Below are 57,409 nucleotides of genomic sequence, written 5' to 3'. Positions count from 1 at the left end.
CCAACGCCTCGTACCTGATCCCGCTGACCGTTCGGGCGCTGGCCGACGCCACCGGCGCCGACCTGGACGACCTCTGCGCCGCCATCTCCGCCACCGGCGAACGCGCCTTCGGGCCGTGGTCCTGACCGTGCCCGCAGACCTGCTCGGCCCGGCGGAGATCCGGGAACTCGCCGCCCGCCTCGGCGTCGCCCCCACCAAGAAGTTCGGCCAGAACTTCGTGCACGACCCGAACACCGTCCGCCGGATCGTCACCACCGCCGGGCTGACCCCGGACGACGTGGCCCTGGAGGTCGGCCCCGGGCTCGGCTCGCTCACCCTGGCCCTGCTCCGCGCCGCCGCCCACGTGCACGCCGTCGAGATCGACTCGACGCTGGCCGGCGCGCTGCCGGACACCGCCGCCCGGCACGCCGGCCCGGACGCCGTCCGACTCACCGTGCACCACGCCGACGCGCTCCGGACCACCGCCGCCGACCTGGCCGACCCGGCGCCCACCGCGCTGGTCGCGAACCTTCCCTACAACGTCGCCGTACCGGTCGTGCTGCACCTGCTCGCCGAACTGCCCAGCCTCCGGCACGGCCTGGTGATGGTGCAGAAGGAGGTCGCCGACCGGCTCGTCGCCGGACCCGGCTCCAAGGTGTACGGCGTGCCCTCGGTCAAGCTCGCCTGGTACGCCCGTTCCCGGGCCGCCGGCAAGGTGCCCCCGAACGTGTTCTGGCCGGTACCGAACGTCGACTCCGGTCTGGTCGCCTTCACCCGCCGCGAACCACCCCGCACCGACGTGCCCCGGGCCGCCGTCTTCGCCGTGGTGGACGCCGCCTTCGCCCAGCGCCGCAAGACCCTGCGCGCCGCTCTCGCCGGCTGGGCCGGCGGTGCCGACCGGGCCGCCGCGGCGCTCACCGCCGCCGGAGTCGACCCCGGCGCACGCGGCGAGTCACTCACCGTGGAGCAGTTCGCCGCCGTCGCCGCGTCGGCCCCGAACCACCCGCCGGCCGCGCAGTAGGCTGACGCGGACGCCGGTACGCCGTCGCCGACATCGCCGAGGAGCTGATCGTGGAGAAGCCGTTCGACATCCGGGTGCGTCCACGGGACACCGTCCGGTGACCGAGGCATGGCGACCGGAGGGTGAGGAACGGCGTGGTGCCGGCGGACCGGTCCGCGTACGGGTGCCCGCGAAGATCAACCTGCACCTCGGGGTCGGCCCGCTGCGACGCGACGGCTACCACGAGCTGAACACCATCTACCACGCGATCTCGATCTACGACGAGCTGACCGCGCGGCGGGGCGACACCCTCACCCTCACCATGGAGGGGGAGGGGACCGGTGAACTCGCCCTCGACGACTCCAACCTGGTCATCCGCGCCGCGCACGCCCTCGCCGGCTATGCCGGAGTGATGCCGCACGCCCGGCTGCACCTGCGCAAACAGATCCCGCTCGCCGGCGGTCTCGCCGGTGGCAGCGCCGACGCCGCCGCCGCACTGGTCGCCTGCGACGCCCTCTGGGGCACCGGACTGGCCCGCGACGAACTGGCCGGCATCGCCGCCGACCTCGGCTCGGACGTCCCCTTCCTGATCCACGGCGGCACCGCACTCGGCACCGGCCGGGGCGAGGCGGTCAGCCCCGTGCTGGCCCGGCCCACCTCCTGGCACTGGGTCGTCGCCATCGCCGACGGCGGCCTCTCCACGCCGCAGGCATACCGGGAACTCGACCGGCTCCGCGACGCCGGCACCGCCGGAGAACCGCTCGGCAGCACCGACACGCTGCTCGCCGCGCTGCGCCAACGCGACCCCCGGGTGCTCGCCCCCACCCTCGGCAACGACCTGCAGGACGCCGCGCTGGCCATGCGCCCCGCCCTGGCCGACACCCTCAAGGCCGGCGAGGCGGCCGGCGCGCTCGCTGGCATCGTCTCCGGGTCCGGCCCGACGTGCGTCTTCCTCACCGCCGGGTCGGCCGACGCCGAACGCGTCGCCGCCGAACTGGAAGCCGCCGGGGTGTGCCGCGAAGCCCGCATCGCCCACGGCCCGGTCCACGGCGCCCGCGTCACCTGACCCATTGACCCGCCCTGCACAGGGCCGGTCTCTCGCCGAGCCGGTCAGGCGCGCGGCCGTGGTCTAGTGCGGCCCGTGTCGAGCTGATGGCGAGATCGGATCGCAGTCACCGGGTCGTGACCGACTACGGCGCCTGTCGAGCTGACGGCGGGAATGAATCATGCTCGGGAGATCGTCGCCCTGCGCCACGTTCCGCCGCGCCACGTTCCGCCGCGCCACGGTCCCCGCGCCACGGTCCCCGCCGGCATGGTCGCGCTGAAGCGACTGGCGAGGCCGTGCGGTCCGGGTGCGGCACCAGCGGAAGTCGACGCCGAACCCAGCCGCGGTGAGAGCGCGGACGGATCAGCTCGACAGGCAGCCGACCAGAGACCGTGCCGGGCCGCCGTGGGCACCCGCACGTCGAGGTCCATCCGTACCGCCGGGGCCCGTTCGCGCCACCGAGGTCCGACCGCACTGTCGAGCGTCACCCGGCCGTGCGCGCTCCGCTGCCCGGTGGATGTCGGCCCGCGCCTCGGGCGTGGTCGGGCGGGCGCCGGGCGGCGGTGTCGTTCCGCGTACCCTGGAAGGCCAGGCGTCCCCAGGTGCCCGCCGGCACCGGGACGCCTTGATCATGAAAGGTGGGTTCGTGGCCAACATCGTCAACCTCGACCGGGTGTCCAAGGGCTACGGCGCCGCCGGGCCGCTGCTCACCGACGTCTCGCTCGGTCTGGACGACGCCGACCGGATCGGTGTGGTCGGGCTCAACGGCGCCGGCAAGTCGACGCTGCTGCGGCTGCTCACCCGGACCGAGGAACCCGACGACGGGCGGGTCACCCACCGCCGTGACCTGAGGGTCGCCTGGTTGCCGCAGAACCTCACCCTCAGCCCCGAGGCCACCGTCCGGGACGTCGTCCTGGGCACCGAGTGGCTCGCCGAGAGCATGGGCGCCGAACACGAGTGGGCAGGCGACGCGGGCGTACGCGCCATCCTCGACGGGCTCGGCATGCCGCACCTGGGCCTCGATGCCCCGGTCGGGCCGATGTCCGGCGGCGAGCGCCGCCGGGTGGCGCTGGCCGCACTGCTGGTCCGCGACGCCGACCTGCTGATCCTCGACGAGCCCACCAACCACCTCGACGTCGGCGGCGTCGACTGGCTGGCCCACCACCTGCTCGGCCGCAAGGGCGCCCTGGTCGTGGTCACCCACGACCGCTGGTTCCTCGACGCGGTCTGCACCCAGACCTGGGAGGTCGCCGACCAGGCCGTCCGGGCCTACGAGGGCGGCTACGGCGCCTGGATCCTCGCCCGGGCCGAACGCGAACGGATCGCCGCCGCCACCGAGGCCCGGCGGCAGAACCTGCTCCGCAAGGAGATCGCCTGGCTGCGCCGGGGTCCGCCGGCCCGGACCTCCAAGCCGAAGTTCCGCATCGACGCCGCCAACGCGCTCATCGCCGACGTGCCGCCGGCGCGCGACACCATGTCGCTGCAACGGCTGGCGACCGCCCGGCTCGGCAAGCAGGTGTACGACCTGGAGGGCGTCCGCCTGCACGCCGGTCCCAAGACGATCCTGACGGACGCCACCTGGCAGGTCGGCCCCGGCGACCGGGTCGCGATCCTCGGCGCCAACGGCGCCGGCAAGACCACCCTGCTGCGGATGCTCGCCGGCATCACCCACCCCGACGGCGGGCGGCTGGTCACCGGCTCCACGGTACGACCCGCCTTCCTCTCCCAGGAACTCGCCGAACTCCCCAGCGAACTGCGGGTCCTGGAAGCCGTCGAAGAGGTGGCCCGACGGGTACGCCTCGGCGACCGGGAGATCTCCGCCGCGCAGCTCGCCGAGGTGTTCGGCTTCGACGACCGGCGGCTCTGGACCCCGGTCGGTGACCTCTCCGGCGGGGAACGGCGGCGGCTCCAGATGCTCCGCCTGCTCGCCGCCGAACCGAACGTGCTGCTGTTCGACGAGCCCACCAACGACCTCGACACCGACACCCTCGCCGCGCTGGAGGATCTGCTCGACTCCTGGCCCGGCACCATCGTGGTGGCCAGCCACGACCGCTACCTCATCGAGCGGGTCGCCGACTCCACGTACGGCATGTTCGGCGACGGCCGGCTGGTGCACCTGCCCGGCGGCGTCGAGGAGTACCTGGCGCGTACCGCCGACCGGCCCGGCCCGGGGCGCAGCGTCACGCCCTCCGCCGCCGCGTCCACCGACGGTGGCGGGGGAATGAGCGCCGCCGAGGCCCGGCAGGCGCGTAAGGAGCTGACCCGCCTCGAACGGCAGGTCGGCAAGCTGGAACAGAAGGAGGCGACGCTGCTCGACCAGCTCGCCGCCAACGCCACCGACTACACGAAGGTCGCCGAGCTGGACGCCCAGTTGAGCCAGGTACGCACGGAGCGGGAGCAGGTCGAGGAGGCCTGGCTCGCCCTGGCCGACGAGATCCCCGCCGGCTGACCATCGGCCCGCCCGCCCGACCTGCGACCCTCGGGGGACCCCGTGTGCGGCGTCACACGGCCGGGTACGGGAGAATCGCCGACGACCCCTCACCCAACGGCGTTGGAGACACAGACATGGCGCACACTCCCGTCAACCACCCCGCGCGGCCGATCTACCGGGCGATCGGCGGGCTGACCGGTCTGTACCTGGTGGTCTTCGGTGTGATCGGACTCGTCGGCAGCACCGGTGAGCCGGCCTTCGGGCTGAGCGACACCCGGGTCCTGGGGCAGGGCACCAACCTCGGCTTCTCGATCTTCTGCCTGGTGGTCGGCGGCCTCATCCTGTTCGGCACGGTGATCGGTCGCAACCTCGACGTGCTGATCAACCAGTGGACCGCGTACGTGATCATGGTGGTCAGTCTCGGCGGGCTCGCCTTCATCCGTACCGAGGCCAACGTCTTCAACATGAGCGTTTCCAGCATCGTCGTGCTGATGGTGCTCAGCCTGGTGCTGCTGATGGCCGGCATGTACGGCAAGGTCGGCAGCGACGACGAGCACGAGGCATGGCAGAAGGCTCGGCTGGTGCTCTGATCCTTTTTGCTCCTTCGGCTGTGGGTTTTCGCCGGGGTTGCGGTGGGGGTTCTCGCCGGAGCCCGACCCGCTCCGGGCGGTCAGGCTTGATCCCTGCGCGGGTCGGGCTCCGGCGAGAACCTGTCGGGGCCCGGTCCGCCCGAGGCTGAATTCTCCGCAGGTTCCGCCTTGGTCGGCTTCTCCGTGGGGGACAATTGTCCTGATTGTTCCCTGTTGGTGGAGGACCGATGCCGCACTTTCCGATCAACCACCCGGCGCGGCCGATCTACCGGGTGCTGTCCGGCCTGATCGGGCTCTACATCCTGATCTTCGGCGTCTGGGGCACCGCGCTCACCTGGGGTGAGCCACTGTTCGCCCGAGGTGGCAACTGGGCCCTCGGGCTCCGCACCAACCTGGCCTTCTCCCTGGTCTCCGTCGTCTTCGGGATCGTGCTCATCGTCGGCGCGTCCCGGCGCGGCAACCTCGGCCACTACATGAACCTGACCGCGGGAATCGTCTTCCTGGTCACCAGCATCCTGATGATGTCGGTGCTCCAGACCGAGGCCAACTTCCTGAACTTCTCGATGTCGACCGTGGTCGTCTCGATGCTCTTCGGCCTGATCCTGCTCGGCACCGGCCTGTACGACAAGGTCGGCCCGCCCGAGCACGCCGAGGCCGAACGCAACCTTCGCTACCACCCGGTCGCCGAGATCCACCGCCGACGCTGACCGGCACCGCCACTGACCGACACCGCCTACGGGCGGATCTCAGCGGACGCGCGTCGTGATCAGCCCCGGCTTCGCCTCCAGGTGCGACAACCCGTTCCAGGACAGGTTCACCAGGTGCGCCGCCACCGTCTCCTTACGCGGCTTGCGCACCTCCAGCCACCACCGACCGGTCAACGCCACCATCCCGACCAGCGCCTGCGCGTACAGCTCGGCCAGCTTCGCGTCGTACCCCCGGCTGGAGAACTCCGCGCCCAGGATGTGCTCCACCTGGTGCGCGACGTCGTTCATCACGCTGCTGAAGTTGCCCGTCGCGGAGAGCACCGGTGACTCCCGCACCAGCACCCGGAAACCGCTGGTCTCCTCCTCGATGTACCCGAGCAGGGCCAACGCCGCCTGCTCCAGCAGCTCCCGAGGATCGCCCGCTGTCAACGCGGTGGTGATCCGGTCCAGCAGCGAGCGGACCTCCCGGTCCACCACCACCGCGTACAGCCCCTCCTTGCCGCCGAAGTGCTCGTACACCACCGGCTTGGAGACCTTGGCGCGGGACGCCACCTCCTCGATGGAGGTGGCGTCGAAACCGCGCTCGGCGAAGATCTGCCGACCGATCACGATCAACTGCTCACGGCGCTGCGCCGCCGACATGCGTACCCGGGAAGGTGCCTTCGTCGACGTGGCCGGCACCGCGCGCCGACGGCGCTTGCCGCTCTCGTCGCTGGAGACCTCGGCCACCTCGTCACCTCGCCGGCGCTCGGTGACGCCCTGTCGTGGGATCCTGCTCGCGCTCTGCCCGGTCACCCGAACATACTGCCAGGTAACTTGACTGTCGGTGGTCCGGTCACCGTCAGGCCGCCCCGGGCTCCGCCGGCTTCGCCATCTTCGCCGCGAGCCGCTCCGGCTTCGGCCAGCGGACGTCCCACGCGGCCCCCACCTTCTCGAACAGCCAGATCACCCGGGCCGAGATGTCGATCTGGCCACGCAGCACCCCGTGCCGGGCGCTCGTCGGATCGGCGTGGTGCAGGTTGTGCCAGCTCTCCCCGAACGACACCAGCGCCAGCGGCCAGAAGTTGGCGGCCCGGTCACCCTGCCGCATCATGAACGGCCGCTCGCCGTAGACGTGGCACACCGAGTTGATCGACCAGGTGACGTGGTGCAGCAGGGAGATGCGGACCAGGCCCGCCCAGAACAGCGCGGTCAGCGCGCCCTGCCAACTCCAGGTCAGCAGCCCACCCATCAGTGCCGGACCCAGCACCGAGGCGGCCGCAAACAGCGGGAAGAGTGCGCTCGTCCGGCGGATGTCCCGGTCGGCGAGGAGGTCCGGCGCGAAGCGCTCCCGGTTGGACAGCTCACGACCGAACAGCCAGCCGACGTGCGCGTGGAACAGCCCCTTGGTCAGTCCGCGCAGCGTCGTCCCGAACCGCCACGGCGAGTGCGGGTCCCCCTCCAGGTCGGAGAAGGCGTGGTGACGCCGGTGGTCGGCGACCCACTGGATGATGTCGCCCTGCACGGCGAGCGAACCGGAGACCGCCAGTGCGACGCGCAGCCACCGCTTGGCCTTGAACGACCCGTGGGTGAAGTAGCGGTGGTAGCCGACCGTGATGCCCAGGCCGGCCAGCACGTACCAGAACGCCGCGATGCCCACGTCGACCCAGCTCAGCCAGCCGCCCCAGGCAACCGGCACGGCGGCGACCAGCGCCGCGAACGGAATCACCACGAACGCCCAGAGCGCGACCAGGATGCCGCGCGACTGGGTGCCCTCGGTGAGAGGCTTCGGACCGGTCGAGTGGGAGTCGAGAACAGCGCTGGACATGGCACCTCGCAGGGGACGGTGAGACAGCAAACTACGCCTACGTCACCGTAACTTACGGCGTCGAAAGATCACATCAGGCAGCGATGCTTGCCGATGCCCGAAGTGTCACACCCCGGTCCTAACCTGCACCCCATGACCGATTTCGACGCCGCCGAGGTGCGCCGACTACGGACCGAGGAGCAGCTCTCGGTCCGCGAGATTCGGGACCGTACGGGGCTCGGCCGCAATCGCGTGTACGAGCTGCTGCGCGGCGTCCCGCCCCCGGAGCGGACGCGGCGGCCCAACGCCAAGGACGCGCTGCGCGCCGAAGCGGTGGCGCTTCGTTCGGTCGGGCACTCGGTGCCGGACATCGCCCAGCGGCTGGGCGTGAGTCGATCCACCGCGTACCTCTGGGTCCGGGATCTGCCGCTCGACCGGCAGTCGCAGAGCGGCCTGGAGCGCCGTCGCGTCCGTTCGAGAGCCGCCTCCGAGGCGCGCTGGGCGACGCATCGCCGGACGCGCGACGAGGCGCAGGCGGCGGTGCACGCGGCGGCTGCCGACGTGGTCGGTGGCCGTCTGGAAGAGCGCGATCTGCTGCTCGGTGCGGCGATCTATTGGTGCGAGGGAGCGAAGTCGAAACCGTGGCGACGCTACGACCATGTGCAGTTCGTCAACAGTGACCCCGGATTGCTCGCTCTCTTCCTGCGCTTCCTCGAGACGTGCGGGGTGGATCGCGCTGCTCCGACCTATCGGGTCAGCATCCACGAGTCGGCGGATCCCGTCGCCGCCGCAGGGTGGTGGGCGGAGGAGTTGAGGTTGCCGCTCGCCCGGTTCCAGCGAGCGAACGTGAAGAAGCACAACCCGGTGACCGTCCGCCGCAACACCGGAGAGGGCTACCGGGGTTGCCTCGTGATCAATGTGCCGCGTAGCCGCGAGCTCTATTGGCGGATTGAAGGTATGATCGCCGAGCTGTTCCGGTCTGCGGCAGACCGCACAAGCATGAATTGATGTGGTGTCGCGGCTTGACACGTCAATGGGGTGTGGGGTAACGGCAACCCGCAGGCCTTTGGAGCCTTGAGCTCCTGGTTCGAATCCAGGCACCCCAGCACTTCGGGTGACCGCCGATCCTCGTGGCCATGCTAACCAGGCCGGATTGTCTGGTTAGCATGGCCGCGAGACTGTCCGCGTTCCGACGGGAGCCACCTCGTGTCCGAGCCCCACCCCCGTACCGTCGTCGTCCTTGCCGCCGGGGAGGGCAAGCGGATGAAGTCCGCGTTGCCCAAGGTGTTGCATCCGTTGCTCGGCCGGACGCTGCTCGGGCACGTACTCAACGCGGCGCAGCCGCTGGCGGCGGAGCGGACGATGGTGGTGGTCGGGCACGGCGCGGACCAGGTCCGGGGGCATCTGGCCGAGGCCGCGCCGGGAGCAGTCCCGGTCCTGCAGGCCGAGCAGTTGGGCACCGGGCACGCGGTGCGGATCGCGCTGGAGGCCGCACCGGAGGCGTCCGGCACGGTGGTGGTGCTCAACGGCGACGTGCCGCTGCTGCGGCCGGAGACGGTGGCCGGGCTGGTCGCGGCGCACGAGGGCGAGCGTGCGGCGGCGACTGTGCTGGCCGCCGAGGTGCCGGACCCCACCGGCCTGGGGCGGATCGTGCGCGACGCCGACGGCCGGTTGGAGCAGATCGTCGAGCAGCGCGACGCCACTCCGACGCAGCTCGCCGTCCGGGAGATCAACGCCGGCATCTACGCCTTCGACGCGGTACGGCTGCGGGACGTGCTCGGCAAGCTCTCCACCGACAACGACCAGGGTGAGGAGTACCTCACCGACGTCTTCAAGCTGCTGGTGTCGGCCGGCGAGCCGGTGGGCGTGCACCTGGCCGGCGACCACGCCGAGACGCTCGGCTGCAACGACCGGGTGGAGTTGGCGGGGCTGCGGCGGCTGCTGCGGGACCGGGTCAACGAGCGCTGGATGCGTACCGGGGTGAGTCTGCTGGACCCGGAGACGACGTGGATCGACGTGACGGTGGCCCTGGACCGGGACGCGGTGGTGGACCAGAACACCCAGTTGCGCGGCGGCTCGGTGGTGGGCGCGGGGGCGGTGGTCGGGCCGGACGTGACGCTGATCGACACGGTGGTCGGGCCGGGTGCGACGGTGCTGCGCAGCCACGCGGTCGGTGCCGAGGTGGGCGCGGGCGCGAGTGTGGGGCCGTACGCGTACCTGCGGCCGGCTGCTCGGTTGGCCGAGAAGTCGAAGGTGGGCACGTTCGTCGAGGTGAAGAACTCCGAGGTGGGGGCGGGCGCCAAGGTGCCGCACCTGTCGTACGTGGGTGACGCGACGATCGGGGCGCGGGCCAACATCGGCGCGGCGACGATCTTCGTCAACTACGACGGGGTGAACAAGCACCGCACGGTGGTCGGCGAGGCGGCCTTCGTGGGCTGCGACACCAGCCTGATCGCCCCGGTCGAGGTGGGCGCCGGTGCGTACGTGGCGGCGGGCAGCGCGATCAGCAAGGACGTACCGCCGGGTGCGTTGGGTGTGACGCGGGCGCCGCAGCGCAACGTGGAGGACTGGGTGACCCGTCGGCGGCCGGGTACGGCGTCGGCGGCCGCTGCCGAGCGGGCCTTGCAGGGTGCTCCGGGTGCGACCTCGCCCGCAAGTGAAGGTGAGGCAATCCACGGCGCAGCCGAGTCGGTGGGCGGTGCGCCGGAGGCGGGAGATACTGCAACCGAATAGTCCCCGGTCGACCACCACCGTGGCCGGGTACCACCGACCAAAACGGGAGCAGACGGGCCCATGGGCAGCATCGTCGCCGAAAACCGCAAGAGCCTGATGCTCTTTTCCGGACGTGGGTTTCCGGAGCTGGCCAGGGAGATCGGTGAGGTGCTCGGCGTCGCGCCGACGCCGGCCGACGCGTACGAGTTCGCCAACGGCGAGATCTTCGTACGGTTCAAGGACTCGGTGCGTGGGTCGGACGCCTTCGTGGTGCAGTCCGTCACGCACGGGGTGAACACGTGGGTCATGGAGACCCTGATCATGGTCGACGCGTTGAAGCGCGGGTCGGCGAAGCGGATCACTGTCGTGCTGCCGTTCTATCCGTACGCGCGGCAGGACAAGAAGCACCGGGGGCGGGAGCCGATCTCGGCGCGGCTGATCGCCGACCTGTTGAAGACGGCGGGGGCGAACCGGATCCTCACCGTGGACCTGCACACGGCGCAGATCCAGGGCTTCTTCGACGGCCCGGTGGACCACCTGTTCGCGATGGACATCCTGGCCGAGTACGTGGAGCGCAAGTACGCGGGTCGGCCGATGACCGTGGTCGCGCCGGACTCGGGTCGGGTGCGGGTTGCCGAGCGGTGGACCGATCGCTTGGGCGGCTGCCCGCTGGCGTTCATCCACAAGACGCGGGACCCGATGAAGCCGAACCAGGTGGTGGCGAACCGGGTGGTCGGTGAGGTCGAGGGTCGGGTCTGCCTGATCGTCGACGACATGATCGACACGGGCGGCACGATCTGCAAGGCGGCGGACATCCTCAAGGAGTCCGGTGCGGCGGACGTGATCGTGGCGTCCACCCACGCGCTGCTCTCCGACCCGGCGACCGAGCGGTTGAAGAACAGCCCGATCAGCGAGGTCGTGGTGACCAACACGCTGCCGTTGCCGCCGGAGAAGCAGCTCGACAAGCTCACCGTGCTCTCCATCGCGCCGCTGTTGGCCCGGGCGATCCGTGAGGTGTTCGACGACGGGTCGGTGACCACCCTGTTCGGTGGTCTGAGCTGACGTCGGTGCGGGCGGGTCGGTCGTTTTCGAGCCGGCCCGTCCGAGGGTGTGGTGAGCGCTGCTCGCAGCGCTGACGGGCGGCCCGGCGGGGTGCGGCGGGGACTGCCGTAACTCCGGGAATCCGCTCGGGTAGACTGGTGCGGTTGCCACGGCGAGGGTGCCCTGCGGGCCGCTGAAAAGCGCCGCACGGAGGCACCGTGATCGACGCGGTGCTCCGGGCAGTCGTTCTGACGCATGAGCCCCTGCGAGCCCCCCGCCCAGCACCGCCAGACAACAAGCTGCCGTAGCGAAGCATCAGGAGTTTCCCCGTGTCCGAGGTAAAGATCAGCGCCGAGCCCCGTACCGAGTTCGGCAAGGGTGGTGCCCGTCGTACCCGCCGGGCCGGCAAGGTGCCCGCCGTGCTGTACGGCCATGGCGAGAAGCCCAAGCACATCGCGCTCCCGGCCCGCGAGTTCGCGGCTGCCATCCGTAACGGTGGCGCCAACCAGCTCCTGGCGCTGGACATCAGCGACGGCACGCAGGCGCTGGCGCTGCCGAAGGCGATCCAGCGGGACCCGATCAAGGACACCTTCGAGCACGTCGACCTGCTGCTGGTGCGTCGGGGCGAGAAGGTCACCGTGGACGTGCCGGTGCAGCTGACCGGTGAGGCGGCGCGGGACACGCTGATCGTGCACGACCACGACACCCTCTCGGTGACCGCCGACGCCACCAAGGTGCCGGACCACCTGGAGGCGTCGATCGAGGGCGCCGAGGCGGGTTCCCAGGTCACCGCCGCCGACGTGCAGCTTCCGGCGGGCGTCGAGCTGGCCGCCGACCCGGAGATGGCGGTCGCCACGGTCACCGCGGCGCCGACCGCGGAGCAGCTCGAGGCGACGCTGCCCGAGGTCGAGACGGCGGACGCCGAGGCCGAGGCCGAGGTCGGCGAGGAGACCGCCGAGGCGGGCGAGCCGGCCGGCGAGGAGAACGCCGAGGCCAAGACCGAGGCCTGATCGGTCCGCAGGCTGTGCGACAGGCGTCCCCGTGCTTCGGGGGCGCCTGTCGACGTATCGGGGACGGCCGCCGGGTGGCGGTCCGCCGGGACGAGGGAAGGGGCGGGCGGTGACGGAGGAGACCGGGCCCTGGCTGGTGGTCGGTCTGGGCAATCCGGGCCGGGAGTACGCGGGTAACCGGCACAACGTCGGTTTCCTGGTCGCGGATCTGTTGGCGGGTCGGCTGGGCGACCGGTTCGGTCGGCACAAGCGGGCGGTGGCGGAGGTCGCCGAGGGGCGCCTCGGGTTGGGTGGCCCGAAGTTGGTGCTGGTCAAGCCGTTGACGTACATGAACCTTTCGGGTGGGCCGGTGGCCGGTCTGGCCCAGTTCCACAAGGTGCCGCCGGGTCAGGTGATCGCGGTGCACGACGAGCTGGACATCGCGTACGGCCAGGTGCGGGTGAAGTGCGGTGGCGGCGAGGGCGGGCACAACGGTCTGCGCTCGATGTCGAAGTCGCTGGGCACCAAGGACTACGTGCGGGTGCGGTTCGGCATCGGGCGGCCGCCGGGGCGGCAGGATCCGGCGGACTACGTGCTGTCGGATTTCGGCGCGGCGGAGCGCAAGGAGTTGGACTTCCTGGTGGATCGGGCGGCGGACGTGGTGGAATCCGTGGTCATCCGAGGCGTCGAACCGACGCAGAACCTCTACCACGGTGCGTGAGGTGCGGCTGTGACGACGGGAGCCCAGAGTATGAGCAGTCCACCCATGGCCGACGGGGCGTTCGCGCGGTGGTTGGCGGGCCGCGCCGGTCAGGCGTTGCTGCGACTGCGGGCGGAGACGGGGTTCGCCGACGCCGGTGCCTTGAAGGCGGCGGGGGACAAGGTCTCGCACGACCTGATCCGGACCGAGTTGGCGAAGTGGCGTCCGGGTGACGCGGTGCTCTCCGAGGAGGACGAGGGTTCCCGGCTGGCGTGGACGGCCGAGGTGAACGAGGCGTCGCTCTCCCGGCTGACCGCCGAGCGGGTGTGGATCATCGACCCGCTGGACGGTACCCGCGAGTTCAGCGAGGAGGGGCGTGCGGACTGGGCGGTGCACGTGGCGCTCTGGGCGCGGGACGCGTCGACGTCGCACGGTCTGGTGGCGGGTGCTGTCGGATTACCGGCACAGCAGCAGGTGCTGGCCACGGACGCGCCGCCGGCGTACCCGGCGGAGGGGGCCGGGGGGGCGCACCGGCGGCTGCGTCTGGCGGCCAGCCGGAGTCGGCCGCCGGTGTTCCTGACCGACCTCGCCGAGGAGGTCGGGGCGGAGTTGGTGCCGATGGGATCGGCCGGCGCGAAGATCGCCGCGGTGGTCACCGGCGAGGTGGACGCCTATATCCACGCCGGGGGCCAGTACGAGTGGGACTCGGCGGCGCCGGTGGCTGTGGCGACGGCCACCGGACTGCATGCTTCCCGGATCGACGGTTCTGCGCTGAAATACAACGAGGCCGACCCGCGTCTGCCTGACCTGCTGGTGTGCCGGGCGGATCTCGCCAGCCGGTTACTTGCAGCGTTGCACCGGCATTGCGGGTAGCCTGGCGCTACTTTCTGACATCCCCGACCGGAAAGGTCTGGAAATCGGATGACCGAGCGAATCGAGCCGGTGTCATGACCGCCACCGCTGCCTACCAGGTGACGCATCTCGACGCGTTGGAGGCGGAGAGCATCTTCGTGATGCGCGAGGTGGTCGCCGAGATGGAGCGGCCGGTCCTGCTGTTCTCCGGTGGCAAGGATTCGATCGTGATGCTGCGCCTGGCGCAGAAGGCGTTCGCTCCGGCCCAGATCCCCTTTCCGGTGATGCACGTCGACACCGGCCACAACTTCCCCGAGGTGCTGGACTACCGGGACCGGCGGGTCGCCGAGCTGAACCTGCAACTCGTGGTGGCCAGCGTGCCGGAGGCACTGGCCAGCGGGTTGGTCCGCGAGTCGGCGGACGGGATGCGCAACCGCATCCAGACGCCGGTGCTGCTCGAAGCGGTGGAGAAGCACCGTTTCGACGCCCTCTTCGGCGGGGCTCGGCGGGACGAGGAGAAGGCCCGCGCCAAGGAGCGGGTGTTCAGCTTCCGCGACGAGTTCGGCCAGTGGGACCCGAAGAACCAGCGGCCTGAGCTGTGGTCGCTCTACAACGGCCGGCACCACCCGGGTGAGTCGATCCGGGTGTTCCCGCTCTCCAACTGGACCGAGTTGGACGTGTGGCACTACATCGCCCGGGAGCGGATCGAGCTGCCGTCGATCTACTACGCGCACGAGCGCGAGGTGATCGAGCGCGACGGGATGCTCTACGCGGTCAACGAGTTCCTGCCCGCGCGGGCGGGGGAGGAACGGTTCAAGGCCCAGGTGCGCTACCGCACCGTCGGCGACGCCTCCTGCACCGCGGCGGTGAGTTCGGACGCGGACACCGTCGAGAAGGTCATCGAGGAGGTCGCCGCGACCCGGATCACCGAGCGCGGGGCCACCCGGGGTGACGACCGGGTCAGCGAGGCCGCGATGGAGGACCGCAAGCGGGAGGGCTACTTCTGATGACCACCGAGACGCTCGCGCCGGGCGACGCCGAGGGCCGGGCCGTCGGGTCGGAAGGCCGACCGATGGACCTGCTGCGCTTCGCCACCGCCGGCAGTGTCGACGACGGCAAGTCGACCCTGATCGGCCGGCTGCTGTACGACACGAAGTCTCTGTTCACCGACCAGTTGGCCGCGGTGGAGGCGGTCAGCGCGGCCCGGGGCGACGAGTACACGAACCTGGCGCTGCTCACCGACGGCCTGCGCGCCGAGCGGGAGCAGGGCATCACCATCGACGTGGCGTACCGGTACTTCGCCACGCCCCGGCGCAAGTTCATCATCGCCGACACCCCGGGGCACATCCAGTACACCCGGAACATGGTCACCGGGGCGTCGACCGCCGACCTGGCGCTGATCCTGGTGGACGCCCGCAAGGGCCTGGTCGAGCAGTCCCGCCGGCACGCCTTCCTCTGCTCGCTGCTGCGGGTGCCGCACCTGGTGCTCTGCGTCAACAAGATGGACCTGGTGGACTACTCGCAGGACGTCTTCGAGCGGATCGCCGACGAGTTCACCGCGTTCGCGGCGAAGCTGGACGTGCCGGACCTGACCGTGGTGCCGATCTCCGCGCTGAAGGGCGACAACATCGTCACCCGCTCGGAGAGCATGCCCTGGTACGAAGGCCCGGCGCTGCTGCACCACCTGGAGCGGGTGCACATCGCCAGCGACCGGAACCTGGTCGACGTCCGGTTCCCGGTGCAGTACGTGATCCGGCCGCAGTCGAGGGTGGTCACCGACTATCGCGGCTACGCCGGTCAGGTCGCCTCGGGCGTGCTCAAGCCGGGCGACGAGGTGATGGTGCTGCCGTCCGGCTTCACCAGCCGGATCGCGTCGGTGGAGACCGCCGACGGGCCGGTCGCGGAGGCGTTCCCCCCGATGTCGGTGACGGTACGGCTGACCGACGAGATCGACATCTCGCGGGGCGACATGATCTGCCGCCCGAACAACGCCCCGGCGGTGGCGCAGGACATCGAGGCGATGGTCTGCTGGATGGACGAGAGCCGTCCGTTGCAGGTCGGCGGCAAGTACGCCATCAAGCACACCACCCGGTCGGCGCGGGCGATCGTGCGCGGCCTGCATTACCGCCTGGACATCAACTCGCTGCACCGCGACGAGGCGGCGACCGAGTTGCGGCTCAACGAGATCGGCCGGGTGCGGCTGCGGACCACCGTCCCGCTGCTTGCCGACGAGTACCGCCGCAACCGGACCACCGGTGGTTTCGTCATCATCGACGAGACCACCAACCGCACCGTCGGCGCCGCCATGATCGTGGAGACCGCCTGAGCACACGGCCGACCGGGCGACCCCAGCCCCACGGCGCACCCTCGTCACTCTCACCCCGGCCACCCTCATCACGCTGGCCACCCTCGTCCCCCTCCCCCGATGAGCCAAGGTGCGGCGACTCGTCGCAAGGTCATGCTCGATCCAGGATCGAGTGGTCATCGTCTCGGGCCGAGACCACTTCATCCAGGATCGAGCGTGATCATGGAGCGGGATGCGGCGCGAGTGGGACCGATGCGGCGAGAGTGAGGGCGGGGAGCGAGTCGGGTCAGCTCGTCGGGGTGATGGGGGTGCCGGCGTGTCGAGCTGATGCGTCCACGCCATCAGCTCGACAGGCGGCGTGCGGAGACACCCCGGACCTGCGAGACACCTCCGACCGGTCAGACACCCCGGACCTGCGAGACATCTCGGGCGTGCGAGACGCCCTGCACACTGTGGGACATCCCGCCCCCGTTCCCGCGCGGACGCACCCACACCGAGCCGATCCAACGCCGCCACCAGGATCTCCGCCCCTCGGCCTTGTGAGACCCCTGGGCCTGCGAGACGCCCCGGGAATGTGAGACACCCCGGACCTGCGAGACACCCCGGGCGCGTGAGGCACCTGCGGAGCTGCGGGCGGCTGCGCGGGGTCTGCGGGTCGGGTCGGGCGGGGCGGGTCAGTCCAGGCGGGTTGCGCCGGCGGACGGGAGCACGGTGAACCTGGTGGGGGTGGCGTAGCCACGGGCGGCGTAGGCCGCGGCGACGGCGTCGCCCACCTCGACGGCCCGGTCCGCCTCGACCAGGGCCAGCACGCAGCCGCCGAAGCCGCCGCCGGTCATCCGCGCGCCGAGCGCCCCGGCGGCGAGCGCCGTGTCGACGGCGGTGTCGACCTCTCCGACGGTGATCGCGAAGTCGTCGCGCATGGAGGCGTGCGAGGCGGTGAGCAGGGGACCGATCCGCCGGATCTCCCCGGCCCGCAGCAGGGCGACGCTGTCGCGTACCCGCTGGTTCTCGGTGACCACGTGCCGGGTCCGGCGGCGCGTCTCGTCGTCGGGCAGCCGGGCCAGCGCGTCGTCCAGGGCGTCGGCGGGTACGTCCCGCAGTGCCGGCACGCCCAGCAGGCTCGCGGCCTTCTCGCAGGTGGCGCGGCGGGACGCGTACTCGCCGTCGGCGTGCCGGTGGGGGGCACGGCTGTCGATCACCAGGATCGCCAGGCCGTTGTGGTCCAGGTCGAACGGGATGTGGTCCACCTGCTCGGTGCGGCAGTCGAGGAAGAGGGCGTGACCGGCCCGGCAGCGGATCGCGGCCGACTGGTCCATGATGCCGGTGGGTGCGCCGACGTAGTGGTTCTCGGCGCGCTGCGCCAGCCGGGGCTGGTGTGCGGCGGGCAGGTCCAGCCCGCCGAGGTCGACCAGCGCGGTGAGCACGGCGGCCTCCAGCGCGGCCGAGGAGGACAGACCGGCGCCGAGCGGCACGTCGGAGGCGACGGCCAGCCGGGCGCCGGGGACGGGATGACCGGCCTCGCGCAGCGCCCACACCACCCCGGCCACGTACGCGGCCCAGCCGGTGACCCGGCCGGGTGCGGCCACCTCGTCGAGGCCGAAGTCGACCGTCTCGCCGGTCAGTTCGGACCAGACCGTCCAGTCCTCGGTGGGCCGGGGCGCCGCGGTGACGACGGTGCGCAGCGGCAGCGCGAACGGCAGCACGAAGCCGTCGTTGTAGTCGGTGTGCTCGCCGATCAGGTTGACCCGTCCGGGGGCCGCCCAGCGGCCGGCGGGTGGCTCGGCGTACACCTGCCGGAAGCCGGCCTCGGCGCGGGCGGCGACGTCGGTCACGGCCGTTCCAGCACGTGCGCGCGGTAGAAGGCCCAGGCGTCGGTGACCATGTCGTGCAGGGTCGGCTTGCGTGGCTCCCAGTCCAGCTCGGCGCGGGCCAGCGCGGAGGAGGCGACCAGTTCGGCCGGGTCGCCCTCGCGGCGCGGTGCCACCTCCACCGGCACCGGGTGGCCGGTGACCTCGCGGACCACCTCGACTACCTGCCGGTTGGTGAAGCCGTTGCCGTTGCCGAGGTTGTAGATGCGGTGCCGTCCCGAGGTGGCCGCGTCGAGGGCGAGCAGGTGGGCGCGGGCCAGGTCGGCGACGTGGATGTAGTCGCGGACGCAGGTGCCGTCGGCGGTGGGGTAATCGTCGCCGAAGAGTTGCAGCTTCTCCCGCCGGTCGGCGGCCACCTCCAGCGCGATGGGGATGAGGTGGGTCTCCGGGTCGTGCCGTTCGCCGAGGGCGGTGTCGCCGTCGAGGTGCGCCCCGGCGACGTTGAAGTAGCGCAGCGAGACGGCGGCCAGGCCGTGCCCGATCGCCTCGGAGGTGAGCGCCATGTCGACGGCGAGCTTGGTCGCGCCGTACGTGTTGGTCGGGGCCTTGACGGCGGTCTCCGGAATGGGCAGCTCGGTCGGGTTGCCGTAGACGGCGGCGGTGGAGGAGAAGACCATCCGGGGTACGCCGGCGGCGCGCACGGCGTCGATCAGCGCCAGCGACCCGACGGTGTTGGTGTGCCAGTACTTCTCCGGGGCGGTCATCGACTCGCCGGCGGCGATCAGGGCGGCGAAGTGCAGCACGCCGTCGAATCCCGCCTGCGGGGTGAGTACCCGGGCCGCGTCGTGGATGCCGGCCTCGACGTGGACGGCATCGGGCGCGAGCGCCTCCCGGTGGCCGGTGCACAGGTCGTCTAGGACCACCACGTCGTGCCCGGCGTCGAGCAGCATCCGGGTCACCACGCTCCCGATGAAGCCGGCGCCGCCGGTGACGAGCAGTTTCACGTCGCTCTCCTCCTACCTGGACCTGTGGTGGTCACCCTACAACTCCACCACGACCAACCATTTCTGAACAGAGTCGAACACCGCCAGGGCGCGTCCCGCTGACTACCATCACTGTCATGCGGGCAGCGCGTCGGCGCGGACCCAGGCGACGGGGCGCACAGCGGTCCCGCCGCCAGCCCGGGCCGGTGGCCAGAGCCGTCGCCCGGGTGGTGGTGCGGGCGGCCGACGGCACCCTGCGACTCGTCACCGACCTGCTCGGCGCCGGGTCGGCCGCCGGACGGGAACGCATCAGCGAGGCCGAGCTGCGGGATCTGGTCGCCGCGAACACCGTGCTCGACCCGGTCGGCCGCCGCATCATCGACGAGGTGCTGATGGCCGGCGCCAGCCTGGTCCGCGAGGTGATGATGCCCCGCACCGAGGTGGTGTTCCTCTCCGCGGCGCTGACCGTCGCCGAGGCCGCACCCCTGGTCCGGGCCGGCACGCACACCCGCTATCCGGTGGTCGACGGCACCCACGACGACGTGGTCGGTGTGGTGCACCTGCGCGACGTGCTGCTGCGCCCGGACCGCGACCCGGGCACCACCGTCGGCGAGCTGGCCCGGGAGGTCAAGCGGTTGCCGGCCAGCAAGCGGGTACTCGCCGCGCTGACCGAGATGCGGCGGGAGGGACACCACCTGGCCGTGGTGATCGACGAGTACGGCGGCACCGCCGGCATCGTCACCTGCGAGGACCTCATCGAGGAACTGGTCGGCGAGATCCACGACGAGTACGCCGACACGCCCGAACCAGCCCTCGCGGGCCTGCCCACGGTGGTCGACGGCCGGCTCAACCTGACCGACTTCGCCGAGCGCACCGGCGTGCACCTGCCGCACGGTCCGTACGAGACGGTGGGTGGCTTCGTGATGGCGTCGCTCGGCCGGTTGCCCGGGCCGGGCGACGAGATCCCGGTGCCCGGGGCGGGCGACGATCCCGCCCCCGGCGGCTGGCTGCTGCGGGTGCTCACACTGGAGGGCCGCCGGGTGGCCCGGCTCGCGGTCACCGTCGCCCGCCTGCCGGAACAGCGTCGCGATCCGGGTGGCGTCGTCGAGCGGGCGCGACCTGCCGGCCCGTCATGACGGACGCCGGGTGTTGCTGACAGAATCGGCGGCATGTCCGACGTTCCCGCCCGACCTCGCGTCTTCTCCGGCATCCAGCCGACGGCCGACTCGTTCCACCTCGGCAACTATCTGGGCGCGGTCCGGCACTGGGTGGCGTTGCAGGAGTCGCACGACGCCTTCTACTGCGTGGTCGACCAGCACGCGATCACGGCGGGGCACGAGCCGAAGGTGTTGCTCCAGCGGTCGCGGACGGCCGCCGCGCAACTGCTCGCCGTCGGGCTGGACCCGGAACGCTGCACCCTGTTCGTGCAGTCGCAGGTGCCCGAGCACGCGCAGTTGGCCTGGGTGCTGGGCTGCATCACCGGCTTCGGTGAGGCCAGCCGGATGACGCAGTTCAAGGACAAGTCCCAGAAGCAGGGCAACGAGCGGGCCAGCGTCGGGCTGTTCACGTACCCGATCCTGCAGGCGGCGGACATCCTGCTCTACCAGGCCCACGCCGTGCCGGTCGGTGAGGACCAGCGGCAGCACCTGGAGCTCTCCCGTGACCTGGCGCAGCGGTTCAACTCGCTGTTCGGCAAGACCTTCACGGTGCCCGCGCCGCACATCGTGAAGGAGACCGCCAAGATCACCGACCTACAGGACCCGACGGCCAAGATGTCGAAGTCGTCGTCCTCCCCGGGCGGCATCGTCGACCTGCTGGAGGACCCGGCCCGGTCGGCCAAGAAGATCCGCTCGGCGGTCACCGACACCGGCCGGGACATCGTCTTCGACGCCGAGACCAAGCCGGGCGTCTCCAACCTGCTCACCATCTTCTCCGCGCTGAGCGGGCGCGGCATCGACGACCTGGTCGCCGCGTACGCCGGCAAGGGCTACGGCGATCTCAAGAAGGACCTCGGCGAGGTGGTGCGGGACTTCGTCACCCCGATCCAGCAGCGCACCCGCGCGTACCTCGACGACCCGGCCCAGCTCGACAAGCTCCTCGCGGCCGGTGCGGAGAAGGCCAGGTCGGTGGCGGCGCCGACGCTGCGGACCGCGTACGAGCGGGTGGGCTTCTTCCCGCCGGTACGCGGCGAGTAGTCGCCCGCACGAGGGCGAGCAGTCGGTGGCCGGAGAGGTGACGCGGAGCGTGGATCAGGGCAGCGGTGTCCCGTCGACCGGTGACATCGTCCAGATCGGCATCGCGGTCGACATCCCCGAGCCGTGGGGCGGCGAGCTGACCCGACGTCGACTGGCCTCCGGCGACCCGAACACGGTGCCGGCCCACGTCACCCTGCTCGGGCCGACCGAGATCCCGGTCTCCGCACTGCCGGAGGTGGAACGGCACCTCGACCGGGTCGCCGCCGAGCACCTGCCGTTCACCCTGCACCTGCGCGGCACCGGCACCTTCCGGCCGGTGACGCAGGTGGTCTTCGTGACGGTGGCGGCCGGCATCAGCGAGTGCGAACTGCTCGCCGCCGCGATCAATTCGGCCCCTCAGCTCCGCCGTGAGCTGCGCTTTCCCTACCATCCACACGTGACGGTGGCCCAGGACGTCGCGCCGGAGGCCCTCGACCGGGCATACGAGGACCTGGCCGACTTCTCCGCGATGTTCGAGGTGGAGGGCTTCACCCTGTTCTCGCACAGCGGGCAGACCCGGTGGCAACCCCGCCGGGACTTCCGGCTGGGCGGCTGACCGGTGAACGTGCTGGGGCGGGTCGAGGCGGGCGTCGACCGTGGGTTGCGGGCCGCCCGCCACCGCTCCCCGGCCTTCGGGCACCTGTGGCGGGCCGGGGTGCGCTACACCGACCTGCACGGCGGGCGGCTGGCCGCCGCGATCGCCTACTACGGGTTCTTCGCGGTCTTCGCCCTCGCCCTGGTGTCGTACGCGGCCTTCGGCGCCATCCTCGACGAGAACGACGAGGTACGCGCCGGGGCGGAGGAGTTCCTCCGGGAGAACCTGCCCTTCCTCGACCCGGCGCAGGTGGCCGAGAGCAGCGGCACGGTCGGCGTGGTCGGTCTGCTGATCCTGGTCCTGACCGGGATCGGCTGGGTGGAGGCGATCCGCTCGTCGCAGCGGCTGATCCACGGGCTGGACCAGCATCCCGGCAACCTGATCGTCCGCCGCCTGGTCGACCTCGGCGTCCTGCTCGTGGTCTTCGTGCTGCTCGGCATCTCGGTGGCGGCGGTCGACGCGCTGGAGACGCTGCTGCGGTTCCTGCTGCGCAGCACCGGCTCGGTCGGGCTGACCACGGTCAGCGCGGTGCTCAGCGTGGTGGTGAACGCGGTGCTGGCGACGCTGCTGCTGGTGGCGGTGCCCCGGCTGCGGATGAGCCGGGCCCGGCTGCGGCCGGTGGTGTTGCTCGTCGCGGTCGGCATCACGCTGCTCAACACCGTCGGGCGGTTCTGGGTGGGGCGGGTGGAGCACAACCCGGCGTACACCGTGGTGGCCACCGCCGTGGGTCTGCTGGTCTATCTCTACCTGCTCAACCAGTTGGTGCTCTTCGGTGCCGCGCTGGCCGCGACCAGCCGGCGCGGCCAGGTGGTCGACCTGGCCAGCCGCCCCCGACCGGTCGACCTCGACGTGGAGAGTGATCCCGGCACCCCGGGCGGGGCCGGCTGACCGTGATGTGAGGAACCCGCCCCGACCTCGTCGGCCACCGACGATGATGGGCCCGTGGGGGCACTCGTGACGTTGGACCTGCCGACCGATTCACCGCTGCTCGACCTGCCGTGGATCATCACGTTCGGGCCGCTCGGTGACGCCGACGAGTGGGAGCCGGTGGTCTGCGGGCCGTACGAGCGGCCGCACGCGTTGGCGCTGGCCGAGGCGGTGGTGGCCGAGGAGCAGTTGATGGCGGTGGTCGAGCCGCTGGTGCCGGCCGTGAACGTGGCGCAGATCCGTGGCGAGATCGCCGCCGCGCAGCTCGCCGCCACCGACGAGACGGTCCGGGTGGACGAGGCCGACCTGTACGGCGACTACGAGGACCTCGTCGACGAGGAGGAGATGGCGGCGGCCGAGCGGGAGGACGCGAGCGGGCCGCTGCCGGTGCCGGACGAGGCGGAGCTGCGGGCCGGGTTCGCCCGGATCGCGACGCGGCTGCCCGGGGGCTGACGACCACCCGGCAACCGGTGCCCGGACGTCGTCGTCCGGGCACCGGTGCCAGCACCACACCCCCCACCACAAGGGGTCGTCGTCCCGGTCGCCCCAGGGGACCAGGTCGTCGAGGTGATACCCCGGTCAGCGCCGTTCGAACCAGGCGGCCGTGTCGCCGGGGAGCAGGTGGCCGCCGTCGCGTTCGGTGAGCGGCGCGCTGGCCACGAGCGGCGTGCCGTACCCGTCGATCAGCAGCGGCGAGTCGCCGGTGTTCACCACACAGGTCAGCACCGTGGCGCCGACCTCCCGGTGGAACGCGAGCACGTCCGGGCCGGTCTGCCGCCAGGTGATGCCGCCGGTGCCGGCCAACGCCGGATGGGTGTGCCGGATCCGCAGCGCCGTCCGGTACAGCTCCAGGGTCGAGCCGGGCACGTCGGACTGTGCGGCGACCGAGAGGGCCTGCCAGGTCGCCGGGGCCGGTAGCCAGCTCAGCGCGCTGCCGGCCGGTCCGAAGCCGTACGGCGCCAGGTCGCCGCTCCACGGGATCGGGACCCGGCAGCCGTCCCGGCTTTCCCCGGTACGCAGGAAGGCGGGGTCCTGACGCAGCTCGTCGGGCAGGTCGAGCACCTCGGGCAGCCCCAGTTCCTCGCCCTGATAGAGGTAGGCGCACCCGGGCAGGGCGAGCATCAGCAGCGCGGCGGCGCGGGCCCGGCGCAGCCCGGCCTCTCCGTCGCCGTACCGGGTGACGTGCCGTTGCCGGTCGTGGTTGGAGAGCACCCAGGTGGTGGGGGCGCCGACGATGGTGGACTCGCCCAACGCGGTGTCGATCACCTTGCGGAACGAGTCGGCCGACCAGGTGGCGTCGAGGAAGTCGAAGCTGAACGCCTGGTGCAGCTCGTCCGGGCCGATGTAGCGGGCCAGCCGCTGCGGGGTCTCCGCCCACGCCTCGGCCACCGCCATCCGGTGGCCGGGGTAGCTGTCCAGGATGGGGCGCCAGGCGCGGTAGATGTCGTGCACCTCGTCCTGGTCGAAGTAGGGCAGGCGGCCCTTGCCGAGTAGTTCAGACTGGCGGCGGCCGGTGGTCATCGAGCTGAAGCCGACGTCCGGCAACCCCTCCGCCTTGATCATGCCGTGGGCCACGTCGATGCGGAATCCGTCGACGCCACGGTCCAGCCAGAACCGCAGCACGTCCTCGAACTCGGCGCGTACCTCCCGGTGGCGCCAGTTCAGGTCGGGCTGGGCCGGGTCGAACAGGTGCAGGTACCACTGGCCGTCGGGGACCCGGGTCCAGGCGGGGCCGCCGAAGATGCTCTCCCAGTCGTTCGGGGGCTGCTCACCGTGTGCGCCCTTGCCGTCGGCGAAGAGATACCGCGCCCGCTCGGCGGAGCCGGGGGCGGCGGCCAGCGCGGCCTGGAACCACGGGTGCCGGTCGGAGGTGTGGTTCGGGACCAGGTCCACGATGATCCGCAGGCCGAGCGCGTGCGCGTCGGTGATCATCGCTTCGAAGTCGCCGAGGGTGCCGAACATCGGGTCGACGTCGCGGTAGTCGGCCACGTCGTAGCCGCCGTCGACCATCGGCGAGGTGTAGAACGGGGTCAGCCAGAGCGCGTCCACCCCGAGGTCACGTAGGTAGGGCAGGCGTTCGCGGATGCCCTGGAGATCACCGATGCCGTCGCCGTCGGAGTCGGCGAAGCTGCGGACGTAGACCTGGTAGACGACGGCGGATCGCCACCAGTCGGCGTCGGAGGTCAGCGGCGACGGAGGGCTGACGGTCATCGGGTGTTCCCCGTTCTGTGGTGCGGGACGGCGGCACCCGGGCATGGGCGAGGTGGCGCGGGTGTCTGAGAAGAATGCCGCGATGCCGCTGCAAGAGTCAAGCATTCCTTGCGCAAGGTCGGCGGTGGATGTGCCGCGCCGATGGGCGGTGGGCGGCCGGAATCAGCCCGATTTCACACGGGCAGGCGGTGGCAGGTGTCCGGCGTCACGCCGGAACGGACAGCGCCGGCGACGACGGTCGCCGACCAGGGTCGCCCTGCGGGGCGCTGCCGTCGCGGCGGACCACCGCGGTCGAGCCACGGACCACCAGCTCGGGACGGAACAGGTACTCCGAGTGCGGGGCGGCGTGGCCGTTGATCTCGTCGACCAGGGCCCGGACCGCGGCGACCGCCATCGCGGCCACCGGCTGGCGCATGGTGGTCAGCGGCGGGTCGGTGAACGCCATCAGCGGCGAGTCGTCGTAACCGACCACCGACAGGTCCTCCGGGACGGAGAGTCCGCGCTGCCGGGCGGCCCGGATCGCGCCGAGTGCCATCAGGTCCGAGCCGCAGACGATCCCGGTGGCGCCCCGCTCGATCAGGCGGCCGGCGGCGGCCTCGCCGCCCTCCACGCCGAACAGGGAAAGCTCGGTCAGCTCGCGCAACTCGTCGTCGTCGAGCCGGACGAGGCGACTCATCGCGGTCTTGTACCCGCTGACCTTGCGCTGCACCGGCACGAACCGGTCCGGCCCGGTGATCAGGCCGATCCGGCGGTGGCCCAGGGCGCCCAGGTGCGACACGGCCAACTCCGCCGCCTCGCGGTCGTCGCAGGAGACGAAGGGGGCCGGGATGCCGGGGGCGTACCCGTTGATCATGACGATCGGCAGTGGCCGGGCGATCAGGGTGCGGTAGCGGTCGTGGTCGGCGGCGGTGTCGGCGTGCAGCCCGGAGACGAAGACGATCCCGGAGACCTGCCGGTCGAGCAGCATCTCCACGTACTCGTCCTCGCGGACGCCGCCGGGGGTCTGGGTGCAGAGCACCGGGGTGAACCCGGTCGGGGCCAGCGCCGACTCGATGATCTGGGCGAAGGCCGGGAAGATCGGGTTGTCCAACTCCGGCACCACCAGGCCGACCAACCCGGCACTGCGCTTGCGGAGCCGGGCGGGGCGCTCGTAGCCGAGCACGTCGAGGGCGGTCAGGACGGCCTGCCGGGTCTCGGGTGCCACACCGGGTCGGTCGTTGAGCACCCGCGACACCGTGGCCTCGCTGACGTCGGCCTGCTGGGCTATGTCGGACAGGCGAGCGCGCATGGGCGCACTGTAGCTCACCCTCAACTTCTTGCGCAGTGGCCGGCAAGAACTTGCAGAATCGAGCAGCGGGCGGCGGTTCGCCCCTGCAAACGTGCTCTCGCAACGGCTACCGTCGGGACGGTGGGTGCTTTTCCGGTGCGCAGAGCGTGATTCGCTTGCCCTCCACCGTCTGCGGGAGCCCTGCGAAATGCCGGTAAAGCCGCAGTTGTGGAGCGGTCAGGTTGCGGATCCGGCTCGGTTGTTGCGGTGATGTTCGCAAGGGGTTTCGAGTTACGAAAGTTCTTGCTACTGTCCCGCCGACACCCGGCAGGAATCTAGGAGCGAACATGCGTCGCACAGCCAGGGGGATCGCCGTACTCGCCTCCGCCACCCTCGCCCTCTCCGTCGCCGCCTGCGGCGGCGGAGAGGACAACCCGGCTGATGGGCAGTCCACCGTCGACCCCGCTTCCCTCACCGCAGAGCTGACCTGGTGGGACACCTCGGACCCGCAGAACGAGGGCCCCGCGTTCCAGGAACTGATCGCCAAGTTCAACCAGACGCACCCGAACGTGAAGATCAACTATCAGTCGGTCCCGTTCGGTGAGGCGCAGAACAAGTTCAAGACCGCCGCGCAGGCCAAGAGCGGCGCTCCGGACATCCTCCGCGCCGAGGTGGCCTGGGTGCCGGAGTTCGCCTCGCTGGGCTACCTCTACGCGCTGGACGGCTCCGAGCTGCTCGCCGATGAGTCCGACTTCCTGGAGACGCCGCTGGCCTCCAACAAGTTCGACGGCAAGACGTACGGCGTCCCGCAGGTCACCGACAGCCTGGCACTGATGTACAACAAGGAGCTGCTCAGCCAGGCCGGCGTCGGTGCGCCGCCGAAGACCTGGGCGGAGCTGAAGACCGCCGCGCAGGCGGTCAAGGAGAAGACCGACGCCGAGGGCGTGTACGTCAACCCGGCCGGCTACTTCATGCTGCCCTTCATGTACGGCGAGGGCGGCGACCTGGTCGACACCACGACCCAGAAGATCGTCATCAACTCGGAGCAGAACGCGGCCGGGCTGGCGATCGCCAAGGACCTGATCACCAGCGGCGCGGCGGCCAAGCCGTCCGCCAACGACGCCTACGGCACCATGATGACCCTCTTCAAGGAGAAGAAGGTCGCCATGATCATCAATGGTCCGTGGGAGGTCAACAACGTCACGTCGGCCCCCGGCTTCGGTGGCCTGGAGAACCTGGGCATCGCCCCGGTGCCGGGCGGGTCGGCGCGGGCCGGTGGCCCGGTCGGCGGCCACAACTACGTGATCTGGTCCGGCATGCCGCAGGAGAAGGTGGACGCCGCCGTCGCGTTCGTCAAGTTCATGAGCTCCGCAGACTCGCAGGCGTTCCTGTCCGAGAAGCTCGGCCTGCTGCCGACCCGCACCTCCGCGTACGCCCTCGACCCGGTCAAGAACAACCCGGTCGTGGCCGCGTTCCAGCCGGTCGTGGAGGCCGGTGTGGGCCGCCCGTGGATTCCCGAGGCCGGTCAGTTCTTCGGCCCGCTCGACCAGATGGCCACCGAGGTCCTGATCCAGAACAAGGACCCGAAGGCCGCGCTGGACACCGTCGCCCGGAAGTACAAGGCCGAGGTCGTGCCCGGCTACGGGCTCTGACCGTCCGCGCCGGCTCCGGCCGGTGACCTTTCGGCACCCGGCAGGGTCGCGCGGCCGTCGCGGTCGCGCGCCCCTGCCGGACTTCTCCTCGGGAGCGCTGATGACCACCGTGACAGCCGACCCGGCGCCGTCGTCCACGACGCCGCCCGGCCGGTCCGCTCGAACGTCCCGGCTGCGCCGCAGTTGGGACAAGCACTGGTACGCCTGGGCGATGGTGCTGCCCGTCGTGATCGTCCTGGCGGTACTGATCTTCTACCCGCTGTTCCGCGGGATCTGGCTCTCCTTCACCGATCTCACCGAGGCCAACCAGGTCGCCGAGATCTGCACCAAGTCGATCACCGGCAGCGAGGTCTGCCGGGACAACCCCAACAAGTGGGAGTTCGTCGGCGTCGACAACTACGTCCGCGTCCTCACCGGCCAGGTCGGCGAATTCTGGCAGTGGACCGGCACCACGCTGATCTGGACGTTCGTCTGCGTGGCCTGCCACTTCGGTCTCGGTCTCGGTCTGGCCACCATGCTGAACCGGCCGATGTGGGGCCGCAGCATGTACCGGGTGCTGCTGGTGCTGCCCTGGGCGGTGCCGGCCTTCGTCAGCGCCTTCGCCTGGAAGTTCATCTTCAACGAGCGCTTCGGCCTGGCCAACGCCCTGCTCTCGGCGGTCGGGATCGACCCGGTCTCCTGGTTCGCCGACCGCTGGACGGCGCTGCTGACCGCCATCGTGACCAACATCTGGCTCGGCGTGCCGTTCATGATGGTGGCCCTGCTCGGCGGGATGCAGACCATCCCGTCCGAGCTGTACGAGGCGGCCGAGATCGACGGCGCCACGCCGTGGCAGCGGTTCGTCAACATCACCCTGCCCGGCCTGCGTCCGGTCAGCATGACCGTGGTGCTGCTCGGCACCATCTGGACGTTCAACATGTTCCCGATCATCTTCCTGGTGACCGAGGGGCAGCCGGCGGGACAGAGCGAGATCCTGGTGACCGGTGCCTACCGGGCGGCGTTCGAGGGCATCCGCAACTACTCGCTCGCCTCCACGTACGGCGTACTGATCCTGTCGATCCTGCTGGTGTTCTCGGTGTTCTACCGGCGGGCCCTGCGCAAGCAAGGCGAGGTGTGGTGATGGCGCAGGCACAGAGCCCCGCGCAGGCGCGCAGACCCGGTCGCAGCCGCCGTTCCCCGGTGAAGTCGGTCCTGCTGCACGGCACGTTGATCCTGGCCTCGCTGATCGCGGTCGGCCCGATCGCCTGGGTGCTGCTGTCGTCGCTCAAGCCCGGGTACGCGATCCAGAGCAGCGAGCTGACGTTGTTCCGGGACACCACGCTGGCCAACTACAGCTACGTGCTGACCAGCACCAACTTCCCCCGGTGGTTCCTCAACTCGGTGATCGTCGCGGCGTTCACCATGGGGATCGGCATCTTCCTGTCGGCCACCACCGGCTACGCGGTGTCCCGGTTCAACTTCCCGGGTCGCCGGCCGCTGATGATGGTCTTCCTGGTCACCCAGATGTTCCCGGTGGCCATCCTGATCGTGCCGATCTACACGATCATGGCGCGGCTCGGGCTGATCAACACGATGCCCGCGTTGATCATCGCGTACCTGACCATTGCGGTGCCGTTCTGCGCCTGGATGTTGAAGGGCTACTTCGACTCCATCCCGACCTCGCTGGACGAGGCGGCGGCGCTGGACGGGTGCGGTCCGTTCGCCACCTTCTGGCGGGTCGTGCTGCCGCTGGCCCGCCCGGCGGTGGCGGTCACCGCGTTCTACACCTTCCTCACCGCGTGGGGCGAGGTGGCGTATGCGTCGGCCTTCATCCAGACCGACAACAAGTTCACCCTGGCCTACGGGCTCCAGCAGTTCGTGCCGCAGTTCAACCCGCAGTGGGAGTACCTGACGGCCGCCGCCGTCCTGGTCACGATCCCGGCCGGGCTGGTCTTCTTCTTCGCCCAGAAGCACCTCGTCTCCGGCCTGACCGCGGGAGGCACGAAGGGCTGACCGGAAGGCCCTCTACTACAAACCGTCGTTGATAGGGCAGGATGGGCCGGGTGGAAGCACTTCGACTCATCCTCCTCTACGGCCACCTGATCGGCTTCGCGCTGCTGCTCGGCGGCGCGATCGCCCAATACCTCACCGGCAAGATCCGGATCAACGCCGCGATGCTCTGGGGCGCGGTGATCCAACTAGCCACCGGCATCGGCCTGTCGGCTCCGCTGCGTGACGGCGACGAGCCGGCACCGGCGAAGCTCGGCGTGAAGCTGGTGCTCGCGCTGATGATCTTCGTAATGGTCTTCTTCTCCCGCAAGCGGGACGAAGTCAACCGGGGGCACTTCCTCGCCATCGTGGGATTGACCCTGGTCAACGCCGCGGTCGCGGTCTTCTGGCGATGAGCGGCGAGCCCGCCGATCTCCGCTGGAAGCGGACTTAACGGACGCAGCCCCGCCCGCCTGCCGCCGCCCTGAGTGATCTGCCCCACCGGAGCATTACGTACGGGTAACAGGCCTCCAACAGTCCTGCACGATTGTCGTTCGGCAGGTGGGCGCGGGCGTACGCTCTGCGTCCGTAACGTGGGATGCCGGCGGCACAGCGCAGGCCGGTTCAAGGGCAGCCACCGCAACCACGCGGTGTGCAGTGGGAAGGAGACGTCTTGCGCTCGGTGCGTGGGATGCGGATCGCCTCGGTCATCGCGGCTGGTGGGCTCGTACTGAGCGCCGCCGCCTGTGGCGAGGCCCCGGATGAGGACAACAACGCCGGTTCGGGCGGCGAGAAGTTCACCGCCTGTATGGTCACCGACGTCGGCGGCATCGACGACAAGTCGTTCAACGCCTCGGCCTGGAAGGGCCTGCAGGACGCCAAGGCTGAGAACAGCAACATCGAGATCAAGAACACCGCGTCCAAGGCCGAGGCGGACTACGAGCCGAACCTCACCCAGTACGTGAACCAGGACTGCAACTTCATCCTGGCCGTCGGTGGCCTGATGACCGACGCCACCAAGAAGATCGCCGAGGCGAACACGGACCAGCAGTTCGCGATCGTCGACGCCAACCCCGGGGTGGGCAACGTCTACCCGATGGAGTTCGACACCGCCCAGGCCGGCTTCCTCGCCGGATACGTCGCCGCCGGCATGAGCGAGAGCGGCAAGGTGGCCACCTACGGCGGCATGAAGATCCCGCCGGTGACCATCTTCATGGACGGCTTCGTCGACGGCGTCGCGCACTACAACCAGGCCAAGAGCGCCAACGTGCAGGCCCTGGGCTGGAACAAGCAGACCCAGAACGGGTCGTTCACGAACGACTTCATCAAGCAGGACGAGGGCAAGAAGGTCAGCGACGCGCTGGTCGCCCAGGGCGCGGACATCATCATGCCGGTCGCCGGCGGCGCCGGCCTGGGCACCACCGGTGCGGCCAAGGCCTCCGGCGGCAAGTACAACACCATCTGGGTGGACGTCGACGGCTGCGAGAGCACGCCGGACTGCTCGGCGATCATCACCACCGTGGTGAAGAACATCCCGGGCGCCGTCAAGGAGGCCGTGCTCAAGGCCGCCGGTGGCGAGAAGCTCAACGCCGAGGAGGGCTTCGTCGGCACGCTGGCCAACGACGGCGTCTCGATCGCCCCGTACCACGAGTTCGACAGCAAGGTCCCGGCCGAGCTCAAGGCCGAGGTCGACAAGCTGAAGGCGGACATCGCCGCGGGCACCGTCAAGGTCGAGTCGGCCGCCCAGCCGAAGTGACCCGTCACCGGTCGCCCCGGTGAGACGATCACCAGGGCGACCGGTACGCGGAGCCCATGATCCGGCCGCTCCGGCGCGGGGAGACCCGCGCTCGGGGCGGCCGGTCCGCGCCCCGGTCGGGTCCCGGCCGCAATCCGCTCGCCAGCAGCTACGCTGCACCATCGCTTCGCACTCCAGGAGGTTGCGCTGAGACTCGAACTGCGCGGCATCACCAAGCGGTTCGGTGATCTGGTCGCCAACGACCACATCGACCTGACGGTGGAGCCTGGAGAGATCCACGCCCTGCTCGGCGAGAACGGCGCGGGCAAGTCGACCCTGATGAACGTCCTGTACGGGCTCTACCAGCCCGACGAGGGCGAGATCCTGGTCGACGGCAAGCCGCTCAAGCTGCGCGGCCCCTCCGACGCGATCGCGGCCGGCATCGGCATGGTGCACCAGCACTTCATGCTCGTACCGGTCTTCACGGTCACCGAGAACATCATGCTCGGTGCCGAACAGGTGCGCGGCGGTATCGCCGGGTTCCTGGACCGGCGCCGCGCCCGCCGCGAGGTCGCCGAGGTCTCGGAGCGCTACAACCTCCGGGTCGACCCGGACGCGGTGATCGAGGACCTGCCGGTCGGAGTCCAGCAGCGGGTCGAGATCGTCAAGGCGCTGACCCGCGACGTCGACCTGCTCATCCTGGACGAGCCCACTGCGGTGCTCACCCCGCAGGAGACCGAGGAACTGCTCACCGTGATGCGGTCGCTCAAGGCCGCCGGCAAGTCCATCGTCTTCATCACTCACAAGCTCGGCGAGGTCAAGGCGATCGCCGACCGGATCACGGTGATCCGGCGCGGTAAGACGGTGGGAACCGCGTCGCCCGAGGCCAGCCGGGACGAGCTGGCCGCGCTGATGGTCGGCCGCAGCGTCCGGCTCACGGTCGAGAAGGCGCCGGCCACGCCGGGCGAACCGGTGCTGGAGATCTCCGGCCTGGTCGTCGACGACGACCGGCAGGTCCGCGCGGTGGACGGCGTCGACCTGACCGTACGCGCGGGCGAGGTGCTCGGCGTCGCGGGCGTGCAGGGCAACGGGCAGACCGAACTCATCGAGGCGGTCATGGGGCTGCGCCCGGTGCTCGCCGGCACGATCAGCCTCGACGGTCAGCGGGTCGACGGCTGGAGCACCAAGAAGGTGCTGCGCGCCGGGGTCGGCTACGTCCCCGAGGACCGCAGCGTCGACGGCCTGGTCAAGGAGTTCAGCGTCGCGGAGAACCTGGTGCTGGACATCTACGACCGGCCGCCCTTCGGCAGCGGGTTGTCGCTCAAGCCGGACGCGATCGCGAAGTCGGCGCAGGAGCGGATCGACCAGTTCGACGTCCGGACCTCGTCGGCCCAGGCGCCGGTGGGCACGCTCTCCGGCGGCAACCAGCAGAAGGTGATCGTGGCGCGGGAGCTGTCCCGGCCACTCAAGCTCTTCATCGCCGCCCAGCCCACCCGGGGCGTGGACGTCGGTTCGATCGAGTTCATCCACAGCCAGGTCATCCGCGAGCGCGACGTGGGTACCGCCGTGCTGGTGGTCTCCAGTGAACTCGACGAGGTGATCGGGCTGGCCGACCGGATCGCGGTGATGTATCGCGGACGGGTCATCGGCATCGTCGGCCCGGACACCCCGCGCGAGGAGATCGGCCTGCTGATGGCGGGCATCAGCCCCGACGCGACCGGCGGTTCCCCGGAGCGCACCGCAGCCGCCGACGGCACCGCCGCGGCGACCAGCGACCGGGACGAACCGGCGGTGACCGACGCGGACGCGGTGAGCGCCGGCGGCACGACCGCGACCACCGACCGCAACGTCACGGCCACCACCGACGGCGTGGCCCCGGCCCCCGAGGGTCCCGGCAACGAGGACGAGAAGGCATGAGCGAGCTCTGCGAGCGAATCATCAGGCTCAGTGCGGTGGTGCCTCATGGCGGTACGGAGCGAAGCGGAGTGCCGGCATGACCACTTCTTCCCAGCCTGGCTCGCCGGACAAGGAACCGGCGAGCGAGGAGCAGGCCAACCGGACCGCGATCGGCAACACCGAGCGCGCCGAGACGGCCACCACCGGGCAGCCCCCGCAGGAACGACCCACCCTGGGCCGGCTGTTCCTGGAGAACCTGTGGGCGGCCAACACGTTCACCGTGACGTTGCTGTCGCTGGTGCTGGCGATGCTGGTCGGCGCCATCCTCATGATCATTTCTGATCCGGACGTGCTGGCCACCTACGCCTACTTCACCGCCCGTCCCGCCGACGCGCTCAGCGCGAGCTGGACGCTGGTCAGCGAGGCGTACGCGAACCTGTTCAAGGGCAGCGTCTTCGACCCGGCCGCCTCCACGATGAACGCGGCGCTGAGCCCGATCTCGGAGACGCTCACCTACACCGCGCCGCTGGTCTTCACCGGCCTGTCGGTGGCGCTGGCGTTCCGGGGCGGTCTGTTCAACATCGGCGCCCAGGGCCAGGCCACCATGGGCGTGATCCTGGCCGCGCTGGCCGGATTCCTGCTGCCGCTGCCGCCCGGGCTGCACCTGCTGGTCGCCGTTCTGGCCGGTGCGGTCGGCGGTGCGATCTGGGGTTTCATTCCCGGCATCCTCAAGGCGCGGACCGGCGCGCACGAGGTGATCAACACGATCATGCTCAATTACATCGCGGTCTACTTCCTGACCTGGCTGATCGTGCAGAACGGCGTGCAGGACCCGAATCGCACCGACGCGATCAGTCGGCCGGTGGACGCCTCCGCCCAACTGCCGCGCCTGTTCGGGGACGGGCTGCGGGCGCACGCCGGGATCATCCTCGCCGTGCTGGCCACCCTCGCGGTCGCCTGGCTACTCAACCGCTCCACGCTCGGCTTCGAGCTACGTGCGGTGGGTGCCAACCCGGACGCCGCCCGCACCGCCGGCATCAGCGTCACCCGGACGTACGTGCTGATCATGGTCTTCGCCGGGGCGCTGGCCGGACTGGGCGGCTCGCAGATGGTGCTCGGCACCACCGCCGCCGCACTGACCCCGCTGGTGGTCGCGCAGATCGGCTTCGACGGCATCCTGGTCGCCCTGCTCGGCCGGGTGAAACCGTGGGGTGTGGCGCTGGCCGCGCTGCTGTTCGGCGCGTTGCAGGCCGGCGGCAACCGGATGCAGTCGTACTCGGGGATCTCGCTGGAGCTGGTCACCGTGCTCCAGGCACTGATCGTCATCTTCATCGCCGCGCCGGCCCTGGTGAAGGCGATCTTCCAGCTCCGGGCGGCGCGGGCCGCCCGGTTGCAGACGAGCCTCGCGAAGGGCTGGTGAGGCATGTCCACCATGGCAGTCCCCGACGTCGCGGTCGCGCAGGTCGACGAGGGTTTCTGGACCCGTACCCGCAAAGTGGGCCTGGTGCTGCTGGCCCTCGGCCTGCTGGCCACCGTGCTGTTCGGCGCGCTCGCCACCGGTGAGCAGGCCCGCTTCACGCTGAGCGAGGACTCCGCCGGGGCCGCGCTGGAGATCCACGGGACGGTCGGCGCGATCCTCTTCGGACTGATCACGTTGGCCGCCGGGGCGGCGATGCTGGCCGGTCTGCCGAAGCGTTGGTTCGTCCCGGTGCTCGCCGTCGGCCTGGTCGCCTTCGTGCTCTCCTTCCTCTGCTGGCAGGTCTCCGCCGCACCGACCGGACAGAACTTCATGCCGCTGGTCAACATCGTGCGCGGCACGTTCCTGCTCGCCCTGCCGCTGATCTTCGGTGCGCTGGCCGGTGTGCTCTGCGAGCGTTCCGGCGTGGTCAACGTCGCCATCGAGGGCCAGTTGCTGATGGGCGCGTTCAGCGGCGCGCTCTTCGGCAGCATCAGCGGCAGCGTCTGGGTGGGTCTGGTCGCCGCCGCGATCGGCGGCGCGTTCATCTCACTGCTGCTCGCCGTGTTCTGCATCCGCTACCTGGTCGACCAGGTGGTCATGGGCATTGTGCTGAACCTGCTCGCGGTCGGCATCACCGGCTTCCTCTACGAGCGGCTGATGCAGACCGACGCGGCGCGCTACAACAGCGCTCCCCGGTTCAGCAACTGGGAGATCCCGCTGCTCTCCGACATCCCGGTCCTCGGGCCGGCGCTGTTCCGGTCCAGCATCTTCCTCTACCTCGCCCTGCTGTTGGTGCTCGTGATCCACATCGCGCTGTTCCGCACCCGGTGGGGTCTGCGGACCCGGTCGGTCGGCGAGCACCCGACGGCGGCGGACACCCTGGGCGTGAAGGTGCTGCGGGTGCGCTACCGCAACGTGCTGCTGGCCGGTGTGGTCGCCGGCATCGGTGGAGCGTCGTACACGCTGGCGCTCTACTCGTTCACCAAGAACATGATCGGCGGTAAGGGCTTCATCGCCCTGGCCGCACTGATCTTCGGCCGGTGGAGCCCGACGGGGGCGCTGCTCGCGGCGCTCTTCTTCGGCTTCGCCGACCAGTTGGCTACCTACCTGGGCGCGATCAACAGCATCATCCCCGGCCAGTTCCTGGCCATGCTGCCGTACCTGGCGACGATCCTGGCGGTGGCCGGGCTGGTCGGCCGGGTCCGGGCACCCGCCGCCGACGGCAAGCCGTACATCAAGGGCTGATCCAGGGGAGCGCAGCATGGAGATCGACTGGGCGCGGTTGCGCGCCGCCGCCACCGAGGTCATGCGGCACGCGTACGTGCCGTACTCGAAGTTCCCGGTAGGTGCGGCGGCACTGGTCGACGACGGCCGGGTCGTGGTCGGCTGCAACGTCGAGAACGCGGCGTACGGTGTGGTGCTCTGCGCCGAGTGCGGCGTGGTCTCCTCGCTGCACGCCACCGGCGGTGGCCGGATCGTCGCGCTGTCCTGCGTCGACGCCACCGGCGAGCCGCTGATGCCGTGCGGGCGCTGCCGGCAACTGCTCTGGGAACAGGGCGGTCCGGAGTGCCTGATCGAGGCCAAGGGCGGTCCGCTGCGGATGGCGGAACTGCTGCCGCACGCCTTCGACGTGGCCGACCTCGACGCGGTCACCCGGGAACGGCCGGTGCCGGTGGTCCCCGACCGGCTGGCCGCCTGGCGGGGGCGCGGCACCGTCTTCGTGCACCCCGACCTCTCCGCCGGCCAGCAGATCTGGACGGCCTACTGGGAACGGTCGGCCGGCGACGACGCGGGCGCCGAGACCGGGGTGCTGGAGGAGGCACCGAGCTGGAACGATCCGGCAGAGGCGATCACCTGGGGGTTGGCGCGTACGCCCCGGGTCGTGGTGGTGGACGCGTCCGGCACGATCTTCTGGGCCGGTGAGGGTGAGCCGCCGGTGGAGATTCCGGTTCGCTGGGGTGGTTGATGTTGAGGCCGGGGCCGGGGGCGGGGGGGGGGGGGGGGGGGGGGGGGGGGGGGGGGGGGGGGGGGGGGGGGGGGGGGGGGGGGGGGGGGGGGGGGGGGGGGGGGGCCGACCGCGCCCGGCTCCGGGCGGTCAGGCTTGATCCCTGCGCCGGGCACGGTCGGCCCCCGGCCCGACCGGCGTGCGGCTTGTGCGTCTGCTGTGGGACGACGGGTTGAGCGGAATCGGCGGGGGTTGACCGCGTATGGGTGGGCGGTGTGACTTGTGGAGGGATGGGGTTCAGAGGTGAGTGTGTTTACTGCGGTTGACGTCATTCGGGCCAAGCGGGACGGGGGTGTGCTCTCCGACGCGCAGATCGACTGGGTGGTGGACGCGTACACCCGGGGGGCGGTGGCCGACGAGCAGATGTCGGCGCTGGCCATGGCGATCCTGCTGAACGGGATGACGGGCCCGGAGATCGCCCGGTGGACGGCCGCGATGATCGCCAGCGGCGAGCGGCTGGACCTGTCGTCGGTGTCCCGGCCGACCGTGGACAAGCACTCGACCGGCGGCGTCGGTGACAAGATCACCCTGCCGCTCACCCCGTTGGTGGCCGCCTGCGGCGCGGCGGTGCCGCAGCTCTCCGGGCGCGGCCTCGGGCACACCGGCGGCACGCTGGACAAGCTGGAGTCGATCCCGGGCTGGCGGGCCGCGCTCAGCAACGAGGAGTTCACCGCCCAACTGCGCGATCTCGGGGCGGTGATCTGCGCCGCCGGGTCGGGGCTGGCCCCGGCCGACCGCAAGCTGTACGCGCTGCGCGACGTCACCGGCACGGTGGAGGCGATCCCGCTGATCGCCAGCTCGATCATGAGCAAGAAGATCGCCGAGGGCACCGGTGCGCTGGTCCTCGACGTGAAGGTCGGCTCCGGCGCGTTCATGAAGTCCGTCGACGACGCCCGCGAGTTGGCCCGGACCATGGTGGAGCTGGGCGGCGCGCACGGCGTCCGCACGGTCGCCCTGCTCACCGACATGTCGACGCCGCTCGGCCTGGCCATCGGCAACGGGGTCGAGGTGACCGAGTCGGTCGAGGTGCTGGCCGGCGGTGGCCCGGCCGACGTGGTGGAACTGACGCTGGCGCTGGCCCGGGAGATGCTCGACGCCGCCGGGCTGCCCGACGCCGATCCCGCCGCCGCGCTGCGCGACGGGCGGGCGATGGACGTGTGGCGGTCGATGATCCGCGCGCAGGGCGGTGACCCCGACGCATCCATGCCCAGCGCGCCCGAGGTCGAGGTGGTACGCGCCGAGACGGACGGCTACGTCGCGACCGTCGACGCGTACGCCATGGGGGTGGCCGCGTGGCGGCTCGGCGCCGGCCGGGCCCGCAAGGAGGACCCGGTCAGCGTGCCCGCCGGTGTGCTGTTGCACAAGCGGCCCGGTGACCCGGTCCGGGCCGGTGACCCCCTCTACGAGCTGCGGTCCGAGAGTCCGGAGAGGATTCCGGCGGCGCTGGCGGAGGCGGCCCGCGCGGTGACTCTCGCGGCCACACCGCCGGCCACCGTTCCGTTGGTGCTCGAACGGGTGGAGTGAGTCCACCCTGGTCGCGCCCCATGGTGCCGGGCCGGTCTGGCCGCTATCCTCGCAGGCCAGGGGGGACTACCCGGCGCCCGAGACATCACGACCAGACAGGGATGTTGCCGTGATCGTGCCTGCTCCCGACCCCCGTGCGGTGCGTGAAGCGAGCCTGGAGGAACTGTCCCGGCTGCGACTGCCGTTGCCGCCGCCGCAGTTCCCGCTGGTGTGGGAGCCCGGCGACGAGATCGAGTTGCGGCCGACACCGGAGGTCGAGGCGCGGATCGCCGTGCTGCACCTGATCCAGGCGCGCTGCTTCGGCATGCCGCCGCAGGCGGCGATGAGCTGGTTGCTGGCGTCGCACCTGCTGGAGATGGTCACCCCGCCGGAGTTCCAGTTCGTCACCGGCGCCAAGGGCGACCACCGCTCGTTCGTGCTGCATCACGACGCGCTGTTCGCCCTGACCTGGGTACTCGGCCTGACCAAACAGCTCGACCCCACGCTGCCGGTGGACGAGCGGCTGGTGGAGCGCCTGCCGAACATCGTCGAGGGGGAGACCTTCCGGCGCTGGCAGGCCCGCATCCTGACCGCCCCGCAGCATCCGGCCGACGCCGCCGCCCTGCTCGACCTGCACTACTGCCTGGACTGGGCGTACCTGGAGGTGAGCCGGGCCGGGCGGTTGTTGCCGGGGCTGGTGGACGCCAACGCCATCGGCCAGCGCCGCTGGGCTCTGGAGTGGGCGGTGATGCTGCGCGGGCCGTACCATGACGAGCCGCCCGGCTGGGAAGAGGTCGACCTCTCCACCTAGGGCCGTGGGCGGTACACGCCGAGCCGGACCGCGACGGTCACCCGGACCGGCTCGCCGAGGGCGGCGATCCGGTCGGCCAGCCCGGCCGGGTCGGTGTGCCAGGCGCTCGGGCCCATGCCGACGAGCGTGGCCACCTCCGGACCGGCCAGGCTCAGCTCCTGCCGGTGCTCGGTCTGCGATTCCTCGACGAAGTGCCCGCCGAGGCCGGCGGCGATCCGGTCCGCCTTGGCCGGGTCGACCCGGAGCAGGTCGAGCGCGTCGACCAGCTCGGTGAGGTGGTCGGCGACCGGCGTCACCACCAGCAGCCGCCCGGTCGGTGCGAGAACCCGACGGAACTCGGCGCCGTTGCGGGGCGCGAAGACGTTGAGCAGCAGCGCCGTCGAGGCGTCCGCCAGCGGCAGGCGCTGCCAGGTGTCGGCGACCGCCGCGGTGATCCGGGGGTGCGCCCGGGCGGCCCGGCGCAGCGCCGGCTTGGAGACGTCCAGGGCGAGACCGACGGCCGCCGGCACCGCCGCCAGCACCGCGGCGAGGTGCCGACCGGTGCCCGCGCCCGCATCCACCACCAACGGGTACGCCCCGACGCCGTCGTTCGGGACACCTGGGTGCGGGGTGGCGGCCTGCCCGGTGACGCGGGTGGCGGCCTCGGCGAGGGCGGCGGAGATCAGGTCGTAGTGGCCGGCGGCGAGGAAGTCCGCCCGTGCGGCGATCATCTCCGCGCTGTCCCCGCCGTGCGGGGCGCGGCCGGCGAGCAGGTTGACGTAGCCCTGTCGGGCGATGTCGAAGCTGTGCCGGCGCGGGCACCGCAGCGCGCGGGCGGCACCGGCGGACACCTCGCCCAGTGGCTCTCCACAGACCGGGCAGCGCAGTCGCTCGACGACGCGAGGGTCCATCACCACAGCAGGTCGCAGGCCAGATCCACGCTCCCGAGCGTACCCAGCTGTCCGCTGCGGACTAGGGTCTGGTCATGGCCGCGAACATCGGGTACGAGGACATCGTCAAGGCACCGAAAGCGTTGCTGCACGACCACCTGGACGGCGGTCTGCGGCCCGCGACGATCGTCGAGCTGGCCGCCGAGGTCGGTCACGAGCTGCCCACCACCGACCCGGCGGAGCTGGGACGCTGGTTCGTGGCGGCGGCCGACTCGGGTTCGCTGGAGCGCTACCTGGAGACGTTCGCGCACACCGTGGCCGTGATGCAGACCGCCCCGGCGCTGCGGCGGGTGGCCCGGGAGTGCGCGCTGGACCTGGCCGCCGACGGGGTCGTCTACGCCGAGGTGCGCTTCGCCCCGGAGCAGCACCTGGAACGCAACCTGAGCCTGGACGAGGTGGTCGAGGCGGTGCTGGCCGGGTTCGTCGAGGGCAGTGCGCTCGCCGCCGAGGCCGGTACGCCGATCCGGGTCGGCACCCTGCTCACCGCGATGCGGCACGCGGCGCGTTCGCAGGAGATCGCGGAGCTGGCGGTCCGGCACCGCGATCACGGGGTGGTGGGGTTCGACATCGCCGGAGCCGAGGCGGGTTTCCCGCCCACCCGGCACCTGGACGCCTTCGAGTACCTCCAGCGGGAGAACTTCCACTTCACGATCCACGCCGGCGAGGCGTTCGGGCTGCCCTCCATCTGGCAGGCGATCCAGTGGTGCGGTGCCGACCGGCTGGGCCACGGCGTACGCATCGTGGACGACATCACCGTCGGAGCAGAGCCGGTGCTCGGTCGGCTGGCCGCGTACGTGCGGGACAAGCGGATCCCGTTGGAGCTCTGCCCGTCGTCCAACGTGCAGACCGGTGCCGTCGCGTCGATCGCCGAGCACCCCATCGGGCTGCTGCGTGACCTGCGGTTCCGGGTCACCGTGAACACCGACAACCGGCTGATGAGCGGCACCTCGGTGTCCCGCGAGATGGCGCTGCTCTGCGAGGCGTTCGGCTACGGCTGGCGCGAGGTGCAGTGGTTCACCATCAACGCGATGAAGAGCTCCTTCATCCCGTTCGACGAACGGCTCCGGATCATCGACGAGGTCATCAAGCCCGCGTACGCCAAGCTGCTGGCCTGAGCGCCCGACGCCGGTTCAGCGGGCCGGTGGACGACCGGGACGGTGCAGACCGGCGACCTGACGCAGGATCTCCCGCGCCCGGGCGGCCTCGGCACCCAGCCCGGTCTGGCGGCGCAGCACCGCCGGCTCGGCCCGCAACAGCGTCACGCCCCGCCGCAGCAGTACCCGGGGGCCCTTGCGCTGCTCGGCCAGGTCGCGGGCCAGCCGACGGAGGAAGGTCGCCCCGCGTGGCCGGCGCAGCGCGTACGCCCCGGCGACCAGGCCCCGAAGTCGGCATTCCTCGACGATCTCCGCGGCGAAGATCCCTTCGGCCACGAAAAGTGGCGAACCGGCCAGCTCGAACGGCCGAGTGGCCACCCGCCGGTCCTCATTGATGGCGTACACGGGGACGTCTGCCCGACCGTGCCTCGCCAGTCGGGTTATCACCTCAACGGCCGTTTCGGCGTCCCATGAAGCGGGCGACTCCCAGTCGATCTGGCCATCTCGGCGCGGTAACGATGGGTCATCGCCATTCTTGTAGAAATCGTCCAAACAGAGCACTGGCAGCCCGGTTTGTCGCGCTACGTATGACTTCCCGGAGCCGGATGGGCCGGCGAGCAGGACAACTCGGTGCGGGGGTTCCATTACCTTCAGTGACTCCGAACAGACGGACCGCGATCAAATTGCGTCAACATCTCATCACACCTTTGGCTGGGGCCAACCTGGGCTTTCTCTTTCCCCAGAGGCGTGATGGAATCTCGGATGGTCCGACCCGCCGGGTCGGCTGCTGGGCGTTGTCCGCAAGACAACGCGGACGCTGCAATCACGAGGGCGGTGACGTGAGCAAACGACCGAAGACGGCAGGCTCCTTCCTGTCGCGTATGGGTCGACCGGTCGGTCGGCTCCGCGACATGCCGATCTGGTCCAAGCTCGGTCTCATCATGATCGTGCCGACCATCGCCACGGTCGTCGTGGGCACCAGTGGTCTGGTCGACCACCTGGACTCGCTCAGCGACGCCAACCGGGCCGGCGACCTCGCCGAACTCATCGGGCACTCCGGTGCGCTGGTGGACGGTCTGCAGGACGAGCGGACGGCTGCCGTCCTGCTCCTCGGCTTGGAGCCACAGTCGGCCGGGCAGGCCGAGTCGGAGGAGAAGAAGAACGCCTCCGCGCGCTACAGCGAGGTCTCCGGCGCGGTGGACCGGGCCACGGACCCCTACTCGTCGCAGCGCTCCGACCTGACCGACCTGCCGCCCAGCCTCCAGGAGTTGCTGACGCAGATCGACGAGCGACTCGGCGACCTGCCCGGCACCCGGAGTCAGGTGATCAACGGCAAGTTCAAGATCACCGACACGCTCCAGTCCTACGACGAGCTGATCAACCAGCTGCTCTCCGTGCGGGACTCGGCCAGCCAGCTCGCCGGTGACAACGACCTGAGCGACCGGATGCGAGCCTCGGCCGCCGTCGCGCGGGAGAAGGAGTGGCTCTCCGTCCGCCGGGTTGTCGTGCACCGCGCCCTGATCCAGGGCGGCATGAGCGCGACCCTGCGCACCGACTACATCTCCAGCGAGACCGGTCAGCAGCAGGCACAGCAGAGCTTCAACGCGGTCGCCACCGAGTCCGAGGCGGAGTTCCACGCCCAGACCATCGGTGGTGGTGACCGGCGTCAGGCGACGATCTACATCAGCCAGGTCAACGCCGACGCCTCCGCGAACCTCGCCGGCCTCTCCTTCACACCGGAGGAGTGGGACGCGGCGCTGGTCGCCAACGGCAATCTGATCCGGTCGGTGGAATCCAAGTTCGACTCGGACGTCGCCGCCGAGGCCGCCAACCTCCGCTCCGACGTGCAGCGCCAGGTGTTCCTGGAGACCGGCCTGCTGCTGACCACGCTGCTGTTCGCCATCTTCCTGGCGTTCCTGGTGGCCCGCTCGATGGCCCGCTCGCTGCGGGAGCTCCGGCAGGGCGCGCTCTCCATCGCCCAGTACGGCCTGCCCCAGGCGGTGGCCCGGCTGCGCGACCCGCAGGTCACCGGCCAGCTCTCCCCGATCCAGTTGGCCAACCAGATCGCCGAGCCGCTGCCGGTCCGCAGCAAGGACGAGTTCGGGCAGGTGACCGAGGCGTTCAACGCCGTCCACCTGGAGGCGGTCCGGACCGCCGCCGAGCAGGCCGCCCTGCGGGCGTCCGTCGCGACCATGTTCGTCAACCTCGCCCGCCGTTCCCAGATCCTGGTCGACCGGCTGATCGGTCACCTCGACCGGCTGGAGCGCGGCGAGGAGGACCCGGACCGCCTGGCCGAGCTGTTCCAGCTCGACCACCTGGCCACCCGGATGCGCCGTAACGACGAGAACCTCCTGGTCCTCGCCGGCGCGGACTCGACCCGTGTGCAGCGGGAGCCGGCTGCGCTGATCGACGTGCTCCGGGCCGCCCAGTCCGAGGTCGAGCACTACACCCGGATCGAGTTCGGCGTCATCGACCGGGACATCGAGGTCGCCGCGCACGCCGTCAACGACCTGGTCCACCTGGTCGCCGAGCTGTTCGACAACGCGACCGCCTTCTCCCCGCCGGACTCCCAGGTCCTGGTGGAGGCCCGTCGGGTCGGTGACCGCGCCTCGCTGTACGTCGAGGACCGGGGCATCGGTATCAGCGCGGAGCAACTGACCGACCTCAACGAGCGCCTCGCCACGCCGCCTCAGGTGGACGTCGCGGTCTCCCGGATGATGGGCCTGGTCGTGGTCGCCCGGCTGGCGTCCCGCCACACCGTCCGCGTGGAGCTGCGTCCCGGCAACGACCGGGGCACCGTCGCCGACGTCACGCTGCCGCCGACCGTGCTCGTGCCGCGTGGGCTGTCCGGCCGTGGGCAGCAGCCCGCCGCACTGCCTCCCGCCGGCCCGCCGCCCGGCCCGGCCCCCGCGTTCGGCGGCATGCCGCCGATGGGTAGCAACGGCAACGGTCCGGGCATGCCGGCGGCTCCCGCCCCGCGTCCCGGTGGCTCCGGCAACCAGGTGACCCTGGGCGGGCGACCCTTCGACCCGGCCAGCCGCAACGGTGCCGGTACGCCGGGCTCCATGGCCGGTGCCGGCAACCTGCCCGCCTGGTCGGACCTGACCGGTGCCAGCGGCGTCCCCGGCGGCAACAACTTCGCGTCGCGTACGTCCAACGGGTCGTCGCACGACCCGCTGCCGCAGCGCCGCCACACCGACGAGTCGAACCCGGGGCAGCAGCCGACCATCCCGCGTCAGCTTCCGAGCAGCCCGGAGGCGGCTCCCTACACGCCGCCCGCGGTGTCCGCCCCGCCGGTGCCGCCGATCTCGTCGCCGCCGGTCTCGGGTACGCCGTACTCCGCGCCGCCGGTCTCCGGTGCGCCGGTCTCGGGCTCCCCGGTCTCCGGTTCGCCGGTCTCGGGCGCGCCCGGCGGGTTGCCGCAGCGGCCCGTGTCGCCGGGCACCGGTTACCAGCAGCCCTCGGCACCTCCGGCCTGGCCGCCGGTGGCCGGGGAGACGGCCGCCCCAGCGGTGCCCGAGCGGCTGGCCGCCGCGCTGGACATGACCACCGAGCTGCCCCGGGTGTCGCGCCCGGCGTCGCAGCAGCCGCCGTCCGCCTGGCCCGCCTCGGCGCCGCAGCCCCAGCCGACCACGCCCACGCCGCCGCAGGCACAGAACCGGCAGCGGTACGCGGATGAGACGATGGAGCTGCCGATCTTCCGGGAGCTGGAGTCCGCGTGGTTCCGCACCCGTCGTCCGGGGCCGGAGGAGTCGGCCGGTGCCCGCCAGCCGGCGGCCAACGGCGCCACGACCCAGCAGATCACCGCGATCGACGCCACGGGTCGGCCCGCACCGCAGACCCCGACCGCGACGACAGGTAACGCACCGATGGCAGAGACCCCGACGGCCGCAGGCGCGCCCGGCGGGAACGGCGCGAACGGTGGGTTCCGTCCCGGCGGCGGTGGCGAGAACAGGCCCTCGTACCGGCCCGCGCCGCAGGATAGTGTGTGGCAGACCGCGGCCGACGACGGTTGGCGGGCCGCCAGCGCGGCCAGCCAGGCACCGGTCGCCGCCACCGCCACCACGCAGACCGGGCTGCCGAAGCGTACGCCGATGGCCCAGCTCGTGCCGGGTGCGGTGGAGAAGCCGGCGGCTACGGTGCAGAAACGCAACCCCGAGTCGGTGCGCGGTCTGCTCTCCGCCTACCACCGGGGTGTCCAGCGGGGACGTAACCACCCGTCGGACAGCAACCCGACCGGCCCGGAGGGAACTTCGGGCGGGCAGCAATCCTCGCAGTCTGGCTCAGGCCCGGTGGCCGGGAGCGGGCAGAAGGAGCAAGAAGGATGACTAGTACGCAGGATCTCGGTTGGCTGCTGGCCAACTTCGCCGATCGGGTACCCGGTGTCGCGCACGCGGTCGCCGTCTCCGCGGACGGCCTGCTCCTGGCGTCGTCACGAGACCTTCCGAGGGACCGGGCGGACCAGTTGGCGGCGATCGCCTCCGGCCTGGTCAGCCTGACCCAGGGTGCGGCCCGCTGCTTCGAGGGAGGGGCGGTGTTGCAGACCGTGGTCGAGATGGACAACGGCTTCCTGTTCCTGATGTCGATCTCCGACGGCTCGTCGTTCGCGGTCCTCGCCGCGCGCGCCAGCGACGTCGGACAGGTCGGGTACGAGATGGCCCTGCTCGTGGACCGGGTGGGCGATGCGCTGACCCCGGCGCCACGTACCGCCGTCGGGATGATGGGCTGATCGTCGCGCCAGCCGGTGGGGCGGGCGAGGCGCGAACACTACATACGAGGAGTAGCGCTGGCGCGAGCCGGTGCCGGGTACGAAGGAGGTGAGCGGCGACATGGCCGATCGTGACGAGCCGACCGGCGCTTTGGTCCGTCCATACGCCGTAACCCGCGGTCGTACCCGTCCTCGCCTCGACATCGCCCTGGAGGCGCTGGTCGAGACCACGGTGCGCGGTCGGGCCGTTGCCACAGGCAACGGCGGACAAGGCCGAGAGCACCAGTACATCGCTGCGCTGTGTGACGGACGTGTGCAGTCGCTCGCCGAGATCGCGGCGCGCATGCAACTTCCGCTCGGCGTGGCCCGGGTGCTCATCGCCGACATGGCGACGGACGGCCTGGTCGCGGTCCACGAGCCGACCACCCTGGACGACTCGGACGACGCGGTGGGCACTGAATTGCTGGAGAGGGTGCTGAGTGGACTTCGCAGGCTCTGACATGTCGCACCGTCCGCCGACTCCGAGCGGGCGCGTGACGTCGGCGAAGATCGTTATCGCCGGTGGATTTGGCGTCGGCAAGACGACGCTGGTCGGCTCGGTCTCGGAGATCACGCCGCTGACCACCGAGGCCATCATGACGTCCGCCGGTGTCGGCGTCGACGACACCCGGCAGGTGCCGGGTAAGACGACGACCACGGTGGCCATGGACTTCGGTCGTATCTCGATCGATCGTGACCTGATCCTGTACCTCTTCGGTACGCCGGGTCAGACCCGTTTCTGGTTCATGTGGGATGAACTGGTCCGGGGCGCGATCGGCGCGGTCGTGCTGGTGGACACCCGCCGGCTGGCGGACTGCTTCGCGGCGATCGACTTCTTCGAGCACCGGCGGCTGCCGTACCTGGTGGCCATCAACTGCTTCGACGGCATGCAGTACCACGATCCGCAGGACGTCCGGGACGCGCTCGCGATCTCCAGCGACGTGCCCGTGGTGGCCTGTGACGCCCGGAACCGCGAGTCGACGAAGCACGTGCTGATCTCGCTGGTCGAGTACGTGCTCACGATGCGCCGTACCCGGGCCGTCGCACCCGCCTGACGATCGGCTGCCGCGCCCGGTGTCGACCTGGACGACACCGGGCGCGCAATGCTGTCCGTGACCTGGCCGGCGGCTCAGCTCAGCCGGTTCCAGGCGCCAGCGTCGACCCGGTAGACGCCGAGCGAGTGACGCTCCATGCCGCTGTGTCGGATGGGCGTGAACGAGTACATGCCCGCCATCCCGTCGGTCACCTGGTTCTGCAGGTACGCCCGGAGTCGCCCCCGGTCCACGCTGGAGGCCAGCCGGGCCGCCGTGGTGATCAGCAGCAGGGCGTCCGAGGCGTACGGGGCGAAACCGTTGTAGGCGCCGTGCTCGCGGATGTACCGCGAGACCAGGTCACGGTACGCGCGCCCGGCGGCGCTGCTGTTGGCGATTGTGGAGCCGCCCAGCGACGACGGGTGGACGGCGTACGCCCCCTCCACCGCGCGCAGGTTGGCGTCCTCAAGCGTCTCCTCGGCGACGGCCCCGGCGTCGAAGAACAGTTTCCCGTCGTGTCCGGCCCGCCGCAGAGCGCGTGCGGCGGCTCCGGAGCGGGGTGCGGTGGCCCAGACCACCACGGCGTCCGAACGGGCCGCCACGGCGCGCTCGGCGGCGCGGGTGATGCCGGCGGACGATGCGGGGAGCCGCACCGTGCGGACCAGCCCCACACCCGCGGTACGCAGTGCGCCGGTCATGGCGCGCACCCCCGAGTCACCGTGCAGCCCCGTCTCGGCCAGCAGCACGACCCGGCGTAGCCCTTCGGCGTCGACGAGCTGGGCCAGCCGACGGGCCACGTCCCCGGCGTCCGGGGTGACCTTGTAGACGAAGGCCCGCTGGGCCAACGGCACGGTGATGGAGTCGCCGAAGGCCAGCGACACGAACGGCAGGCGCAGCTCCTGTGCCACCTCGATGACCGACATCGAGGTCTCCGCCAGCGTGCCCCCGACCAGAGCGTGCACGTCCTCGCGCCCACCCAGCTCGGCGGCCTGCTCGGCGGCGAGGCGAGGATCGCTGCGGTTGTCGCGCAGCTCCAGGCGTACGGTCCGGCGGAGGTTGCCGACCTGTACGCCCTTGTCGTTGAGGGTGGCCGCGCTGATCGTCAGGGCTCGCTGCTGGGCCACTCCGAGGGCCGCACCCGACCCGCTCAGCTCCAGCGTCGCCCCGACGACCAGCTCCTGACCGGGGGTCGGCCGGGTGACGGCGTTGCGTCGCTCCCGGTCCCGTCCGCAGCCGCTGAGCAGCAGAGTGCTCGCCGTCGCGGCGAGCACTCCCCGTCGGGTGAGCACGGATCGACTGGTTGCCGGTGTCGCCATGAGTCGCCTTCCCCCGCCCGGCGACCTGCCGCCGGCTGTTCCGCCGGTATGCTCCCGGCCCCGTCGACCCGACGTCAAATTATCCGGGTGTGGGTAGGAACACGCAGGTGAGCGGGGGTATGGCGGGCGTCAGGACCGGTAGCCGGCGGAACGGTACTCGTACTCCCGGTCGTCGTCGCGCTCGCCAGTGTCCCGGGTGAAGTCCCAACCACCGGCCGACTCCCGGCCCGGTCGGCCGCCGACCGCGAAACCGCCGATCTCCTGCCCGCGACGCCAGCCGCGGAAGTAGCCGGTGGTGTTCTCGGCGAGGCTGGCCGCGTCCCGGACGATGCGCAGCGGACGCTCCTCGCGCAGCGGTGAGCCGGGCACGAGGTTGGCCTGGGGCACCCGCTTGGGCAACCCGGCCCCGGTCGCGTCACCCACCGCCGGACGGGCGGCCTGTTCGGCGGCCTCCCACCCGGTGTCGGCCATGCTGGACCAGTCCAGGTCGGCGCTCTCGCCGTGTCCGACGAACCAGGCGGACCTGGCCTGAGCGAAGATCAGCAGGTCGCCGTCGCCCTCGTCGGGGACCGGCGGCGGCCGGTGCTCCACCGAAGGCTCCGCACGACGGGTCGGCGGGGTGAGGTCCAACCGCTCCACCGGCCGGCCGTCACGTGCCGGTTCACCCCGGTCGACCAGCCGCAGCGGCGGGTTCTCCTGGGCGGACTCGGCGGAGTTGCGCAGGGCGCGGTCGGCCAGCGGCGGAGGCTCGACCAGTCGCAGCACCGGCGGCTCCGGCGGCAGGTCGTCGGCGAGCCACGGCGGGGTCACCCGACGCTCGACGCCGAGGTCGGCGGGCGGCTGCGGTGCCTCGTGCCGCTTCCGGTCGTCGTAGGCGGAGGTGACCACCGGGTTGAGCGGCGACGTGACGTCCGCCGGGTTCTCCGGGTTGTTCACCAGCGGCCAGTTGGCCCGCGATCCGGGGGGTGCCGCCGGCTCCTGATCGGGCCGGGGCGCCGGCACCGGAACGCTGAGGTCGGTGGCGCTGAATCCGCCGGTCGGCGGTTCGCCGCCGTTGGTCTTCGGGCGGGGCGGGATGATCGTGCGCTGCCGCTCGGCCCGCGCGCTGTTGATCGCCGCGGTGGTGAGCGTCGGCCGGAACGGCTCGCCCGCCTCGGCGGGCGGCACCGTCCCACGCTGCGCGGGCGCGATCGGCGTGATGCCGGGCGGCGGCGGGGGCGGCGCCGAGATCGGACGGTTGGTCGGACCGTCGATCCGCGACGGGGCGGACTCGGCGTGCGTCGGCGGCGCGGAGACGGGCGGGCCGGCCATCGCGGCCGGGGTCAGCGGCGCGGGTGCGACGGGCGGCGGCGCGAGCGGTGCCGGGGCCGTCGGCGGCGGGCCGAGCGGCCGCGGCGACGCGGGACCGCTGCCGGGTTGCGGCTCGGGGCGGCTGCGGCGGCCACCGCCGGCCGGCTCGGGGCCGGTGGGGCGGACCGGGCGCAGGCCGGGGGCGGGAGCCGGAGCAGGTGCGGCTGCGGCGGCGGTGGAGGCCAGTTCACCCACCGGCTCGCCACGCCGGGCGGCGGCCCGACGACCGGCGGTCGGCGTGGGGGTCGCGGTGCGGGCGTGCAGGGCGCCGACCAGCGCCTCGCAACCGGCGTCGCAGGCCCGGACCGAGGCGACCGCCTGCCGGATCGTCTCGGCGGCGGCGGAGGTGAGGGCCCGGTTGACCGTGGACCGGCGCGGCGTCTCGGAGATCGCCACCCGCAGCGCGGTGACCGCCTCGTCGATCGCCTCCGCCTCGCCCGCGCCCTGCGCCGCGAGCTGTGCGGTGACGGCGTCGGCGGTGACCGCCGCGTCGCGACCGCGTCCTGCGGCGTCGGTGAGCATGCCCGGCTCGGGCAGGGCGTCCAGCACCGCCAGCGGGATCGAGTCGGCCGGATCCGGGTAGGCGCGCAACGCGGCCGGGTAGAGCTCGCGCAGCACCTCGCGCAGCGCGACCGCGGCGGAGTGCCGGCCGGTGGCCAGGGCGGCGTGCGCCGCGAGCACCTGCTTGTAGCCGGCGAGTTCCCGGGGAGCCGGCAGGGTCACCGCGGACAGGGCGCCCGCCTGGAGAGCACGGGCCAACCCGACGGCCCGTCGTACGGCCGGCGGCGCCTGCATCTCCTCCAGGGAGTCGTCGTCGGCGAACCGCTCGGCGAAGTCGTCGACCGAGTCGTCGTCGGCGATCGCCAGCGGACGACCGGCGGCGCTGAGCAGCGAGGTGACGGTGTGGTCGTCGCTGTCGGCCGCTATCGCCGCACCGCTCGGCCCGCCCGAGCGCTCCACGAGCAGCGTGACCAGCAGGGCGTAACCCGCCGGGTCGTCGCTCACCTCGCAGACATGCAGCAGACGGCCTGCGTCGTCGACCACAGCGGACGTCAGCGTCGAACCGGCCGAGACCGGTCGGCCGGCCGGATCCGCCGAGGCCAGACCGCAGTACACGCGCACGAGCGCCACGGCGTCGTCCTCCTCCCGGGACACAAGGTGTTCTCTGCCAGAGACTGATGCTCCCTGGTGCGCCTCAGTCGCGCCAGTCCACGACCGCAGAGATCTTTCCGACAATGGTCCGCCAACCCAGACTTGCGGTTTGTGCCCCAATTTTCTTCAGCTTACGTCGACCGAGGAATCCACCGATCCCGCCCTTGACAGAGGCACGCAGCGCCTCGTCCAGGTCGTCGAGGCTGGAACCGCTGGAGAGCATGTCGAGCACGGCGGGCAGGCGCAGCGCGTACGACATGTCGCGAGCGACCTCGCCCGCCTCGATGAGCAGCGTCGCGTCCCACGCGTCGTGGCCGCCCCGGAGGTTCTCCACTACCAGGTCGAGCTCGTACACGTCTTCGTCGAGCGGGGCGATGTCCGCCGGTTCCACCCGTTCGGACAATTCATTCCAGCTGTCCAGCTGGGACAGATCGTTGGGCGCACCGGAACGGACGAAGCTGACCAGGGATTCCGGGGTCTTGAACAGCAGCAGCCGTCCCCGGTGGCTCAGGAAGACCGGTACTTCCTCGTCGCCGGCGTCGTCCTCCGCCTTCTCGTCGTCGTCCTCGTCGGCGGTGTCGTCGTCCTTCTTCGAGGCGGTCTTGCCCGAGGCGGTCTTGTCCGAGTCCCCGTCGGTGTCCCGCTTCTCGTCCTCGTCGCTCTCGGCGAACTCACGGGCGACATCCTCGTCGAGGATGACGACGTCCTCGTCGTCCTCGTCCTCGGTCTCGACGACCTGCCGGCGCGCCAGGAACGGGTCGTCGGCGTCGCGCTCGGCCACGTCGGTGGGGGTCAGGTCACGGGCCGGCCGGTAGGCCCGCAGGGTGAAGCCGGTGCCGGCGGGCAGAGCGACCTCGATCGGGTCGATCCGCAGCTCGTCCCAGAGCGCACGGGACGCCTGGGCCGACGCGTCGGCCGCCTCCTCGACGTCCGACGACTCGTCGTCGGCCTCCCGCTCGGCGGGGTCCGGCTCGGCGACGGCCTCCGGCTCGGTGGCGTCCGGCTTGGCGGAGCCGGTGGTGTCATCGAGCTCGGGCTCGTCGGCGTCCGGCCGTTGGGGCGACTGGCGGGCCACGGTGACCTCCGTGTGCGTCGGGCTGCCCACTCACCGACTCGATGTCGGTGAGTGACTCTGGGCACATACCCTAGTGGGCTGCTCTGGGTAATCGGTGCCCGCACCCCGATGGCGGCATCGGCAACCGGTGCGACGCGCCACCGCCGCCCGCCTGGCCGGTCGGTGCCGGGCGGTCCGGCACCGGCGACGCGCCCTACAGGTCAGGGCCGGTGCCGGCCGGAGAGCGCGAGGTAACCGTGCTCGGCAGCCTGCTGCACCACCCACTGGTCGCGGTACCAGCCGTCGGTGTCGACCAGATCCGCGTGCGGTCCCCGCTGGATCACCCGACCGGCGTCGAGCACCAGCACCTCGTCGAGCCCGTCGAGCCCGGTGAGTCGATGCGTGATCAAGAGCACCGAGTGCCCGGCCGGCGTGGCGGCGAGGGTCGAGGCGAGCACCTCGTCGGCGGCGACCGGGTCGAGACCCTCGGTCGGCTCGTCCAGCACCAGCACCCCGGGTGCGGCGAGCAGCGCGCGGGCCAGCGCCAACCGCTGCCGTTGACCACCGGAGAGCTGCCCGCCCTCCTCGCCGACCACGGTGTCCCAGCCCTCCGGCTGCGCCCGTACCCAGTCCGCCAGGCCGGCGGCCTCGGTGGCGGCGGCCAGCGCGGCCTCGTCGGCGTCGGGGCGGCCGAGGAGCAGGTTGTCCCGGACGGTGGCGTGGAAGACGTACGCCTCGGCGAGCAGTCCGCCGACCGCCCTCGGCAGGTCCTGCGGCGGGTACGCCGACACGTCCCGCCCGTCCAGGCGCACCCGACCGGTGTCCGGGCGCACCGCGCCGGTCAGCACGGCGGCGAGGGTGCTCTTGCCGGCCCCGCTCGGGCCCACCACCGCGATCCGGCGGCCGGGCGGCAGGTCGAGGTCGAACCGGTCGAGCGCGGCGGGCGCCCCGGTCCGGTAACGGACGGTGACCTCGTCGAACCGGACGCGGGGAACGTCGCCATCGCTCGTACTCCGCCGACCGGTGGCCTCCCCGGTGGTGTCCGGGCGCGGCGTGGCCGACGCGTCGGCCCCATCGGTGCCGGGGTGTGACGCGATCGGTGCGTCGGAGCGGTCGTCGGCCGACGTCAGTAGCGGGGCCACCCGGGCGAGTCCGGACCGCAGGCCGGTCCACTGCCGGGCGGCGCCGACCAGCGCGAGGGCGATCTCCACCGCGGCCAGCGTGCCGACCGCCAGCACTCCGATCAGCGCGCCGGACACGTCGGCCCGCAGTGCCACGACCACCACGGCACCGGTGGTCAGCCCGGCCACCAGCACCCCGAGGCCGTCGACGGCGAAACCGAGCGCGGCGAGCCGCCGCTCCAGCCGCGCGAGTCGACGCGCCCGCCCACCGGCGGCGTCGAGCGCACCGGCGGTGGCGCCGAAGGCGGCCAGGTCGGCCGCGCCGTGGGTCAGGTCGACCGCGTCGGCGGCGAGCGCACCGCGCAGCGGCGCCATCTCGGCGGCGGCCCGCCTGGTCAGCGCGGTGGCCAGCAGCGGCAGGCCCACCCCGGCGACCAGCAGGCCGACGGCGAGGGCCAGCGCGGCCGGGGGCGAGACCAGGGCGGTCAGGCCGACGGCCACCAGGCTCACCGTCGCGGCGGCGGCAGCCGGGACGAGTACCCGCAGCAGCAGGTCCTGCACCGCCTCCACGTCGGAGACCAGGCGGCTCAGCGCGTCGCCGGTGCGCGGCGGGGCACCCCGTCGGGCGGCGAGGGTGGCGAACACCCGGGCCCGGACGTCGGTGACGAGCCGGAGCACCGCGTCGTGCCCGGCCAGTCGTTCGGTGTAGCGCAGGACACCCCGGCTCACCGCGAGCGCCCGTACCGCGACGATCGCCACGGTGAGTCGGTCCAGCTCCGGCTGACCGGCGGCGGTCATCAACAGCCAGGTGGCGGTGGCCATCAGAGCGAGGGCGGCGAACTCGGTGGACGCCGCGAGCAGGCCCGCACCGACCAACCGCCGCAGGTACGGCCGGGCCAGCCGGAGTACGGCCGCCTCGGGTGAGGAGCCGACGCGACCGGTCGTGGTGGCCCGGGTGGTGCTCATCGGGCCTCCCCGGCCGCCTGTGGCGTCAGCTCGGTGACCCGGCCGTCCTCGACGCGCAGGATGCGGTCCGCGTCCTCCAGCAGCGCCGGCCGGTGCGCGACCAGCAGCGCGGTCCGTCCGGTCACCAGCCGACGGGTGGCCGAGAGCACCACCGCCTCGGCGGCGGCGTCCAGGCGCGCGGTCGGTTCGTCGAGCAGCACCACCGGCGCGTCCCGCAGGAAGGCCCGGGCCAGCGCGACCCGCTGCCGTTGGCCGCTGGACAGGCCGTGCCCGCGTTCGCCGAGCCGGGTGTCCAGCCCGTCGGGCAGGGACTCGACCACCTCGTCCAGCGCCGCGTCGCGCACCGCGCTGTCGACCGCCTCCGGTGCGGCGTCGGAGCTGCCGAGGCGGATGTTGTCGGCGAGCGACGTGGCGAACAGGTGGGCACGCTGCGGCACCCAGGCCACCTGTCGACGCCATCCGTCGACGTCGGCGTCGGCCAGGTCGACACCGCCGACCGTGACCCGCCCGGAGGTCGGTGCGACGAAACCGAGCAGCAGGCCGAGCAGCGTGCTCTTGCCCGCGCCGCTCGGGCCGATGATCGCCACCCGCTCGCCCGGCCGGATGGTCAGCGTGACGTCCCGCAGCGCGGTGGTGCGCTCGTACGCGACGGTCACCGCCTCGAACCGGATCTCGCCGCGCCCGTCGGGCGACGCACCCGTCCGGTGCGCGGGCGTCGGGGCGGAACCGGAGAGCGTGAGCGCCTCGTCCAGCGCGGTGAGCCCCTCCATGCTGGCGTGGAACCGGCTGCCGGCGGCCCGCAACGGCAGGTACGCCTCCGGGGTGAGCAGCAGCACCAGCAGCGCGGTCTGGAGCACCAACCCGCCGTCGAGCAGGCGGAGACCGACCGGGACCGCGACCAGCGCCACCGACAGGGTGGCCACCAGCTCCAGCACCAGGGCGGAGAGGAAGGCGATGCGCAGGGTCTGCATGGTGGCGACCCGGTGCCCGTCGGCCATCCGCCGTACCGCGTCGGTCTGCGCCCGCGCGCGCCCGAACGCCCGCAGCGTGGGCAGCCCGGCCACCATGTCCAGGAAGTGCCCGCCGAGGCGGGACAGCCGTCGCCACTGCCGTTCGGTGGCGGCCTGGGCCTGCCAGCCGAGCAGCGCTCCGAAGATCGGGATGAGCGGCAGGGTCAACGCGATGATCACCGCCGAACTCCAGTCGGCGAAGAGGACCCGACCGAGCACCGCCACCGGCACCGTGACGCTCAGCACGAGCTGCGGCAGGTAACCGGTGAAGTAGGCGTCGAGCGCGTCCAGCCCACGACCGGCCAGGGTGGCCAACTGTCCGGCCCGCTGACCGGCGACCCAGCCCGGTCCGTGCCGGGCGACCGCGCCCAGCAGGTCGGCCCGCAGCGCCGCCTTCACCGTGGCCGCCGCCCGCGCCGAGACCACGCCCTGCGCCCACACCACCAGCGCGCGAGCCGCGACGGCGACCACCAGACCGGACAGCGCGACGCGGTCCAGCCGCCCGGTGAACGCGGTCGCCAACAGTGCCGCCAGGGCGGTCGCCTGCGCCACGACCAGCCCGGCGGCGAGCACCCCGAGCAGCGCGAGCAGGGTGAGGTCGCGTCGGGCCGCGGGGACCCGGCGCAGCAGCCGCGGGTCGAAGGGGCGGCGGTTCACCGGTACACCGGTGCCCTACCGTCGGTCCGTCCCCGGAGAATCCGCCAGCACATTGCCTGGCAGCCTAGTAGGGCCGCGACGAGCGCCGACGGGCGCGGAGCCGGTACGCGGGACACCACGTCGGTCGTCAGCTCAGGAACAGCGAGATGGGCAGGGCGGCCACGGTGGTGGCCACGGTCAGCGCGGCGGCACCGATCAGCCGGGCCGGGCGCTCGGCGACCATCAGCCGCTGTACGCGTACGTCCAGGTCCCGATCGCCCAGACCGAGCGTGCCGGCCGGCGTGATCCGGTTGCCGGCGGCGGCGAACCGCCGCAGCGCACCGGCCAGCGGGGCCTCCGCGTGCAGTTCCCGGGCCTTGTCGTCGGCGCGCATCTCGACCAGCAGCGACACCCGCTCGTGCGCCTCGTGCACCCAGCGCAGCCAGGGCAACGCCCGGCACAGCGCGGTGAACGGCAGCAGCACCAGGTCGTGCCGCTCCTCGGCATGCGCCCGCTCGTGCGTCAGCACCGCCGCCAACTCGGCCCGGTCGAGCAGACTCAGCGTGCCGGCACTGACCACCACCCGGGGCTTCACCCCCGGCAGGCAGTACGCCGCCGCGCTCGGATGGTCCAGCACCAGCGCCCCCGGCACGGTGGGGTCCCGCCGGGCCACCAGCGCCAGCAGGTCCCGGTGCCGACGCTGGGCGCGTACCGTGCCGTGGATGCTGCGTACCGTCGTGGTCAGCAGCACCGCGCCGATGCCGAGACCGATGCCGACCAGCCCCAGGTGTACCGGGCCGACGCCCACCGGAAGCGTGCTGTGCCACAGGTCGTTCGCGAGCGCCAGCAGCGCGCTGCCGGTGCCCCGGTCGTACGCGGCCAGCCCGATCGCGATCGGCAGGCCCATCGCGGACAGCCCGGCCGCCAGGCCGACCGCCTGCCAGCACAGGATCGCGACCCGAGGGGTACGCCACGTCCACGTCGAGCGGCTGAGCACCTGCGCGATCAGCCAGCAGGCCAGCATCGCGGCGGCGAAGTGCACGGTCTGCGCCACGTCGTCGCCCCTACCGCTCCGCGGTCTCGTCGGTCCGACCCGGCCGGGTCGCCCGATCCCGCCGGGTCGCTTGATCCGGTGCGGGTGCCTCCACGCGATCGGTCAGCGCCGCGCCGTCACCCGGCCCGTCCGGCGTACCCGCTGCCATCCCGGCCTCGGCGGAGAGCGCGGCCCGCAGCACGTCCGCCTCGGTGCCGGTCACCGATTGGGCGAACCGGACCAGTGCCGCGTCGCGGCTGCCACCCAGGTCTAGGGCGTCGAGCATGATCTGGGCGATGTACGCCTCACGGCTGGCGGCAGCCTGGTACCGCCACGCCCGCCCTTCCCGCTCGCGCTGCACCATGCCCTTGCCGGCGAGCCGGTCCAGCACCGTCATCACCGTCGTGTAGGCCAACTCGCGCCCGGCCAGCGCATCGGCGACCTCGCGCACCGTCACCCCACCGGACGTGGCGGGAACCGTGTCCCACAGCACGTCCATCACCGCACGCTCAAGATCCCCCAGCCGAGTCACCCATAAATCCTACCCCCCGTAGTAGACCCCCCAGTGCCCGCACCACCCCCACCCCCGCCCCCGCCTCGGCGTCCGCCCCACGTCGAGCATCCGGTCCGCGCCCACACCCCGCATCAGCCGTCCGCACCTGCGTCGGGCGTCCGGCTCCCGCTCCGGCTCCCGCTCCGGCTCCCGCTCCGGCTCCCGCTCCGGCTCCCGCTCCGGCTCCCGCTCCGGCTCCCGCTCCGGCTCCCGCTCCGGCTCCCGC

General features: G+C 71.8%; 50 protein-coding genes, 1 tRNA gene and 1 pseudogene (1 of these 52 running past the window's edge). 36 read left to right on the top strand and 16 right to left on the bottom strand.

What is annotated here, in order from left to right:
• From ACIBO1_RS02310 to ACIBO1_RS02285, 6 genes are all read left to right on the top strand, one after another.
• Nucleotides 1-125 carry the 3' end of a TatD family hydrolase gene (locus tag ACIBO1_RS02310; protein WP_396740791.1) on the top strand. The gene continues 766 nt to the left of window position 1, outside the view, so 125 of the gene's 891 nt are visible here — the last part of the coding sequence; the start codon falls outside the window, past its left edge; it ends in the stop codon at nt 123-125.
• A gap of 2 nt (nt 126-127) precedes the next feature.
• Nucleotides 128-1,000, top strand: a complete 873-nt coding sequence (gene rsmA / locus ACIBO1_RS02305) for a 16S rRNA (adenine(1518)-N(6)/adenine(1519)-N(6))-dimethyltransferase RsmA (protein ID WP_396741480.1) — start codon at nt 128-130, stop codon at nt 998-1,000.
• A 97-nt stretch (nt 1,001-1,097) separates the two neighbouring features.
• Nucleotides 1,098-2,045, top strand: coding sequence for a 4-(cytidine 5'-diphospho)-2-C-methyl-D-erythritol kinase (locus ACIBO1_RS02300; RefSeq protein WP_396740789.1), 948 nt, complete (start codon nt 1,098-1,100; stop codon nt 2,043-2,045).
• Nucleotides 2,046-2,670: 625 nt separating this feature from the next.
• Nucleotides 2,671-4,473 carry an ABC-F family ATP-binding cassette domain-containing protein gene (locus ACIBO1_RS02295; protein WP_396740787.1) on the top strand — a complete coding sequence of 601 codons (1,803 nt, stop codon included), beginning with the start codon at nt 2,671-2,673 and terminating at the stop codon, nt 4,471-4,473.
• Nucleotides 4,474-4,589: 116 nt separating this feature from the next.
• Nucleotides 4,590-5,045 (top strand): DUF4383 domain-containing protein, encoded by a 456-nt coding sequence (locus ACIBO1_RS02290; RefSeq protein WP_396740786.1) that lies wholly within the window; start codon nt 4,590-4,592, stop codon nt 5,043-5,045.
• Between the two features lie 227 nt (nt 5,046-5,272).
• Nucleotides 5,273-5,752 carry a DUF4383 domain-containing protein gene (locus tag ACIBO1_RS02285; RefSeq protein WP_396740784.1) on the top strand — a complete coding sequence of 160 codons (480 nt, stop codon included), beginning with the start codon at nt 5,273-5,275 and terminating at the stop codon, nt 5,750-5,752.
• 39 nt (nt 5,753-5,791) lie between these two features.
• Here the strand turns inward: ACIBO1_RS02285 and ACIBO1_RS02280 are convergent, their stop codons facing one another.
• The gene (locus ACIBO1_RS02280; RefSeq protein WP_396741478.1) at nt 5,792-6,481 is read right to left on the bottom strand and encodes a TetR family transcriptional regulator; all 690 of its coding nucleotides are present in this window, start codon (nt 6,479-6,481) and stop codon (nt 5,792-5,794) included.
• 112 nt (nt 6,482-6,593) lie between these two features.
• Entirely contained in the window at nt 6,594-7,559 is a 966-nt protein-coding gene (locus ACIBO1_RS02275; protein WP_396740782.1) for an acyl-CoA desaturase, read from the bottom strand.
• A gap of 132 nt (nt 7,560-7,691) precedes the next feature.
• Between ACIBO1_RS02275 and ACIBO1_RS02270 the strand changes: the two genes are divergently transcribed.
• The 9 genes from ACIBO1_RS02270 to cysN all read left to right on the top strand — a co-directional run bounded on the left by ACIBO1_RS02270 (nt 7,692) and on the right by cysN (nt 16,158).
• Nucleotides 7,692-8,546, top strand: coding sequence for a helix-turn-helix domain-containing protein (locus ACIBO1_RS02270; RefSeq protein ID WP_396740780.1), 855 nt, complete (start codon nt 7,692-7,694; stop codon nt 8,544-8,546).
• Nucleotides 8,547-8,572: 26 nt separating this feature from the next.
• Nucleotides 8,573-8,644: transfer RNA gene (locus ACIBO1_RS02265), tRNA-Gln, on the top strand.
• 100 nt (nt 8,645-8,744) lie between these two features.
• Nucleotides 8,745-10,271, top strand: coding sequence for a bifunctional UDP-N-acetylglucosamine diphosphorylase/glucosamine-1-phosphate N-acetyltransferase GlmU (gene glmU, locus ACIBO1_RS02260; RefSeq protein WP_396740779.1), 1,527 nt, complete (start codon nt 8,745-8,747; stop codon nt 10,269-10,271).
• Nucleotides 10,272-10,331: 60 nt separating this feature from the next.
• On the top strand, nt 10,332-11,312 hold the full coding sequence (locus ACIBO1_RS02255; protein ID WP_131051673.1) for a ribose-phosphate diphosphokinase: 981 nt from the start codon (nt 10,332-10,334) through the stop codon (nt 11,310-11,312).
• 308 nt (nt 11,313-11,620) lie between these two features.
• Nucleotides 11,621-12,301, top strand: a complete 681-nt coding sequence (locus ACIBO1_RS02250) for a 50S ribosomal protein L25/general stress protein Ctc (RefSeq protein WP_396740778.1) — start codon at nt 11,621-11,623, stop codon at nt 12,299-12,301.
• A gap of 109 nt (nt 12,302-12,410) precedes the next feature.
• Nucleotides 12,411-13,001, top strand: coding sequence for an aminoacyl-tRNA hydrolase (gene pth, locus ACIBO1_RS02245; protein WP_396740777.1), 591 nt, complete (start codon nt 12,411-12,413; stop codon nt 12,999-13,001).
• Between the two features lie 30 nt (nt 13,002-13,031).
• Nucleotides 13,032-13,853, top strand: a complete 822-nt coding sequence (locus tag ACIBO1_RS02240) for an inositol monophosphatase family protein (RefSeq protein ID WP_396740775.1) — start codon at nt 13,032-13,034, stop codon at nt 13,851-13,853.
• 74 nt (nt 13,854-13,927) lie between these two features.
• Complete coding sequence (cysD, locus tag ACIBO1_RS02235; RefSeq protein WP_396740773.1) at nt 13,928-14,839, top strand: sulfate adenylyltransferase subunit CysD; 912 nt, start codon at nt 13,928-13,930, stop codon at nt 14,837-14,839.
• Nucleotides 14,839-16,158, top strand: coding sequence for a sulfate adenylyltransferase subunit CysN (gene cysN / locus ACIBO1_RS02230; RefSeq protein ID WP_350695850.1), 1,320 nt, complete (start codon nt 14,839-14,841; stop codon nt 16,156-16,158). Before cysD ends, cysN begins: the two co-directional genes overlap by 1 nt.
• Before the next feature lie 653 nt (nt 16,159-16,811).
• On the opposite strand, the gene galK is transcribed toward cysN, so the two are convergent.
• Both galK and galE read right to left on the bottom strand, forming a co-directional pair.
• Complete coding sequence (gene galK, locus ACIBO1_RS02225) at nt 16,812-17,969, bottom strand: galactokinase (protein ID WP_396740771.1); 1,158 nt, start codon at nt 17,967-17,969, stop codon at nt 16,812-16,814.
• On the bottom strand, nt 17,966-18,949 hold the full coding sequence (gene galE, locus ACIBO1_RS02220) for a UDP-glucose 4-epimerase GalE (protein WP_396740769.1): 984 nt from the start codon (nt 18,947-18,949) through the stop codon (nt 17,966-17,968). Before galE ends, galK begins: the two co-directional genes overlap by 4 nt.
• Nucleotides 18,950-19,065: 116 nt before the next feature.
• Here galE and ACIBO1_RS02215 point away from each other — a divergent pair, with 116 nt between their 5' ends.
• Genes ACIBO1_RS02215 through ACIBO1_RS02195 form a run of 5 tightly spaced genes read left to right on the top strand, consistent with a single transcriptional unit; the run spans nt 19,066 to nt 23,137 of the window.
• Nucleotides 19,066-20,064: a hemolysin family protein gene (locus tag ACIBO1_RS02215; RefSeq protein WP_396740768.1), complete on the top strand. Its 999-nt coding sequence runs from the start codon at nt 19,066-19,068 to the stop codon at nt 20,062-20,064.
• 33 nt (nt 20,065-20,097) lie between these two features.
• Nucleotides 20,098-21,123, top strand: coding sequence for a tryptophan--tRNA ligase (gene trpS / locus ACIBO1_RS02210; protein WP_396740766.1), 1,026 nt, complete (start codon nt 20,098-20,100; stop codon nt 21,121-21,123).
• A gap of 49 nt (nt 21,124-21,172) precedes the next feature.
• Nucleotides 21,173-21,718 carry a 2'-5' RNA ligase family protein gene (locus ACIBO1_RS02205; protein ID WP_350695842.1) on the top strand — a complete coding sequence of 182 codons (546 nt, stop codon included), beginning with the start codon at nt 21,173-21,175 and terminating at the stop codon, nt 21,716-21,718.
• 3 nt (nt 21,719-21,721) lie between these two features.
• The gene (locus tag ACIBO1_RS02200; protein WP_396740764.1) at nt 21,722-22,645 is read left to right on the top strand and encodes a YihY/virulence factor BrkB family protein; all 924 of its coding nucleotides are present in this window, start codon (nt 21,722-21,724) and stop codon (nt 22,643-22,645) included.
• A 54-nt stretch (nt 22,646-22,699) separates the two neighbouring features.
• On the top strand, nt 22,700-23,137 hold the full coding sequence (locus ACIBO1_RS02195) for a hypothetical protein (protein WP_396740762.1): 438 nt from the start codon (nt 22,700-22,702) through the stop codon (nt 23,135-23,137).
• Nucleotides 23,138-23,263: 126 nt separating this feature from the next.
• Here ACIBO1_RS02195 and ACIBO1_RS02190 read toward each other — a convergent pair whose 3' ends face one another.
• A complete protein-coding gene (locus tag ACIBO1_RS02190) occupies nt 23,264-24,895 on the bottom strand; it encodes a glycoside hydrolase family 13 protein (protein WP_396740760.1) in 1,632 nt (543 codons plus the stop codon).
• Between the two features lie 205 nt (nt 24,896-25,100).
• Nucleotides 25,101-26,183 (bottom strand): LacI family DNA-binding transcriptional regulator, encoded by a 1,083-nt coding sequence (locus ACIBO1_RS02185; protein ID WP_396740758.1) that lies wholly within the window; start codon nt 26,181-26,183, stop codon nt 25,101-25,103.
• A gap of 326 nt (nt 26,184-26,509) precedes the next feature.
• Here ACIBO1_RS02185 and ACIBO1_RS02180 point away from each other — a divergent pair, with 326 nt between their 5' ends.
• The 11 genes from ACIBO1_RS02180 to ACIBO1_RS02130 all read left to right on the top strand — a co-directional run bounded on the left by ACIBO1_RS02180 (nt 26,510) and on the right by ACIBO1_RS02130 (nt 39,191).
• A complete protein-coding gene (locus ACIBO1_RS02180) occupies nt 26,510-27,814 on the top strand; it encodes an extracellular solute-binding protein (protein WP_396740756.1) in 1,305 nt (434 codons plus the stop codon).
• A 100-nt stretch (nt 27,815-27,914) separates the two neighbouring features.
• Nucleotides 27,915-28,934, top strand: a complete 1,020-nt coding sequence (locus ACIBO1_RS02175) for a carbohydrate ABC transporter permease (protein ID WP_396740755.1) — start codon at nt 27,915-27,917, stop codon at nt 28,932-28,934.
• Complete coding sequence (locus ACIBO1_RS02170) at nt 28,934-29,806, top strand: sugar ABC transporter permease (protein WP_396740753.1); 873 nt, start codon at nt 28,934-28,936, stop codon at nt 29,804-29,806. The genes ACIBO1_RS02175 and ACIBO1_RS02170 overlap by 1 nt, the downstream gene beginning before the upstream one ends.
• A 50-nt stretch (nt 29,807-29,856) precedes the next feature.
• Complete coding sequence (locus ACIBO1_RS02165) at nt 29,857-30,198, top strand: hypothetical protein (protein ID WP_396740751.1); 342 nt, start codon at nt 29,857-29,859, stop codon at nt 30,196-30,198.
• Nucleotides 30,199-30,473: 275 nt separating this feature from the next.
• The gene (locus tag ACIBO1_RS02160; RefSeq protein ID WP_396741476.1) at nt 30,474-31,538 is read left to right on the top strand and encodes a BMP family protein; all 1,065 of its coding nucleotides are present in this window, start codon (nt 30,474-30,476) and stop codon (nt 31,536-31,538) included.
• 132 nt (nt 31,539-31,670) lie between these two features.
• On the top strand, nt 31,671-33,434 hold the full coding sequence (locus tag ACIBO1_RS02155) for an ABC transporter ATP-binding protein (protein ID WP_396741474.1): 1,764 nt from the start codon (nt 31,671-31,673) through the stop codon (nt 33,432-33,434).
• 76 nt (nt 33,435-33,510) lie between these two features.
• On the top strand, nt 33,511-34,833 hold the full coding sequence (locus tag ACIBO1_RS02150) for an ABC transporter permease (RefSeq protein WP_396740749.1): 1,323 nt from the start codon (nt 33,511-33,513) through the stop codon (nt 34,831-34,833).
• Nucleotides 34,834-34,836: 3 nt separating this feature from the next.
• Nucleotides 34,837-36,117 (top strand): ABC transporter permease, encoded by a 1,281-nt coding sequence (locus ACIBO1_RS02145; RefSeq protein WP_396740747.1) that lies wholly within the window; start codon nt 34,837-34,839, stop codon nt 36,115-36,117.
• A 16-nt stretch (nt 36,118-36,133) separates the two neighbouring features.
• Nucleotides 36,134-36,838, top strand: coding sequence for a cytidine deaminase (locus ACIBO1_RS02140; RefSeq protein WP_396740745.1), 705 nt, complete (start codon nt 36,134-36,136; stop codon nt 36,836-36,838).
• A gap of 282 nt (nt 36,839-37,120) precedes the next feature.
• A complete protein-coding gene (locus ACIBO1_RS02135) occupies nt 37,121-38,401 on the top strand; it encodes a thymidine phosphorylase (protein WP_396740743.1) in 1,281 nt (426 codons plus the stop codon).
• Between the two features lie 109 nt (nt 38,402-38,510).
• Complete coding sequence (locus ACIBO1_RS02130; RefSeq protein WP_396740741.1) at nt 38,511-39,191, top strand: DUF4272 domain-containing protein; 681 nt, start codon at nt 38,511-38,513, stop codon at nt 39,189-39,191.
• Here ACIBO1_RS02130 and ACIBO1_RS02125 read toward each other — a convergent pair.
• Nucleotides 39,188-40,081 (bottom strand): putative RNA methyltransferase, encoded by an 894-nt coding sequence (locus tag ACIBO1_RS02125; protein WP_396740739.1) that lies wholly within the window; start codon nt 40,079-40,081, stop codon nt 39,188-39,190. The two genes, ACIBO1_RS02130 and ACIBO1_RS02125, sit on opposite strands and share 4 nt — an antisense overlap.
• A gap of 74 nt (nt 40,082-40,155) precedes the next feature.
• Here ACIBO1_RS02125 and ACIBO1_RS02120 point away from each other — a divergent pair, with 74 nt between their 5' ends.
• Nucleotides 40,156-41,235, top strand: a complete 1,080-nt coding sequence (locus ACIBO1_RS02120; protein WP_357211655.1) for an adenosine deaminase — start codon at nt 40,156-40,158, stop codon at nt 41,233-41,235.
• 15 nt (nt 41,236-41,250) lie between these two features.
• On the opposite strand, the gene ACIBO1_RS02115 is transcribed toward ACIBO1_RS02120, so the two are convergent.
• Nucleotides 41,251-41,859 carry a uridine kinase gene (locus tag ACIBO1_RS02115; RefSeq protein ID WP_396740737.1) on the bottom strand — a complete coding sequence of 203 codons (609 nt, stop codon included), beginning with the start codon at nt 41,857-41,859 and terminating at the stop codon, nt 41,251-41,253.
• Between the two features lie 194 nt (nt 41,860-42,053).
• On the opposite strand from ACIBO1_RS02115, the gene ACIBO1_RS02110 reads away from it, so the two are divergent.
• The 4 genes from ACIBO1_RS02110 to ACIBO1_RS02095 all read left to right on the top strand — a co-directional run bounded on the left by ACIBO1_RS02110 (nt 42,054) and on the right by ACIBO1_RS02095 (nt 47,016).
• On the top strand, nt 42,054-45,542 hold the full coding sequence (locus tag ACIBO1_RS02110) for a nitrate- and nitrite sensing domain-containing protein (RefSeq protein WP_396740736.1): 3,489 nt from the start codon (nt 42,054-42,056) through the stop codon (nt 45,540-45,542).
• Entirely contained in the window at nt 45,539-45,943 is a 405-nt protein-coding gene (locus ACIBO1_RS02105) for a roadblock/LC7 domain-containing protein (protein ID WP_131057168.1), read from the top strand. The genes ACIBO1_RS02110 and ACIBO1_RS02105 overlap by 4 nt, the downstream gene beginning before the upstream one ends.
• A 100-nt stretch (nt 45,944-46,043) precedes the next feature.
• Entirely contained in the window at nt 46,044-46,421 is a 378-nt protein-coding gene (locus ACIBO1_RS02100) for a DUF742 domain-containing protein (protein ID WP_396741472.1), read from the top strand.
• A 1-nt stretch (nt 46,422) separates the two neighbouring features.
• Nucleotides 46,423-47,016, top strand: coding sequence for an ATP/GTP-binding protein (locus ACIBO1_RS02095; protein WP_334628720.1), 594 nt, complete (start codon nt 46,423-46,425; stop codon nt 47,014-47,016).
• Nucleotides 47,017-47,090: 74 nt separating this feature from the next.
• On the opposite strand, the gene ACIBO1_RS02090 is transcribed toward ACIBO1_RS02095, so the two are convergent.
• The 8 genes and pseudogenes from ACIBO1_RS02090 to ACIBO1_RS02055 form a co-directional block, all read right to left on the bottom strand.
• Nucleotides 47,091-48,308 carry an ABC transporter substrate-binding protein gene (locus ACIBO1_RS02090; protein WP_396740734.1) on the bottom strand — a complete coding sequence of 406 codons (1,218 nt, stop codon included), beginning with the start codon at nt 48,306-48,308 and terminating at the stop codon, nt 47,091-47,093.
• A 129-nt stretch (nt 48,309-48,437) separates the two neighbouring features.
• Nucleotides 48,438-50,813, bottom strand: coding sequence for a transposase (locus ACIBO1_RS02085; protein WP_396740732.1), 2,376 nt, complete (start codon nt 50,811-50,813; stop codon nt 48,438-48,440).
• A gap of 40 nt (nt 50,814-50,853) precedes the next feature.
• A pseudogene (locus ACIBO1_RS02080) lies at nt 50,854-51,708 on the bottom strand (DNA primase); the annotation flags it as partial.
• A gap of 377 nt (nt 51,709-52,085) precedes the next feature.
• Nucleotides 52,086-53,951, bottom strand: a complete 1,866-nt coding sequence (gene cydC / locus ACIBO1_RS02075) for a thiol reductant ABC exporter subunit CydC (RefSeq protein WP_396740730.1) — start codon at nt 53,949-53,951, stop codon at nt 52,086-52,088.
• Nucleotides 53,948-55,618, bottom strand: a complete 1,671-nt coding sequence (gene cydD / locus ACIBO1_RS02070; RefSeq protein ID WP_396740728.1) for a thiol reductant ABC exporter subunit CydD — start codon at nt 55,616-55,618, stop codon at nt 53,948-53,950. Before cydD ends, cydC begins: the two co-directional genes overlap by 4 nt.
• A 127-nt stretch (nt 55,619-55,745) precedes the next feature.
• A complete protein-coding gene (locus ACIBO1_RS02065) occupies nt 55,746-56,621 on the bottom strand; it encodes a M56 family metallopeptidase (RefSeq protein ID WP_396741470.1) in 876 nt (291 codons plus the stop codon).
• A 40-nt stretch (nt 56,622-56,661) separates the two neighbouring features.
• Nucleotides 56,662-57,162, bottom strand: coding sequence for a BlaI/MecI/CopY family transcriptional regulator (locus tag ACIBO1_RS02060; RefSeq protein ID WP_396740727.1), 501 nt, complete (start codon nt 57,160-57,162; stop codon nt 56,662-56,664).
• 9 nt (nt 57,163-57,171) lie between these two features.
• Nucleotides 57,172-57,409: hypothetical protein (locus ACIBO1_RS02055; protein ID WP_396740725.1), on the bottom strand; the 238-nt coding region annotated here is incomplete at its 5' end.

Origin of the sequence: Micromonospora sp. NPDC049903, from assembly GCF_044460945.1 — a bacterium.
GTDB lineage: Bacteria > Actinomycetota > Actinomycetes > Mycobacteriales > Micromonosporaceae > Micromonospora.
The sequence above is the reverse complement of the archived record's forward strand: the minus strand, read 5'-3'. Positions and strand labels throughout refer to the sequence as shown.

What these genes read in the sequence shown, in the direction of transcription:
- ACIBO1_RS02290 (WP_396740786.1), top strand. Translation starts at nt 4,590, where the DNA reads ATGGCGCACACTCCCGTCAACCACCCCGCGCGGCCGATCTACCGGGCG.
- ACIBO1_RS02285 (WP_396740784.1), top strand. Translation starts at nt 5,273, where the DNA reads ATGCCGCACTTTCCGATCAACCACCCGGCGCGGCCGATCTACCGGGTG.
- ACIBO1_RS02275 (WP_396740782.1), bottom strand. Translation starts at nt 7,559, where the DNA reads ATGTCCAGCGCTGTTCTCGACTCCCACTCGACCGGTCCGAAGCCTCTC.
- ACIBO1_RS02270 (WP_396740780.1), top strand. Translation starts at nt 7,692, where the DNA reads ATGACCGATTTCGACGCCGCCGAGGTGCGCCGACTACGGACCGAGGAG.
- ACIBO1_RS02255 (WP_131051673.1), top strand. Translation starts at nt 10,332, where the DNA reads ATGGGCAGCATCGTCGCCGAAAACCGCAAGAGCCTGATGCTCTTTTCC.
- ACIBO1_RS02240 (WP_396740775.1), top strand. Translation starts at nt 13,032, where the DNA reads ATGAGCAGTCCACCCATGGCCGACGGGGCGTTCGCGCGGTGGTTGGCG.
- cysD (WP_396740773.1), top strand. Translation starts at nt 13,928, where the DNA reads ATGACCGCCACCGCTGCCTACCAGGTGACGCATCTCGACGCGTTGGAG.
- cysN (WP_350695850.1), top strand. Translation starts at nt 14,839, where the DNA reads ATGACCACCGAGACGCTCGCGCCGGGCGACGCCGAGGGCCGGGCCGTC.
- ACIBO1_RS02215 (WP_396740768.1), top strand. Translation starts at nt 19,066, where the DNA reads ATGCGGGCAGCGCGTCGGCGCGGACCCAGGCGACGGGGCGCACAGCGG.
- trpS (WP_396740766.1), top strand. Translation starts at nt 20,098, where the DNA reads ATGTCCGACGTTCCCGCCCGACCTCGCGTCTTCTCCGGCATCCAGCCG.
- ACIBO1_RS02190 (WP_396740760.1), bottom strand. Translation starts at nt 24,895, where the DNA reads ATGACCGTCAGCCCTCCGTCGCCGCTGACCTCCGACGCCGACTGGTGG.
- ACIBO1_RS02185 (WP_396740758.1), bottom strand. Translation starts at nt 26,183, where the DNA reads ATGCGCGCTCGCCTGTCCGACATAGCCCAGCAGGCCGACGTCAGCGAG.
- ACIBO1_RS02180 (WP_396740756.1), top strand. Translation starts at nt 26,510, where the DNA reads ATGCGTCGCACAGCCAGGGGGATCGCCGTACTCGCCTCCGCCACCCTC.
- ACIBO1_RS02175 (WP_396740755.1), top strand. Translation starts at nt 27,915, where the DNA reads ATGACCACCGTGACAGCCGACCCGGCGCCGTCGTCCACGACGCCGCCC.
- ACIBO1_RS02170 (WP_396740753.1), top strand. Translation starts at nt 28,934, where the DNA reads ATGGCGCAGGCACAGAGCCCCGCGCAGGCGCGCAGACCCGGTCGCAGC.
- ACIBO1_RS02160 (WP_396741476.1), top strand. Translation starts at nt 30,474, where the DNA reads ATGCGGATCGCCTCGGTCATCGCGGCTGGTGGGCTCGTACTGAGCGCC.
- ACIBO1_RS02150 (WP_396740749.1), top strand. Translation starts at nt 33,511, where the DNA reads ATGACCACTTCTTCCCAGCCTGGCTCGCCGGACAAGGAACCGGCGAGC.
- ACIBO1_RS02145 (WP_396740747.1), top strand. Translation starts at nt 34,837, where the DNA reads ATGTCCACCATGGCAGTCCCCGACGTCGCGGTCGCGCAGGTCGACGAG.
- ACIBO1_RS02140 (WP_396740745.1), top strand. Translation starts at nt 36,134, where the DNA reads ATGGAGATCGACTGGGCGCGGTTGCGCGCCGCCGCCACCGAGGTCATG.
- ACIBO1_RS02125 (WP_396740739.1), bottom strand. Translation starts at nt 40,081, where the DNA reads ATGGACCCTCGCGTCGTCGAGCGACTGCGCTGCCCGGTCTGTGGAGAG.
- ACIBO1_RS02120 (WP_357211655.1), top strand. Translation starts at nt 40,156, where the DNA reads ATGGCCGCGAACATCGGGTACGAGGACATCGTCAAGGCACCGAAAGCG.
- ACIBO1_RS02115 (WP_396740737.1), bottom strand. Translation starts at nt 41,859, where the DNA reads ATGGAACCCCCGCACCGAGTTGTCCTGCTCGCCGGCCCATCCGGCTCC.
- ACIBO1_RS02105 (WP_131057168.1), top strand. Translation starts at nt 45,539, where the DNA reads ATGACTAGTACGCAGGATCTCGGTTGGCTGCTGGCCAACTTCGCCGAT.
- ACIBO1_RS02100 (WP_396741472.1), top strand. Translation starts at nt 46,044, where the DNA reads ATGGCCGATCGTGACGAGCCGACCGGCGCTTTGGTCCGTCCATACGCC.
- ACIBO1_RS02095 (WP_334628720.1), top strand. Translation starts at nt 46,423, where the DNA reads ATGTCGCACCGTCCGCCGACTCCGAGCGGGCGCGTGACGTCGGCGAAG.
- ACIBO1_RS02090 (WP_396740734.1), bottom strand. Translation starts at nt 48,308, where the DNA reads ATGGCGACACCGGCAACCAGTCGATCCGTGCTCACCCGACGGGGAGTG.
- cydC (WP_396740730.1), bottom strand. Translation starts at nt 53,951, where the DNA reads ATGAGCACCACCCGGGCCACCACGACCGGTCGCGTCGGCTCCTCACCC.
- ACIBO1_RS02065 (WP_396741470.1), bottom strand. Translation starts at nt 56,621, where the DNA reads ATGCTGGCCTGCTGGCTGATCGCGCAGGTGCTCAGCCGCTCGACGTGG.